This is a genomic window from Clostridium beijerinckii (assembly GCA_003129525.1).
In the GTDB taxonomy this organism is placed as follows: domain Bacteria; phylum Bacillota; class Clostridia; order Clostridiales; family Clostridiaceae; genus Clostridium; species Clostridium beijerinckii_D.
Map to the genome: position 1 here is coordinate 525,172 of CP029329.1, position 57,671 is coordinate 582,842.

The window sequence follows — 57,671 nt, forward strand, 5'->3', positions numbered from 1 at the left end:
AGTCATAATAACTAATGAAAAACCTATACACGAAACTACTGTGAACCATATCTTTGCCAATATATTTTCAAATTTATAAATAGCAAATAAACAAATTGGTCCTATAATCGCAAGTGTTGCTGTTAAATTGTTTGTATTATATGAAAATGCTATTGGTCTTGCTTGTATAGTATTAATCTGCCATTGTGGTAAACTTTCTATAAATCCATCAATATAATGCCTTATAGGTAATTGTTGTCCTAAAATTACTTCTACTAAGCCAATAATAATTACCATGGAAATTAAAAATAATAGTAATTTAATTGTCTTTTCAATTCTTTCTTTATTTATATTGTAAATCATCATATTAACAATAAATGCAAACATCATCAAATATATAGCTATATACTTTATTGCTAAACTTTCATTTAATGCCCATACAATACTAGTGCACATATAAATAAACCAAATTATATATATTACCAAAACTTTCTTATCTAGGTTTATTAAAACATTTCTATCTTTAATTGCTTTATATAATGATATAAGTGTAAATACACCCAAAACTATATGAAACATATATATGCTTTGTATTCCTGGAACATATAGTGCATAATCATAAAATACAGATACAAAAAGTACAGCATAAAGTATATTATAAACATCCTTATCTTTTATTATAAAAGTTGCCACTAGTACTGTTATTATATACATTGCAGTTATTAAGTAACTTCCATTTGCTATTCCTAAAAATCCTACAATAGCAAATATAATTGCTAAAACAATATATCTAATTCTGTCTTCTCTAGTCATAACTACTCCTTATCTGCATTATCTGCAGCTACTTCATCTTGGTTTTTATAATGATATGTTGGTACAATTTTTTGCATTTGATGCTTAATTTCTGATATATCATTTAAATCTAGTAAATTCTGTAGTTGTTCAAGCTTTCGTTTTAAAGTATCCATATCTTCAAATATTGGCTTACCTACATGTATCTTTTTATGAACAGTATCTTCAAGGCCTTCTTCACTCATTAAAAGTTCTTCATATAATTTTTCACCTGGTCTAAGTCCTGTAAATACAATTTTTATATCTCTATTAGGTTCAAGACCTGAAAGCTTAATTAAATCACATGCTAAATCATAAATCTTAACTGGTTTCCCCATATCTAATACAAATATTTCTCCGCCTTTAGCAAATGCTCCTGCTTGAAGTACTAATTGAGCAGCTTCTGGAATCAACATAAAATATCTAATGATTTTTTTATGAGTTACAGTTACAGGGCCTCCATTAGCAATTTGTCTTTTAAATAGTGGTATTACTGAACCATTGCTTCCTAGTACATTACCAAATCTAACTGCAACAAACTCAGTTTTAGATTGCTTATCCATAGCTTGTATAATCATTTCACATAATCGTTTTGTTGCCCCCATGATGTTAGTTGGATTAACAGCTTTGTCTGTTGAAATCATTACAAATCTTTCTATATTGGCTTCGCTAGCTTCTAAAGCTAAATTTAGCGTTCCAAATACATTATTCTTAACTGCCTCCTTAGGACTATCTTCCATTAGAGGCACATGTTTATGCGCTGCTGCATGAAATACAACATCTATTTTATATTTTGTAAACACTTCATGTAGTCTTTTCCTATCTCTAACTGACCCTATTAATACTGTAAGATCCATATCTGGGAAGTCCTCTTTAAGCTCGTTTTGAATATCATATACATTATTTTCATAAATATCAAATATTATAAGTCTTTCTGGATTATATATAGCTATTTGTCTACAAAGTTCTGAGCCTATAGATCCACCTCCACCAGTAACTAATATAGTTCTTCCTTCAATGTAATCTGAGATTCCTTTATTATCTAATTGGATAGGATCTCTTCCAAGTAAATCTTCTAAATCAACATCTTTAATCCTACTAACTGTAGCATCTCCATTTAATATTTCATACATTCCAGGAATTATTTGCAATTTACAATTAGTATTCTTACAGATTTCAATTATTTCAGCTTTATTTTTTGGATCAAGAGATGGGATAGCAATTAAAATCAAGTCAATTTCTTGCTCTCCAGCAATATAAGGTATATCATGTCTATTTCCTTCTATTTTAACTCCTGATATCCTTCTACCAAGTTTATCTTTATCATCATCTATAAGTGTTATAGGATTATACTTCAATTCTCTTCTTGCCATCATTTCATTTATAATCATAGTTCCAGCAGAACCAGCTCCAACTATCATTACTCTTCTTTGATCTGATGAATATTTAAATGGTATGTATAAAAGCGTTCTTCTATAAACCCTATAAAGAATTCTATAACCTAATACAAAGAAAATACTTAAAAGTATTCCTACAACAGAAACATTTAGCGGTATAACAGATCCTAAAAATCTAGTATATCCAATAGATAATATACCTGCTAAAATATTTCCTCCAACACCTAATAAAAATTCATCTGTACCAGTTAAATGCCATAAACTTTCATACATTTTAAATAAATAAAAACATATTAAATAAATCAAGCTTAAAGCTATAACATCATTAGTATATATCTTTGAAATTTCTGTAAAGGCTCCACTTTGTGTTATATTTATGGAAAAAAGGTATGCCATATTTACCATAAACATATCAATTATCATAATTATAAATGTTTTCCAATTTCTCATTTTAACTTCCCTTTCTCTCTGGAAAGATCTTTGCTAATTAAAAGCAAGTCAAATCTTAAAAATTATTTTCTCCTCTAGCTAGCATCCCTGACACTCCTGGACGAGGTGCCCCTTGAGGGTACATTGTGCCCCTTGAGGGTGTTTCACTTTATATTACTAAAAACTTTTAATAAAATATTGGGGAAATACATTATACCCTTGCATTGAATTTTATACCTAATATCATTTTTATCAAACTTCTGTATTTTATAACATCTTAATGCCTCTTTTACCTCACTTTTATGTAAAAAATCAAAAAGATCTTTATGAAAATTTTTATCTCTTGCTAAAATAGAAAAAACATGAGCTATTGCATATGGAATTTTATACTCGGTTAAAAATTTTTCTATTTCCTTAAATTCTCCTTGATAACCAAGATATTTCAATAAATCTACATATGAATAGTAACAGTCAAGATGTTTTAAAGAAACCAAATTAGTTACTGATGAATTCCACCTAACATAAAACATCAATGTTTTATCAACAGATATAATTTTCTTCATATTAAGTAATGCTTTAACTGTAAATACAACGTCTTCAGCGTATTTTCTACTACTATCAAAAAGGATATTATTTTCTTTTATTATTGAAGTTTTATATAAGGCACTTCCCATTCCAATAGTAATATCACAGCTTAATTGCTTTAAAGCAGCTTCTCTTCCAGTTATAAAATCGTCTAAAAATCTAGTTGTACTTTGCACCAATACCTTATCTTTTGAATCAACTTGGGCATAATCACAAAAAACCAAATCACAGTTACAAGTTGATGCCTTTTCGTACATGAGCTCAATATAATCCTTATGAATATAATCATCAGAATCTAAAAAGCAAACGTATTCCCCTCTTGCTTCAGAAATCCCCTTATTTCTTGCAACACTGACCCCACTATTTTCTTGGCTTATGATTCTGTAATTTATATTTGAATTCACTAGTAACGTATTCGCTATTTCAATACTTTTATCCTCAGAACCATCATTTATAAGTAAAAGTTCAAAATCCTTTGAGCTCTGATTTATAATTGAATTTATAGTTTTCTCAATGCATCTTTCTACATTATAAACAGGCGTAATTATAGACACATTTATCAATATTATTCACTACCTTCACTAAATTATACTGTTTTCAATTCTATTTTTATTCATTATAAGACATCTTAAAAATTATTTCCCAAGAAATATCTATATATTGTCATTTTATTATGTGCATTCACTTTGAATTATACTAATATTGTTAACTATATGCAATATTTAGTCATCTTTCTTAAGTAAAAGTTTATAATTTCTGTAGTCCTTTAAGTTTTTTCATTTCTTTAGCATGCCAGACTCTATCTTCTTCTTTTGGCATTGTCATATAATCACCATATAATTCCGTTAAAATGGTATCATAATTTTTTGGAGCATAAAAATATTGTCCTTCAAACTCTAATTTAGTTAAATCGAAGTAGTCTGATTTTTTATACACATATTCACTCCAATAAGTATCAACACCATATCCCATATAATCTGATTCGGGATCATTCCACTTAACTAAATAGTTAAAAAATTGTAATCTCCTCTTATTAGGAAATATTTTTACAACTAGTTTGTAAAATGAAAAAGTTATTTTATTTTTAAAACTTAAGTAATCTGGCATATCTCTAAGTCTTTTAAAACTTTTCAAAATGTTGTAGCTTAATGTACGTTGTATTTTATATGTAATCTTAAATTTTGGCAAACTATCATATGGAAATACATCTATGAATATTCCATTATGCATCTTGTAATTTTCTTCTGTTCCATCTTCTAAAAACAAGGTGTTATTATACCTTACTTTACATGGTGTCGGGTAAACATTATAATATTCATCAGTTTCAAATGTTTGCAAAAACAAATGCTTTGGAAGTTCTTTTTGAGCTATTTCTAAGAATTTATTATATTCTTCTCTTGGCATCCCTATATCAACATCATCATCCCAAGGAATAAATCCTTTATGTCTCACAGCTCCAATTAGAGTTCCTGCATCTAAAAAATATTTAATGCCATGTTCTTCGCATAATTCATGAACAGCCTTCAAAACATCTACCATAAGCATTTGAGCGTCTCTTAAGCTCAGATCCTCATACTCATCTTTATTATATGTATAATTAGTATCCATATTGATTTACACCTTATCCTTAAATATTATACTAGTAAATTAGTTTTTTAATTTAAAAATAACCTTATATTAATCAAAGGTTATTTTTACTGTTTTAGGCAATTATCATTATTTTTTTGAATGTGACTTATTTGAATTTATTTATCTGATAGCTAGCATCCGTAACACTCCCACTTTTTAGAGTGGGAGTTAACGGCTGCACGCTCCTAGATAAGTTCAACTAAGATTCAGATGGGGATCAAACCCCACCTGAATCAAGTTTCACTTGATTTTTATAGATTTAGCATATAATTTTAATGCTAAACCAAATTCATGTACATAAAGTAGCCTTTTTACAAAACTATTCAACCATTCATTTACATATTCTACAACTTCAGGTTTTTCTTTAGTGTATGCCTCTTCTAAAAATTGTTTTTTTATTAAGTTTCTATACTCTTTTATATTATTTTTATATGATTTTTTACTTAACTCTAAAGTTTGGTTATACATTAATTGAGTTTTAGAGTTAGAAAAGCTTTCCCCATATATCCTATACTTAAATAAATGTTCTGGAATATTATGAATTTTAGTTACTTTAGCTATTCTTGTCCATAGTTCATAATCTTCAACAGCTGAATATTCTGTACTTCCATATAAGTTTTGTTTAAATAATTCAGTTCTACCCATTATACTTCCATGAGCTAATGGACAATTTAATGATAAAAATAATTTTATTAAATCATTACTTGAAGGATAGCTTACATTACGTTGTTCTTTACCTTCACCATCTATAACAGTATAATAAGTTCCTACCAATCCATATTCTAAAGAATTTTCTAAAAAACTCACTTCTTTTTCTAATCTTTCAGGCATAGAAATATCATCGCAATCCATTCTTGCTATATATTTACCTCTTGCAAGAGATATGCCTTTATTTAATGATGCAATTAGCTTTAAATTTTTCTCGTTATGAATTAATCTTATACGTGAATCATCAAATGATTCAATTATTTTAACACTATTATCAGTAGATCCGTCATTTATTATTAAAAACTCAAAATCAGTAAATGTCTGATTTAGTATACTTTCCATAGCTTCTTTTAGAAATTTCTCTCCATTATATACTGCCATTAAAACAGTTACCATAGGTTCATTCATATTTTTATCACCTCGTATATTTTTGTATAACATATTACACATAATTATTACATACTTAATTAGTTTAGAAACATAATATATATACCATTCAATTCTCCTATTAAAAATAATATATAATTATTATTTGCAGAATCAAACATCTCTATTTTACCACTTAAGCAATGTACAAACAATATTTATAACAAATTAAGAAGTACAAATATATGATGAGTTATAACTACAAAAATAAAGGATTAGACCTTGTATACAATGAAAAAAGGAAACCAAACATTTATAATTCTTTATAAACATCTGGTTTCCTTATTAATTAAAATGTTTTTTGATATATTTTAAAATTGTTAATAAAAGGGCTAATTAAGCTTGTACGCCTTCTCCATGTTTTTGAGCTGCTATTTCATCTGCATACGCCATAGCATCTACTTTCTTAAAGAATGGGAAGTAGATTACAACACTAATTACTAAGAATACTAATTGTGCAATAGCATAGCTAGGACCACCAATTATTAAACCTGAGAATACAGTTGGAACTGTCCAAGGTGGTAATGCTCCACCCATTGGTGCAAGTATACCTGTTGCAATTGCCATATAAAGTAATATTGCATTTATTACTGGAGTAAGTATAAATGGTACACCCATAATTGGGTTCATTACTACTGGAATACCAAATAAGATTGGTTCATTAATATTGAATAAGTTAGCAGGAACTGCTAATCTACCTAATTGTTTATATTGAGCAGATTTTGCTAAGAATAATAATAGTAATGTAAGTCCAAGTGTTTGACCACTACCTGTTAAGTTAATGAAATTATCATAGAATTGTTGAGTTACTATATGAGCTCCATGAGCAAGATCTAAAGTTCCTGCTGCTTGTAATTGAGCATTAGCTGCAGTATTGGCAGTTAATAATGCACCTACCATACCTCCAACTGTCATACCTCCATGGATTCCGAAGAACCATAAGAATGGAACAGCAAAAGAAATAAGTATAGCTCCTGGTAATGAATCTGATGCAGCTTGTAATGGTGTTTGAACAACTTTATAGATAATTTCTACAAAAGAAGTATTGAATCCAAACTTACATACTGCATATACAACAGTTGCTCCTATAAATATAACAGTAGCTGGAATTAATGCAGAGAATGCATTAACAACACCGCTTGGAACACCTTCTGGCATTTTAATTGTAATATTTTTCTTTATCATTGCACAATAAACAAATGAAACAACTAAACTTACTATGATTGCTGTAATCATACCTGCGCCACCAATCCATGATGATGGAATAACTCCTCCAACTTGAACTGGAGTTGCATCTGGTGTTGGTTGAAACATAACAAAGTTATTAGTTACAGTTAAGAATACACTTAAAGAAATTACTGCTGGTGAAAAAGGTTCAACCCCTTCATTTTTACAGTAGATATAAGCCATACCCATAACCGCTACTATTGCCATAATATTCATTGTAGATCCTTGTAATTTAAATAATGGATCATTCCAAGCTGCTCCAAAAGTTGAAGCCATGAAATCTGTAAATCCCTTAACTGGGAAACAAGCAATTAATAAGAAAATAGATCCGACGATATTCAGTGGTAAAGTAAATAACATACCATCTTTTAACGCTTGAACACCTTTAAGATTAACGAATTTCATTACCGCTGGAACTACTTTTTCGTTCAGTGTTTGATTGAATGACATAATAATTTCCCCCTTATAATTAAATTATGATTATAATATGAATAATTACAAATAAAATTTGCTATTATTACCTTTTTATTAACTTTCGTGATTCTTTGGATTTTTATCTTCATATCACTTCAGTTTATAAATTAATTTGTCCTAAATGTAGAGGTTTTCCTTAGTTCTAGTGAAATACATTTTTTACTACTATTTCACCAAATTATCTATAAGTTATGTGATTTCTAAAACATTTATTATATTGCTTACTTACTCACAGCTTACATTAATTTTATTTCTTAGCTAATTTTAACGCTAATTCTAAAACCTTAGCTCCATTCATCATTCCATAATCAACCATTGGTATTACTTCTACTGGAATTCCTTTTGGTTCACACAACTTTTTTGCTTTTCCTAATGTATAAGCAACTTGTGGTCCTAGTAGTGCAACATCCATAGTAGCTAGATGTTGATCCATTTGAGATTCTGGATATGCTACAATTTCAGCTTCTATCCCTTTGACTTTAGCTGCCTCCTTCATTTTACTAACCAAAACACTTGTTGACATTCCTGATGCACAGAATAATTTTATTGTTACCATAATCTTTTCCTCCTTAAATTATAACGAATTCTTAAAATATATATTAAAATTTATTTTTAATAACGTATTTATACCTTGGATAAATACTATTTAATATTGCTTTTATTTTAATGTGTTTATAACTTTTCTCAATTCCATGATTTGTTCAATAAGATTCTTTTCTGATATAGCTGTCATTAGATGGTCTTGTGCATGAACAAATAAAAGCGATATTTCTACTTTTTCTCCGCCTGCTTCTTTTTGAAGCATTTCTGTTTGAGCATCATGTGCTTTTCCTAGAGCCTCATTTGCTAATTTCATTTCCACCTCAGCATCTTCGTACTTTCCTTCATTCACCATACCAAGAGCCATATAACAGTGATTTTTGCAATCTCCTGCGTTTATTATAATATTCATAATTGCCATTTCTAATTGTTCCATATCTACATTCCTCCAATTTCTTTTGTTACTGCTTATGCTATTATATAAAGCAAGACACATGCCAAACACTATTAAACATTAATTTTTTTCAGAATAATTTAATAATATTAATTCTTTTTTATTTTTACTACATGGTTTAGAATCCTTATTATATAAGCAATTTACACTATATATATTAGTTTTATTTTATCTTTATAAACTTTTTTATTTTTTTCTCAATTAAATTTACCATTTTTTATTTTTGAGTAACTGTTTACTTAATTCTTTTAGTGTTTTATAATTTAAATATAGTGTTTAGGTTTTCACAAAACTATATTCAAACACTATATTAATGACTTTAAACTCTCTTAATAAACTTGTTATATTATTTTTAATATAGTGCATTAAAGTTTTAATATTAGATAATGACTATAAATTGTGCAAGGAGGATATTTAATGGCAAAAAAAGATTTGGTTTATCAAAAGCTTCTTCAATTAGAATTTTCTGAAGGTATAGATACCAAAACACTATCATCACTAGTTGATATGTCTAGAGCAAATTTAAGTCACGAATTAAACGAACTTTGTAAAGAAGGTAAATTATATAAATCATCTGGTAGGCCTGTATTATTCTTTCTTTCTGAGAATAGAATTACCAATAATGAATCTCAATTAGACTTATTGGCTAAAAATAACGTATCCCTAAAAGATTCTGTTGAGCAAGCTAAGGCTGCTATACTGTACCCTCCTAAGGGTATGAATTGTTTAATCCTTGGAGGTACTGGTGTTGGGAAATCTATGTTTGCTTCTTTAATGCATAATTATGCTTTAGAGATGAAAGTAAAATCAGAAGATTCTCCATTTATAATATTTAACTGTGCAGACTACAGTAATAATCCTCAATTACTTACTTCTCAACTTTTTGGAGTTAAAAAAGGTGCTTATACAGGCGCTGAAGCTGATAAGGTTGGATTAATCGAAGAAGCTAATGGTGGAATTTTATTCTTAGATGAAATCCATAGACTTCCTCCAGAAGGGCAAGAAGCTCTTTTTGTATTTTTAGACAGTGGAACCTTTAGAAGAATTGGTGATTCGGAATCTAGAACATCAGATGTCTTAATAATTTCAGCTACAACAGAAGATCCAAGTTCTGCATTATTAAACACTTTCACTAGAAGAATTCCTATTGTTATAAATATCCCCTCTCTAAAAGATAGAACTTTAGATGAAAGATTGTTTTTAATTAAAAGCTTCTTTAAATATGAGAGTATTCGTTTAAACAAAGAAATATATGTATCCTTAAATTCACTTAGAGCATTACTTTCTTATGATTGTCCTAATAATATAGGTCAACTTAAAAGTGATGTTCAGCTTCTTTGTGCTAAGGCATATTCAGAATTTTTAACAAATCTAAAAAATGATGTAAGAATTTATAGTGGAATTTTACCTGCTTATATTAAAGAAGGGCTTTACAAAGAAAAAGAACACCGAGTTTTATGGAATAAATTAATGAGTGAAGAAATTGAATATTTTAGATTTAATGGGTCTAATGAAGATACTAATCCTATATTTAATAATGGTGATAATACTATTTATGATTTTATAGAAAATAAACTTGAAAAGCTAAAATCTTTAGATATTTCCGATATGGATATTGAAAATATTCTTGAAAAAGATATTGCAAAACATTTTAATAAAAATAACTTTGAAGTATCTGAAGAAGTAAATAAGAAAAACTTATTAACTATTGTTAACCAAGATACATTAGATTGTTTTGATAAAATAATAACTCACGCTTCCCAAAAACTTACTATAACTTTTGACAACAATTTATATACAGCTTTTGCTTTGCATATTAATACGTTAATAAATAGAATTAATAGTGACAAAATAATCATAAATACTAATTTGAATAAGATTAAAGAACTTTATCCATTAGAATTTTCTGTGGCTCTTGAGATAAAAGAAATTATTGAAAATCATATAAAAAAATCAATTCCAGTCGATGAAGCTGGTTATCTTTCTCTATTTTTAATACCAGATAATACTTTTAATGATGTATCTCATGATAAAGTAAAAGTTATTCTTATTGCTCATGGAGAATCTACCGCAACTTCAATGGCTGAGGTTTCAAATAAACTTTTAGGTGAAAATTATGTAATTCCAATAAATGCATCCCTTGATGTTGCTCCATCAAAAGTATTAGACAATCTAAAGATTGGAATACAAGAAAATCCAACTCAAGCTGGTTATCTTTTATTAGTTGATATGGGTTCTTTAACTACTTTCGCAGATGTTATAAGGAAAGAATTTAAAGTTGAAATTAAAGTAATATCTCTTGTTTCAACTTTGCATGTGTTAGAAGCTGCAAGAAAGGCATTAATCGGATCATCTTTAGATGAAATTTACAATGATGTCCTTATGGTTAATTCTTATGTAGAAATACATAAAAATTTAAATAACAAATGTGAAAATGAAAATAAAATCTTAATAGTAACTGCATGTTTAACTGGAGAGGGAGCTGCTATTGCTATTAAAAACTTTTTAAGTAGCAATCTTAGAATAGATAATGATTATTTTGAAATTACTTGTCTAAATTGCTTGGATAAAAAATATTTTAAGCAAAAAATAATTAATCTTCAAGAGCAAAATGAAATATTATTTATAGTTTCATCTTTCCCTGTAGATTCATCAATAAATCAATATACTATGTATGAAGTATTTAATATGAACGTATTAAAAGAACTTCAAACTGCCATAGATACAAAAACTGCTATGCTTAACATCCCTAAAATTCTAAAAGAAAATATATATAATATAGATGGTGTTGAATTATTTAATGATGTAACTAAACTTTTAAATACATTAAAATCTAAGCTTTCTATTACATTATCTGATGAAAATGCGGTTGGTGTAATCCTTCATTTATCTTTCGTTATAGGAAGATTAAGAAATGAAGATAATCCTGCTATATATCCTGAAAAAGATAAGTATATATCAGACAATATTAATTTATATAATATAGTAAAAGAAAATTTGGTCTTTATAAACAAAAAATATCAAATAGACATAGTAGATGATGAAATATGCTATATAATAAATCTTTTAGTTAATAATTAAATTATATCCATACTGAAATATATAAATACTTGTAGTAATATTCAAAATTAAGTTTACTTCTAATAAACTGAAAGGGAATGCGTGCATTTGTTCCAGTTGTCGATAATTTTGCTAAATGTTTTCAACTAGCAAAATTCTCTAATGCAACACTCCACAAAAGCAAGCCTTCCCTTTCTTTGATTAGTATAAATTTAAAGTACCATATTTAAGCAAGTATTTTTATATTTCTATAACAACAAAGTATATCATTTTTCATAATCACTAAATTAATTTTTATCTAATAGATGATTCTATAAAAATTTATTATGTAATCTCTTTCCTATACTTTCAATCATATATACCACTGGTATTTGTGTTGTTATATCACTAATCCCTACTTTTTCTTGTTGAACATAATAGGATATATTAAGATCAGATATTTTAGCTATAGTACAATTTTCACTATTAGTTATACTTACAACTGTGCTTCGTTCTCTTTTTAGATTGCTTACATGATCAATAACAGAATATGTTTCTCCCGAAACTGATATTGCTATTATTACAGAATCTTCATACACTTTATAATTTCTCGGAAAATATGGATCATCTATATACATAGCAAATTTGCCTATTGACGAAAAATATCTAGCTGCATACTTACATAATACTCCAGATGTTCCTGCCCCTATAAAGATGACATTACTTGCTTCTTTTATTAAATCGCAAAGAGTATTTAACTTTTTATCTAATTCACTATTATCCAGTTTTTTAAAAAAGTCTATTATTATAGAAGTATCATTATTTACTTTATTATTTTCATTTTGTTCAATATTCATCTTTAATTTCACTTTGAATTCTGAGTATCCTTGACAATTAACCTTTTTGCAAAATCTTAATATTGTTGTTGTTGATACATGTGCCTCATCTGCTAATTCTCTAATTCTCATATAAATAACTTTTTCACTATTTTTCATTATGTATCTATATAACGATAATTCTAAATCATTCAAGCTTTGGATAACTTCATAATTAAACATAAATTAAGCAACCTCTTCTTTCATAAATAAGTTTACCTAATTATATACCATTTTATAAAGTTTTTTAATGCTAAGTAAAAAATGATTAGTATTTCCTAATTTTCACTGTTCCTTTATAATATACTTATTTTATTTGTATAATTTTTTATGCAACAAAACTTTTTCCTAATTTTGCTGCATAATTTCTAAATTCTAAAATTCTTAATTCTCGGATATTCTAAAGTTCTTCCCCATTACTCTTTATTACATTTTTATACCAGAAGAAGCTTTTCTTTCTTATTCTTCTTAAATCTTTAAGGTCAAATTCATCTCTATTTACATATATGAATCCGTATCTCTTTTTGAATCCTTGATGTGTACTTATAAGATCTATAGCTGACCATGGGCAATATCCAATTAAGTCTACACCATCAGTTATTGCAAGTTTTGCTTGTTCTATATGTTTTCTTAAATAGTCGATTCTATAATCATCATTTATAGTATCTTCTTCTTCAACTTTATCGAAAGCTCCCAATCCATTTTCAGTAATAATTACAGGAAGTGCATATCTTTCATATACTTCTCTTAATGTATTTCTAAAGCCTATTGGGTCAATTTCCCATCCAAAGTCAGTCTTTTGTAAATTCGGATTCGATGCACCTTTGTATACCCCTATATCTCCAACTGCAATTTGTTGATCTCCACCTTGAGTAGATACTTCAGTATCCTCAATCTTACTTTCAGCTGCTGTTCCTGTGCAATAATAATTAAATGCTATGAAATCAGGATTTCCACCTTTTAAAATTTCCATATCTCTATTCTCAACGGTAGGTTCAATTCCTTTTTCAACCATATAACTCCAAGCTATCGGGTTGTATCTTCCATGTACAGCCATATCTAAGTATAACCAATTTCTTATTGAAGATTGATTGTTAGCTGCAAGTATATCTTCTGGCTTTGAGCTTGCTGGATATATTGAGCTTATGTTTGGAGCTGGTCCAATTTTACCTTTTGGACACATTTCATGGCATAATTTCATTGTTTGTGCTTGAGCCAACATCATATGGTGATTTTGTTTATACAATTCTTTTTCAAGATTTTCTACTCCTGGATTAACAGTTCCAATTGCACCACCATGAAGTATCATCATATTTTGCTCATTTATTGTAAGCCAGTACTTAACCTTATCTCCAAAATTCTCAAATAATACTTTTGAATAATTTACAAATGCATCTGCAGTTTTTCTATTAGACCAACCACCATCCTTTTGAAGTTCATCAGGTAAATCAAAGTGATACATAGTAACTAGTGGTTCTATTCCATATGATAATAGTTCATCAATCAAGTTATTATAAAATTCAATTCCTTTAGGATTTACTTCTCCTACACCATTGGGAATTATTCTTGTCCAAGCTATTGAAAAACGATAAGTTTTAAATCCCATTTCAGCAAATAATGCAACATCTTCCTTATAATGATGATAGTGATCACTAGAAACATTGAAATCTGGCGTACCTGGGATTGGTTCTTTTGTATCTTGAACTGATAACCCCTTTCCATCTTCATTATAAGCTCCCTCTACTTGGTAAGCTGATGTTGAAGCTCCCCATAAAAAGTCCTTAGGAAAATCTTTCAAATTTTTATGAAACATATAAACCCCTCCATTGTATGTTATTTTTATTGATTTTATTATAATTTGTTCGAATCCAGTTAATTAGTATAACGTTTTCTCTTATAAATTTAATATATCACACTATGAGAAAAGTTTATATTATTTTAGTTATTTAGGAACGCATGCTACTTTTTAGGTATTTGTTTTTTTTAGAAACATGTTGTTTTTTACTTATTTTACTACTATATTCTAGTCAATATAAATACTTTTATTATATGCAAAAAAGTTGTATTAAAGTGATTTAAAATCATTCTAATGCAACTCTTAATCAAGTATGTATTTGATTTATATACAACATCTAAAATATCGTTTCCGATCTGCTTTGCTTTAATCTCTATATCTAATTATAATTTAATCAAAAAATCTTTAAATAAAAATTTGAAACTATTTTATTATGTAATATTGGTTTATTTATATATCTTCCTACATTTTCAGTATAATAAATTAGTATAAATTAAAAATTTTATAGATAGCCTTCGCAACTCCAGCATTATCATTTGTATCTGTTATATATTTTGCTGCTTCTTTTATTTGTGGGACAGCATTTTTCATAGCAAAAGATACTGGAAATTCAGTGAACATTGAATAATCATTAAAACTATCCCCAATAACCATAACTTCATCTCTTCTTATCCCCATTTTTTCTGCAACCTTGGCCAATATAAGTCCTTTTTGTGCTTCTTTATTATTTATTTCTATATTTTTAGTAAAAGTTGAAGCGATAGCAATCCTCTCTATGGATTCTAATTTTCTTTTTACTTTTATAGTAGTTTCTTCATCATTATAAAAAGCAACAAATTTTCCTATTTTAATATCACTATTTAAAAATTCATCAATATCTTTAATATAATTTAAATCTAAAAAATGTGGATGTGTTTCTGCATATTTTATAGCTTCTTCAAAACTTGTTTTTGGATCAAAAGCTTTAATCCTATATGCAACTTCTGTTAATGCTTCTTCCTTAGTATTAACACTATATAATCCTTGATTAGTATAAATTTCAGCTACAATATTTTCTTTTATTATCATATCTATAATTTGACTTGCTTCTTTTCTACCGATGTAAATTCCTTCTAAGACTTTTCCTTCTTCGTCTATATATTCTCCACCATTTAAAACTATACATTGACACCTTAAATCATTTTCATCAATTAATGGTTTAACATCTTCAAATCTTCTACCTGTGGCAATTGTAAACTTTACTCCCATTGATTCAGCTTTTTTTATAGCTTCTAAATTCTCTTTTGATATTTTATGATTACTGTTAAGTAATGTTCCATCCATATCTGATGCAATAAGTCTTATCATCTTTAATTCCTCCATATTAACTCACTTTTCGTCTAATATATAGATAAACAAATTTATATTTATAAATTTAATGAGTTTATCTGATGTCTGGCCACTATAACAGTGGCATGACCCTATACAGGGTAACCCTTGAGGGTATACGTTTAACTGATATTCAGATGGGAATCAAACCCCACATGAATCAAGTTTTACTTGATTTTTTCATTCAATTATATTTATACTTTTTACATATATATTTTTATTATATACCATAATAATAGAAATTAAGTGACTGTTTTAAAATAGAAAATATATTTTTTTCCACTACAAATCGGACAACATTCAACTTTTAAACACATTAACAACATTTATTTAAAACACTTGCTACTGAAATAAATATTAATATAGATTTGTAGATTACCTCTAATCTTCTCACTTATAACCTTAAGTTGTTTACACAGTTTCAATTGTTATAACTGGTTTATAGTGTAAAAAGGAGCTGTTGAAAAATAATTTTTCAACAGCTCTATCATCATTATCTATAATTTTACATTTAGTCTATTGCTATTATGCGTAACTATGCCTCTCAATAATTACCTCCAAATTAATCCACATAGCAATTCAAATAGTTCTAATAAATTCTTTGGATTCTTTCCTGTCAGCTTTTTAATTCTTTCTAATCTATAATTTAAAGTATTTCTATGTATATTTAGCATATTAGCTACATTGTTAATATCTCCATTCTCCTCTATATACGCTTGTATAGTTTGGATAAGTTCTAATTTATTTCCATAGTTATCAATATTGTGCATCAACGAAACCAATGACGTTTTATTATCATGTGATAAATGAATAAAGAACTTTAACTCATCATAACTATATATTAAACTTGATGGTTTTATCTTTATGCCAATCTCCATTGCTAATTCCGCATTTTCTAATGAAACTGAAACAATATCCTCTTTTCCTCCAATACTTATCTTATTTATCTCTTTATTTTCTTCTAAATTCTTTAGTAATGTATTATATATGTGATTAGATGTAATAAAAAATACTATTCTGTTATTATCAAGCTCACAATAATGTGAATACCTTTGACACAATGTTTTTAAACTGTTCGAATTTATATTGCCATCTACAAGAATAACCTGACATTTTTTCGTAAGATCAATTCCATAACTTTTAGCCCTCTGATGAAATTTATCATCATACTCCATTTTCCTATGAACTAGATCATTATAAAATTTCTGCATATTTAATCTTCTGTTCTGAATTTCCTCATCAATTTTAGATTGCTCGATTAATAAAACTGCAGTTACACGAACCAGCTTGCTAAATCTTCTTACTTCATCTGGATGCCCTGTAATTCCTATTACTCCTATTACTTTTTCATTGACAATAATAGGCTCATTCACACCTAGTTTCATCCTTTCATCTTCTTCATATACCTCATTTATATGTTGACTATTTATTGCATTTCTAGCGCCTTCATGGATAGTTCCAATACGTTTCATATCTCCACTACCTATAATTATTCCATTTTCATCCATAACATTTATATTATAAGGAATCACATTCATCATTTCTAAAACAATTTTTTGTGCTATAGTTTTTGATAGCTTCATATTATTCACATCTTTCTAATGCATATTGAGCCACATTTAAATAATTTTTAATAATACATTATTTATTATTTTGATTTCTATAATAACCTATAAATGAACATTTTTCAGCCCAAGTATTTACAGTTCAAATTTTTTTATACTTTATAAGGAACATGAAAATAAATAATAAGTCCAAAGTTGCCATTAGAGAACTTATAAATCATCAACTATAAGACTATTATAATCTTTGATTTTACTTATATTGTTAAAATGTGTAAGTGCTTTTGCTCGTTTATAGTAATAACAAAGCATTTTTAAATATTATTCTGACTTGTAATTAGTACAAATATGCCTTAAACAGATTTGTACTAATTACAATAAATTCATAAGCCTTATTATATTTTCAGCTGTCTTTTCAATATTTTCTTGTCCCTTCACTAAAGCTTCCTCCAAAGAAGTTGCTCCTTTAGTGATGCCAAATATTGAATCTATTCCACCTTCATATAAAATATCTATGCCTTCACCAACTCTTCCAGCTAATGCAATCACTGGCTTATTGTGCTTTTTAGCAACTGTAGCAACACCTAAAGGAGTCTTTCCATACTGAGTTTGAAAATCTATACTTCCTTCTCCAGTCCAAACCATATGGGCATCTTTTACTTTTTCTTCTAGCCCAGCATATTCAATGACCATTTCGATACCTCTTTTCAAAGTACCATTTAAAAATGCCAGAAGTCCAGCTCCTAGTCCACCTGCTGCTCCTGCTCCTGGTTCATCTAACACATTTTTACCCAGTTGCTTTTTTATTATATCTGCATAGTGTTTCAAATTATCATCTAATGTTCCTATCATTTCTTGAGTAGCTCCTTTTTGTGGACCAAATACATTTGAAGCTCCTCTTTCTCCACAAAGTGGATTGTTAACATCACAAGCTACTTCTACAATGACATCTTTCAACCTAGAATCAAAATTATTTAAATCGATAGTACTTAGTTTTCCTAACTCTCCGCCACCAAAAGCTAATTCATTTCCTTGTTTATCTAATAATTTTCCACCAAGTGCTTGAATAACTCCAGCTCCGCCATCATTAGTAGCACTTCCGCCAATACCTATTAATAGTTTTTTCACGCCATGGTCTAAGCATGCCTTGATAAGCTGACCAGTACCATAGGTTGTAGTTAATAATGGATTCCTTTTTTCTGGATGCACTAGTTGTATTCCACTGGCACTAGCCATTTCTAATATTCCTATTTCGCCTTCTCCTAAAATACCATACTGTGCTTCTACTTTATTTCCAAGTGGTCCAACTACTTCTAAAGAATATATTTTCCCATCAGTAGCATCTACTAATGACTGCATAGTTCCTTCTCCACCATCAGCCATAGGTATATGTATACAACTAATATTACTATTCGCTTTTTTTATTCCTCTTTCCATTGCTTCACAAACTTCTTTTGCTGTCATACTTTCCTTAAATGAATCTGGTGCTAATGCAATAACTAAATCCTTTTTCATTTTTAATTCTCCTAACTCACATTTATATATTTTGTGGGATTAACGCCTAAATTCTAATTATCCTAAAAATCCATATATGATTGTTGCTGCAATACACATAACTCCACCAATCAAAGATTCAAGTGGCATTAACTTCATACGTTCTTTAATATCCATTTTTACAGAATCTGCCGTAGTATGGAAGAATGTACCATGTGGTAAGTGGTCAATTACTATGGCACCTGTATGAACCATAATAGCTGCATTTAATGGAGCGACTCCCATAGCTAATATTGCTTTCCCAAAGCTACCAGCTGCCACAAGTGATCCTGTTGATGTTGATGCTGTAGCTCCACCCATTAATATTCCTGATATTGGTGCTAAAAACACTCCTGAAATACCTGTTGATTGAATACAGTATACTACTGCATCACTTAAATTTGATTTAGAAATAATACCTGCTATTGCTCCTGCTCCAATTAATATGATTGCAGTACCTGTCATTTTGTTTAACCCTGAAGTTGTATAAGGAATAAATTTGTTAAATTTACCCATTGCAATTAACCCTATCATACCTGCAAGTGGTAATATAATCAATGAATCAATTTTAATTGCTGCCAGTGCTGGTATATTAAGCATGCTTCCAATAGGACTAATTGCTAACAATACAATAGCTACAATTGGAGCTACCATTGCTTTACCAAAAGTTGTTTTTTCCTTAATAGTTGTTATAGCCACTTCTGATTCTTTTGTAGTTATATCTTTAATTGCTTCTCCTCTTTTGTTTAGCAATGTAGCAATAAAATATGTTACTATTAATCCTACTATTGCTGGTATAATTCCTCTTATCATTACTTGTGCTAAATCTACATCAAATCCTTTTGCTACTGCAATAGTATTTGGATTAGGCGACATTATGTTTCCAGCCTTACCTCCACCTATCATCGCTAAAAGTATTGCAGATTTAGTAAGTCCTGCTTTTTTTGCTACAGATAATGCTATTGGTGCAACTATAATAACTGAAACTGTAATAAATACACCTACCGCAGTAATAACCACATATCGTTAACGTTTACTCGGATTATATATTAATAATAATATATTTATTGTTCTCTTGATATTGTTTACTTAACATTTTTTTTGTTCATATGCACAACGCTTTTTGTATTATTATACATAATATCTATTTTTAACATTTATCCAATTTTAATAACAATTCCGCTGAGTATTGAAGCATAAAAAAATAATAAGCCATTGAAAAATAATTTTTCAATAGCCTATTTAAATATTTTATATAAATTCTAACTTTGCAATTAAACCTTAAATTTCTTGGGCATTACTTTAATTATTCATTCTGCATTGTTAATTGTTCAATTGCTTCTTTGAATTGTGGTAAGTACTTTTTATGTGCTAATAGCATTTCATTTAATAATTCTTTTGCTATTTCTCCACTTGGAACCAATGGATTTATTGTAAATGCATGAAGTGCCTTGTTATAATTTCCTGTAACTGCAGCTGAAATTATTGTTTCTTCCATGCCCTTCATCATTTGAACCATTCCTCTTGCTGCTGGATTAAACTTTCCCCAGTTTATTGGCTGAGGTCCATTTGCTGTAATAATAGATGAAATCTCCACCACTGAATCATATGGCAAGTCTTCTATAGAGCCCTTATTAGTTGTGCTAACTACCATAGTAATTCTCTTATCATTATAAATTGAAGTAATTAATTCACAGGCAGCATCACTATAGTAAGCTCCCCCCCTCTTTGTTAATTGTTCTGGCTTATAGTCAAGCTTTGGATCTTTATACAATTCAAATAATTCTGTTTCTGTTCTCTTTACTACTTCCGCTCTAGTTTCTCCCTTTGAAAATTCTTCTAATTCAGACTTTAACATATCATCTTTAACGTAATAATATCTGTGATATGGACAAGGTAACATTTCCAAATCTTTAAGTTGTTCAAAATTGAACTTAACATCTTTAATATTAGCTACTCCAAAGCCAATAGCTTCTTTTTCAAACTCTGGATTATACATTTTATTAAGTATTTCCTCAGTTCTTTCATTTCCGTCTTTATCCCATACTCTGTGCCAATGGAAGTGATTTAATCCTGCAAATTTAAAGAATAAATCTTTTTCTGGAATTTTTAAAACCTTACTACAATCTTTAATAGCATTAATTGCAAGATTGCATAATCCAACAGTTTTATCCCATCCACCATATTTAATAGCAGCTTCTGTTATCATACCGGATGGATTTGTAAAATTAACAAACCATGCATCAGGGCATAATTCTCTCATGTCATCTATTATGTCTAGTATTACTGGAATTGTTCTAAATGCTTTAAGCATACCACCAGCGCCATTAGTTTCTTGTCCAATTATTCCATGACTTAAAGGAATTCTTTCATCCTTTATTCTTGCATCTAAAAGACCAACTCTAAATTGAGTTGTCACAAAATCTGCGTCTTTAAGTGCTTCTCTTCTATCTAAAGTTAAATTAACTTTCCAATCAATGCCTGCAGCTTTAACCATTCTTTTAGCCATGGCCCCTACAATTTCAAGTTTTTCTTTTCCGTCTTCAATATCAACAAGCCACAATTCTCCAATAGGCAATTCGTCTTTCCTCTTTATAAATCCTTCAATTAATTCAGGAGTATAACTTGATCCGCCACCAATGGTAACTATTTTGATTTTCTTATCTTTCATATCTTATTTCCTCTCCTATTTTTATCTTCGATACGATTTTTGTAATATATTTTCACTCTAAAAAACCTTAGAATATTTAAACAATAATTTGGATTTTTGAGTATGAGATGATTACTTTAGTTTAGATAAAGTTTTTCAAGTAATCATTTACTTAAATATACCACAGAAAATAAATAATTACTTTTATTCTGGAATTTTAGTGACACATTCTACTTTTAGTTATTTGTTTTTTTATAAAACAAGTTGTTTTTAGTTTCTATAGGTACATATACCAGCTTTTATTTAATATAATTAATTGAACCCAATATTCTTAAATGCATATTGCACTTAGAAACATTGGGTTCAATTAACTATATCTTACGTAGATAATTCTATTTTTCTATTTAATTTACTATTTTTATTCTCATTTTTTAACTCTCACCAAAGACACAATAATTGTCTCTACCTTTATTTTTAGCTAAATATACTGCTTCATCTGCATTTACAAAAAGCTCCCTAAATGACTTACCATGCTCAGGGAACCTGGAAATTCCTATGCTACCTGATACTTTATAATCTTTTGTTTCTTCTACAAAATCTGTTTTAAACCCTTTAACTAAATCATCAGCCTTTTTATATAAGAATTCTTGTGAATCTATATTCTTTAAAAATACAATAAATTCATCTCCTCCTATCCTGCCAATAATAGAATTTTCATTAAAAACTTCTGAAAGCATTGAAGAAATATTAGACAAAACATAGTCGCCAACTAAGTGTCCTAAGTTGTCATTAATATCCTTAAAATAATCAACATCTATCATAAACAATGCTCCCTTACTATTTAAACCTTCATTTTCCAAGTATTCTTCAATCACACTTTCAACTGTCCCTTTGTTATATAAACCAGTCAAGCTATCTCTTTGTGCTTTAAATAGAAGTTTGTCCGCTTCCATTTTTTCTTTATGAATATCAATTATTGAACCTATAACTCTAAAAATATTGTTTTCTTGGTCAAACATAGCAGTTGCTCTTATTTTGCACCAAATAAATTCACCATCATTTTTTCTAAGTCTAATTTCAATTTCTTTATATCGCTCTCCATTTATAATGTCATTTAAAATTTTTCCTAACTTCTTAATATCATCTTTATAAATAATATTACTTTGATATATTTTCTTACTAATATCAACTATAGTTGATTCATAATTGAATTTGTTTTTCCAATTTTCTGAAAAATAAATACTATCATCCTTAATATTCCATTCAAAAATTATATCCTCTGTTTGAGACATAACTATACGATAACGTTCTTCGCTTAATCTAAGTTCCTCCTGTATTATTTTAGATTCAGTTATATTTATTACTACGCTATAACTAATTTCTTTTCCATATTTATTTTTCATTATTTGCCCTTTATCTAGCAGCCATATTACACTTTCATCTTTTTGTTTTACTCTATATTCTACATTATATTTATTGGATTTACATAATTGTTCTCTAATTTCTCTAATTACTCGTTCTTTATCTTGTTCATAAATTAATTCAATTAATTTTTTACCGAAAACATCTTTAAACCCATGCTTTTCATACCCTAAAATATTTAAGTATCCGCCATTTACAAATTCTAAAATATGGTCTCCATTTTCGATTCTACAACGATAAACTCCACCTGGTATATTAGATGTTATAGATTGCAAATCTCTATTTTTCTCTTGAATATGTTTTTTATTTTTTTCTATATTATCTATTAAATCATTAAAAGCTGTAGCTATTTCTCCAAATTCATTGTTTTTATCATATATAAATCTATCTTTAGTATATCCTTGCTTTATTTTTCTTATAACTTCTAACAACTTATATATTGGTTTTGTAAAATAATTAATTATAAACATATACGAAACTATTACAATAATAAAAATAAATATTGTGAATGTAATTATATTACTTATATTTTTGTACATAGGATTCTTAAATTCAGCCCATTCAACCCCACTTAATACTATCCATCCCGTATTGTTAATCGTCGAATAATATCCTATCTTTTCTTTTCCATTTATTTCATATTGTATTAATCCATTTGGATTACTATGAAAATCTATTTTTATCCATTGTTCATATAAATTATTAGATGTATTAATCCTATTAATACTATCTTTCAGATTCTCACTATTGCTTACTGCTATTTTCCCATTTGAATCCATTACTGAAATTTTCCCACTCTGAAAAAAATGTATATTATTTAGAATATTTTTAAAATAGTTCATATTTATTATATTGATCACTGCGCCTTGATACTGATTACCCAAAAATATCGGTTTTGCTATTATTGCACTTTTAATTCCCCCATTAAAATCTTCTCGTTCTATAATATTTGTTATGACTAATTCATTATTTTTAAGTCTTTCTATTTCTTTACTAGAAATCATAATTTCTGTATTTATATATTCATCATCACTAGATGCAATAATAATTCCATCATTATTAATAAGTAATCCTATGCTCAAATAAAATTGTTGATTTATTCTATCACTAAAAAGTTCATTTAATATTTTTCTATTATTTTTTTGATTTTCAATATTTACTTTATTATTTGAATCAAATAATAAATCTTTTACTAATGGTATATTGGCAGTAATATTAAGATCACTTACGTTTTGATCAAAGAAAGCTTCTAAATGCATTGACTGATCATTAGCCTCTGTTATAATATTTTGCTTAATCAGTTCTATATTTTTAGCATTAAAATTTGCAATACATATACTTGTCGAAATAATTACAGGAACTATCCCCAATATTATAGAAAAAATTATAAATCTTTTTCTTATCGTCATTTTTTCTCTCCTTTAATTATAAATCTACAAATTATATATTAATTTTACCAAACTTTTTAATTATTATATATATTTATTTATAATTAAAGTGAAAAATCTGCAATTAAGTTTTCATAAATATTAATCAAAACATCATTTCTTTTATAGAAAAAATAAAAAAAGTATTAAATTAGCTATTTATAAAATAACTTATCTAATACTTTCATCTTAATTCTCTATTATTAGTCTTTAATATATTTATTAATTGTAGCTGCACCTTCTTCATGTGCATGATAGTAAACTCGTAAGTTTGCAGCTTGATCCAGTTCAAATCTTGTTTCTTCAAGAAGTCCATTAGCCTCGGCTGTCATTAGAGCTGTGATTACTGCATCTCTTTTAAGCGCTTTGAAATTACCATATTCACCTTTTAAAGCTTCAATAACATCTTCTGCACATGCCTCATCAACTTTTGTGAAATATTTCAAAATAGCATAGTTAAGTGGTTTCATACTATTTATCCTCCTTTTTTCTGAATAAATCCAATGGGTTCATAGCTATTACTAAGATACCAAGTACCATGAGTACTGCAGCAATCCAAGCTATAGGAGCTAATCCCCAACCATCAATACCACCAAATACACCAAGTACTATCCAGCAACAGAATGGTCCCCAGAATGAGTAAGTACCATTACAAGCCATACCAAGAGCAGCACCACACATACTGTTTCCCTTATACCAGGTCATATATGAAATAAATGCACAAAAACCACTTGCAGCAAACCAAATCATAGCAGAACCGCTTGTAAATGCTGCTGTAGCAAGATCAGTTGAAAGACTAACATTGCCTGCCATCATTCCAAAAATAGGAAGTAAAATGATTAAGTTTGAAATACCTGATGTAACCTGACGAATAGTAATACCAATCTCAGAGTCAATCATAGATGTACCATAACCAGCTACACAACCTTCAAATCCCCAGCCAAGAGCAGCAATGAAAGCAATGCAGATACCTAAAAACATTCCTTCTGGTGCATCTCCGCCAATGCTTGTACTACCGATCATAAAACTAGCAATAACACAAATAACAATACCTAACATCATACGTTTATTTAATTCTTGTTTGAATAAAATTCTACCTAAAATAGCACCAATAGCTGGACAAAGTGCAGAAATTGGAATAACAATTGAGCCAGCCATCTGAAGACCAACAACATAAGCTGTACTTGAAATAGGGCCTCCTATAAGAGCCGCTAAAATCATAACACGACCTGGGGTAGTATTAAGACATCTAAAGAAATCTCCAAGCTTTCCTTTAACTCCTGCAAAAAGCAATGCCCAAACAGCACTACAAGTATCATTTACCGCACTACCAAGTGCACCTAGTAAATATGTAATAACAAACGCCGATAATCCAGCTGCATTAATACCATACCAGTCAGCCCAAACCCCCTTAGTCATACCAAAAGTCAAAAATGCTGAATAGAATCCATACATAATACCTGAGAATAAAGCGATTAAAATACCTTTTCTTAAAAATTCTGATGATAATTTCTTTTTAGCAGCAGCTGCAGATGCATTAGCTCCTCCTGTCACTTCGTTCATAAACAAATCCCCCTTCTTTTAAATAGAGTTCTCATAAAAACTCATCTGAGCCTATACTTACTCTTTTATATTTATTAAATTATTTATTGATTTTCTGATTTTTTAAATAAATCGCTTAATAATGAAATTCTTACAAACTTTTTAAGTAAATGATCATTCATCTCATCTCTATATTTTGTACATAAAAATATTCACTATACGTTTATCTAATATATTTCTTAAGTTCATTTTGTGAACAACTTTATGTTATCATTGTTCATTGTTCATAGCAATATGTTCAGATAAAAAATAATAAAAGTTTTTTTATTAACTTTATATCATCATAAACTGTATGATTTCTTACTTTAAAAAAAGGATTCCTAGAAAAAGAAATCAACTTTCTTTTTCTAGGAATCCAATAATTCAATTTTTATATGATAATAAACCTACATTGTATATTAGCTTAACTCATTTAAATAGTTTTATCTGCATTAAGTCAAATGATCTTATTTGTGCTTAAACTTTACAAGTATTTTGTTTAACAACTCAAAGAATACTGAATCTTTAGTAATAATAAGGATTGCTAAATAAACCAATCCACATATCACAACTTCTAATACACATGAAATAATCATATTCGATATAACAAATTTTATTGCAAAAGTTATTGGAATGAATACTAATGAATAATAAAAGTATTTAATATTTTCATATGCAAATAAATGTATATCCAGTTTTATAACCTTTTTAACCATTCTATATTCTAGTGCTATTACAATTAAATTAGCTATAAGTGTTGTTATTATAGCGCTTACCATATTAAAATTTCCTGTAATAGACAATATTATATTAAATATTAAATTAATTATTCCACCAATCAATACTAATATAGCATCTTCTTTTTCTTTGCCATGGAGATATATCATTTGATTTGCAATTACGCCTTCAACACCAATGCTTAACATATATATTGCAAATACTACCATTACTGGTACTGCTCCTAAAAATGCTGGTCCTCCAAATATATATATTGCTTCTTTTGAAAGGCATAATAAACCTATAGATGCTGGAAATAATAATAAGAAATATATCTTTATTACCTTTTTTAATAATATTAAATATTGTTTTTTAGAATCATTCCCTAAGTAATTAGACAGTCTTGGCATAGTAACTTGAATTATTGTTAGGAGTAATGTATTTACTATTAGCATTATTCTTTGAGCCATGTAATAATATCCAACAGCTGTAGTCCCTCCCATACTATCCTTTAACATGATCTTATCAAGTTGAGTATATAAAACTCCTGTGTTAGAAAGAATTACAACATAAAGCATTGGTTTAACATGTATAAGAAATTGTAAATTAGAAAAATCAAACTTTAATTTCTTCTTTACATATATAAAACTTATTATATTATTTATAAAATTAAAACCTACAACTAAGTATAAATAAAATAGGAAGTCTCCCTTTTCCCTCACAAATAATAAAATCAATGCAGAATATATTATTCTAACCACCATTGTTTTAAGAGCAATAAAATCATAATTTTCTAATGCTTCGTTAACCCATTCTACATAAAACATATTAAAAACTAAGTTAAAGCCTAAAATTATGCATGTATAAAAATATGGTTCATTTTTATAAAAAATAGCTACAAATATCATATATGCAGATGACGCAACGATATTGGTAACACTTGTAAAAAGGAATAGACTAGTAAAAGTTTGTCTAAGCTTAGCTTTATTATCACGAACTTTACTAATTTCCCTCAGACCATATTGATATATACCAAAACTTGCAAATATCAAAAAGTATGCAGTTAATGAATCTCCGTATCCCATGTAACCATATAATTCATCTCCAAATGATCTACTAACTAAAGGTATTACTAGTATTGGCAAAATTATATTAAATAAATTGAGCATTGCTTTAAAAATCGCATTTTTTGAAATTGATTTAGCCATTTGTTTAGCCTCCATAAATATTAGGATATTTAAAATTATGTATCCTCTTATCTTTTTTACTTTTTCAATTGTACATTCTACGCTATTTATTGTCAATTTACATTTTACTTTATATAAATTTTGTAAAATTTATGGACTTTAACCATATTATTGTTTATAATTATACTAACAATTGTTAGTTTTAAAATAATACTAAATTAATATAGCGTTTTTTATTATTTATAAACTCTAATGGCTATTTTTCTTATTTGTATATGAGTTAGTTTCATGATTATACATTGTGAGTTATTTTTCATATTATAATAACTAAAACTTTTTTGGGTTATCTATGTTTTTCTAACACAATGCTATTTTTAGGAATGTAGCTAATAATGTTTAAATAAGGAGTGCTTATGAATACAAAGGAAAAAATTATCTATGAATCATTAAATCTTTTTTCAATAAAAGGTTTCGATGCAATATCTGTTAGAGATATTGCTAATAAAGTTGGAATTAAAGCAAGCTCTCTTTATAATCATTTCAAAAATAAACAAGATATTTTTGATACTGTAATAAAAAAATATTCAAATTATTCAAATCAAATTTTTAAAAATATAAATACTACTAATAATACAAATAATTTTATAATTAATAGATTTAAGGACTTATCTGATGATCAATTTTTAAAAGTTCATATGAAGATGTTTAGATTTTACTTGGAAGATGAGTACATAGTTAAATTTAGAAAAATACTTACAATAGAACAATTCAATAATCCTGAAATATCTAAAATATATAATGAAATATTTATTAATAACATTTTAGATGCTCAGGCAAAAATACTAACTATTCTTATAGATGAAAAACTTCTTATTAAGAAAGATCCTTATACATTGGCTATTCAACTTTGTTCTCCTATTTTTCTATTATTTTATAAATATGAAAATATGACTGATAAAGAAATTAAAATCTTAAAAAATCACATTCTTGAGTTTAGAAATACTTATATAATGAAAGGATGATATTTATGAATGTGACCATTATTTATGGAACTATACGTAAAGCAAGTACATATAATTGTGTACAACTTTTATTAAATAACATTAAGCTTAATATTGATATAAAAGTTACAGAATTCTTTCTCCCAAGAGATCTACCATATTTTTGTCGTGAATGTACTTCATGTCTTATAAATTTAGAAAATGCTTGTCCTCATTTAAATGATAGTAATTATATTATCACATCATTATACAAATCAGATTTAATTATACTTGCATGCCCAGTGTTTAAGTGTGATATTAGCAGTAATATGAAATTACTTTTAGATAATTTATCTTATAAATTCATTCAAGATAAAAGCAATTCCTTTATGAGTAAAAAAATTGGTTTAGTTATGTCAACTGCAGCAGGCGCTGGATTATTCTACACCACTAAAACCTTGGAAAAAGATTTAGCTTTTTGGGGAATAAAGAATATATTTAAGTTCTCTAGTACTATTTATGAAATAAATTGGGACCATGTAAACTTGACAACAAAGAAAAAAATGCAGAAAAAAATTTTCACCCTTTCTTGTGAAATTTTAAATCTATATACTAACTCATTCCCTATAAAAGTACCTATTATAAATAAAATAACCTTATTACAAAAGAGAACTAGATTCAAAGAATATAATTGTGAAGTAATCGATTTTACTAGTTGTAAAAACCACTAATATTCTCATAACAAAAATATTCAATAATTCTCACATATAGATACTCACCTTCTAGGTTATACTTATACTATGAAAATATACCAAAATAAAAATGAAGGTCATCCGTTTGTAGAAGTGTTACATTAGAAGATTTAGCTGTAGACGTTGTTTCATTTTTATAACAGCTAAGGCATAATCAAAAAAATAACAAGTCCATCTGCCAAGCCTATTTTCCACCATGCTGCGTCAGCAAATTGCCCTAATAGGCTTGCTATGAGGCCAATTTACTTCCTTGCCTGATGAAAAATAATCATGACATTTCGGACTCGTTATTTTCTTTCATATGCCTAAATTCTCAGTAACCTAAACAAACTCATGACCTTCACTTTTGGAGACATACCTACAATTCAAGTGTCCTTTTAAGGTATTCTAAATCCTCGATTGAATCTATTTCGAATATATCATTTGATTGTATTTTTTCAATATACACATCCATATCCTTAAGATTATCCACAGCAATATTATCCCAGTATATATCTGTAGAATTATTTACTTCAATGGCTTCTTGAACTTTTTTACATATTAGTGCACCATCTTTTGCACTCCAGAAAGATGCTCCCGACATTATATAGTTAGGTTTATCTTCTTCTTTTCCAATTTTTATTCCATATATCTTTCCTTGTTCATCATATTTTAGTATCCATTCGCCCTTAATACTTTCCTTACAGGCAGAATAATAAACTGATGTATTTGGCATTTCTTTAGGTAGAAAATTTCTTGTTATGTATTGGTCTGCATCAATTACATAGGCATCTTCAAGATATTCTCTAACTAAATACATAGTATATATATTATTATAAATATCATATTTGTCATTAATTACTTTGATTAAATTATATTTTTTAACTAAGTCATCAAATTTTTCATGTAGATATCCTGTTAATACTATAATCTCATCAATTCCAACTTCTCTTAAATTTATTATTTGCCTTTCAAGCAAAGACATTCCATTAACTTCTATTAAAGACTTTGGCGTATTCAAAGTTAAAGGTCTTAACCTAGTCCCCATCCCTGCTGCCATCAAAATTGCTCTCATAGTTATCTTCTCCTCTAAAGTTTCTTCAAATATTCTTTAGCTCTATTATATCTATCTATTCCGTAAGTACCAAAGTCATCGCCTTCTGCTTCTTTAATCAATGTCCAAACTGCCCATAACATATCTTGGCATATTTGATGTATTAATAGTCTTCTTCTTGAATTTTCATCTGCTTCTTTTCCATTAAAGTATAACCTAAACATTAGCTCGATGTCATTTTCTGAAAATTCATTTTCTAAAGATAATGCTGCCAAATCCCACATATCATCGTTAGTTCCACTATATTCCCAATCGATTAAGTAAATTCTGCCTTCAGTATCTTTAACTAAATTTTCAGAAACTAAATCGTTATGAGATGGTACAAATACTCTTTTGCAAATTTTTAATTCTTCTTCAAGAGCCATTACTTTCTCTCTCACTTCATCATAATCTTCAAAAAAGTCTCCTTTATCTTTTCTTAAAATACCTTCATATTTTTCAAGTTCTCTAAACATATTAAACTCATTATCCATATGGAAATCAGTTGACTCATGTAAGTCTCTTAAAATGCCTGTAACTTGTTTTAAGTTTTCTTCTTTTTTTATACTTCTATGAGTTAAAGTTTCTGCATTTTCTATAAACTTAGATATTTTAACTCCAGTTTCAAGACTAAAGTAAGGTACTTCTACATTATATCCTTTTTCTGAAGCAATTGCAGAATTAAACATTTCTGTATTTCTATTAATCATTTGCTCTGTTCCATTTCCTGCAACCCTTAATATATATCTACTACCTTTAACACATATTCTATAATTTTTATTTGTCATACCACCTGCGAGTTCAACTTCTGTAATATCTTCATCCTTCACTTTCAGAGCTTCACGAATAATAGCCTTTATATTATTTATTTCATAACTAAGTTCTCTTCTTCTTATAGTTGGATAAAGATAATTTTTAATCTTTTCATACTCTTTTTGAGTATCTGCATCTCCCCAAGCCAGATCATCTATTTTAACAAACCCAATATTATAATTTCTAGCTACATCCAATAATACATATTCATAATTTAAATAGGGATTAACATTTCCTTTGAATTCTTCAAGCATCATATTATATAACTTATAAGAAATCTTAGTAAGTCCTATCATTTCTCCATCAATTCTATTAAATTGGTGAATATCTTTTGACATCTTAAATAAGTGATTGTCTCTAATTTCAACAAAAGCCTCATCTCCTGAACCACTTTCATTAGTAAAAAGTATACAATCACGATTTTCACTTTCTGCCAGTTCCTTAATAGCTTTTCTTTCAAAAATCAAGTCATTTTCAACAAGTAAAAAGTCATCATCAATATATTCTTTAGCTAAAGACAATGAATGCATAGTCCCTGTCCATTTATAAGTATCACTTTTTACTAAAATTATATTTTTGCTATTTTTAAAACGCTCTTCATAATATTCACTTTTATAACCTATTACAATAACGATTTTAGTTATTCCATTTTCTTTCAATATGTTTAAAGTTCTATCAATTAACTTAATATCTTCAATTTCAAGCATTCCTACAGGCTTTCCAAATTCTTCAGCTTTGCCTGCTGCAAGTATTACAGCTTGTTTTACAATTTTCTTTTCTTCTTCATGAATCTTTAATCTAGTGCTTTTTGCAGATGCAATATTTTCTTCTAAAAATTTCATTCCTTTTTCAGTTACCTTATATAAAGTTCCTCTATTATTAATAATTCTATCTATGAACCCCTCCATAGTAAAATCCTTCAAAACAGCATTAACCTTTCCAAGAGACATATTTGTTCTCTTAGCTAATTCCCTTTGATTAATATTAAAATTATCATTTAATGCCTTTAAAACTTCTAATTTATCCTCTAACATAATAACCCTCCACAATTTTAAATTAATAATCCACAGTTTTTGATAATACAGTTGTGGATAAATTTCTACACATATTCAATGTTCGAAATTTGAACTATAATTAATTATATTACCTAAAATTATGGATGTCAATTGTGAATATTTAAATATTATATTTTAATTAGTAACATTTATAATTATTAAAAATTAAAAATGGTCTCATTATAAATAAAAAAGTAGGATTGATATTACCATATTGCAATATCAATTCTACTTTAATTAGATACCTTTTAGTATATAGCTCCATCTTGTCCAAATCTATATACTTTATCCTCAATAAACATACTTTGATTTATTACCATCTGTCCATTTGGAGTAAAGTAATACCACTTTTGATTTAAGAATAGCCAGCCTTTGTGCATTACGCCATTTAGACCTAAATAATACCAGCTATTGTTTAAATTCATCCATCCTTTTTTCATTTCTCCAGTTTTGGGATCTAAGTAATATGTTTTCCCATCTGCATCTTCAACTTTCCATCCTGATGCTCTATATCCTAAATTATTCAAATAATAATTTTTCCCACCAGTAGATATCCAAGCTTCTTTAACTTGTCTACTCTTCTTATCAAAATAAGTTGGCTTTCCATTTACACTGCCCCACTCATCATATTTAGTTAAATCTACCCAACATTCATTGTATTCATCATAGAATTGATCATCTTCTGTTGCATCACCATCATCAGAAGGATCATCTCCCCAATCAGCAGAATCAACTCTATTCACTTCTAGTGTATATGTTTTGCTCTCTTTACCATCTTCTGATATAACTTCTATATTAATATCAGTTTTTTGAGCTCCTTTAAGACTTATACTTATTGCACTTCCTAAGTATTCTTCTCCATTTACAGTAACTGTTGCTTTGGAATCTTCTGCTATTGGAGTTACCTTAATATTAGTTACGTTTTGATCTACACGAACTTTAGTTGTATCAGCTTTAGGATCAAAAGTATAATCTCCCACATTAAGTATTACATTTTTCAAATTAATATTACTACCCTTTGAATTATTTTTAATTACAACAGTATATGTCTTACTCGTAGTTCCATCTTGTGCTGTAACAACTATTTTAATAGTTGTCTTACCATTTTCATTTAAAGGAAGTTCACTTATTTGCCCTGAAACTAAATCATAAGACTCTGATCCTCCATCAATAGTTGCAACAATTGATTTAACATTATCATCTTCAGCTACTGCAGTTATTTTTACTGTTGTATCTTCTTTTGCAACAGTAGATGTATAATCAAATTTATCGCTCGAAAATCCCTCATTTTCATCACTATCTTTCAACGTATAACCTTTAAGCTTCAATAAATTCAATGAAGCATTAGTTGAATTATCTCCTGGTGTTGGCGTAGTATTAATGTCATAATTATTAGGTAGATAAAATACATATTTATCTCCCACTGGATAACTTCCAGCTAAAACTGTCTCATCTACTCCATTTACCTTTTTAGTTTCAAATTCATCATAATATGCTTGAACAACCATTTTTTTAGCTGTTCCCAAAGTTACATTAAGACTAGTATTTCTTTTTAAATAGTTTTCTGTATCAGATAAATTACCATTATATTCATTATCTATAGAAACCTGTGCTTCTTTAGGATTAGTACTATTTACATCATCTCCAAGCCAAACTCTTATGTATTCATTTTTATCACTTCTTTTACCAGTAAAAGATACTGTGACTGGATCGCCAACATCTTGTCCAGCTAGATCTGCTGATAAATCTCCAAAACACAAATCATAAGTACGTCTAGATGTAGTAAAACCTACAATATTTTCTATTTTATCTACACCTTGTTGTGTCAGATTAGCAGTAGTAGAAGAACTATAAAAGCCCAAATTCATAGTAAATTGATTGTCAGTTTGTAGATTAACCTTCAAAAGATATCTTGCTAAGATTGTTGATGAATTTATTACATTTCCATCTTTACCTTCATAAACATCAACTTGTAATTCATTGCTTGTTGTACTAGCCATAAAATCAACAAATTGCTTTCCATTTTTAAGCATAGATTGCTTAACTCTAGTTGTACCTGATGAATCCACATAATTATTGGTCACGACGTAAGCTACTGTATCTTTACTTCTTATAAGAGTAGGCTCTAAGCTTATCATTCTAGATCTTGAGTCTATATATATATTACCCTTATAAATCTTAAAACCACTTTTATCATTAGTAATTGTAAATTTCTTTCCTATATATGCCGGTACAGTACTGTCATCGTTATAATCAAGTTTTGTTATTCCTGCATTTTTTAAGCTATAGTCCTTGTCAGATGATAAATTATTATATCTAATTTCTATTGCATAAGCTTTTGAAATACTACTCGTTCCATTTAGTTTTACTACAATTGAATCTGATTGCCCTAATCTTTCTAAGTTACCAGTTAATTGACGTCCATCAATCGTATATTCTGAACCTTCCTCTGCTTCTGTTCCATTTTTGTATACTTTAGCACCATCCAAATTGATTGTTTGTTCAAATGTCATAACATACTTTAATGTTGAAATTGAGTCTGGGACATCAAAAGTATATCTAAGTGCCATATTGGCATCTGGTTGTGCTTCTGTTGAATATAAAAATGGTACTGTATTATTTGTATTTAATGCAGATGTAGGATCAATAATTTCATCTGAATCGTTAAATGAACTTGCTTGACCAACATAAGCTTTAAAAGTCATTGGATTTATCTTACCTACAACATATGTAGTTGCATGTTCAATTGTTATCTTTTGATTAGCATATGTTGTAGGAACTGGAGCCTTTATTTCAGTTTTTGCAACTTGTGTGACAGTTCCACTATTATCTTTTTCCTCTGGTGTATAAACTACGTCTTGTGTAGTTATAGTTATTCTATATTCAATTTTATTAACTCCTAGTGGTAAGCCTGTTATAGTTTTCCCAATTCTATCTGGTATCCCTAAGACCTTACTATAATTGGTAATGCCTATACCAATATCGCCTAATATAGGATTAATAATCGTATTATCAGCATCAGTATAACAAGGTGTTCCATTAATAGAAATTAAATCAACCTTTTGACCCACAATACCAGATGTTGATTGTTTGCTGGTTTTTGCTTGTGCCTCTAAAGTGCCTGCATCAGTTCTAACATCTTTTACTGATATATCAAATCCAGATTCTACCCCTCCAACAGTATAAATTTCCTCTTTAGTTGTAGTATCTGTTCTAGCTGTCAGTGCTGTTGTGCTTCCAGTCACGTTTACTTGTATTGATGTTGCATCTGTACCTATCGTTGCTGACTTAGCTGCTTGTCCGCTAAATCCAACTGGTAAAAATGATATTATACTCGTAAATACTACTAATAATGCTACAAACCTGCTTTTCATTTTATTCATTAGTGTCGCCCTCCTAAATTGCATGTTTAATTTTAATGATCATTTATTTTATCATATTAATTTATCTGATAGCTAGCATCCGTAACATTCCATCTTATATGAAACTCCTCTTCCTAACGTCAGAGGAGTAAGCGATTCACACTAAATCATAGATTTAGGTTCTCTGCTTAACTGGGAGATAACGGCTGCACGCTCCTAGACGAGGTGCCCCTTGAGGGTATAAGTTCAACTAAGATTCAGATGGGGATCAAACCCCACCTGAATCAAGTTTCACTTGATATCTTTAATTAATATGCTGTAATAATTTGCTTAACGTTAGTGATTATTAATTAAACTCGATTCGCATTCGTTCGCTGGGTAAGTGACTCACACAAAATCATAGATTTTGGTTCTCTACTTAAGGAAACTCGATTCGCATTCGCTCACTGAGTAAGTGATTCACACAAAATCATGGATTTTGATTCTCCACTTAAATAAACTATATATTTATTATCGAGCCATTTAATCTCATCTTTAGATGTTCAGAACATTATATGAATTTATTTTATGCATTACCAAGGATATTTATAAATGAAATACCTTCTAATTTGTTCATGTGAAATTTAAGTCAAAAAACCTTCCATAATATAATACATTTGCTTCATATTATGGAAGGTCCTTTTCTTTCATTTTATTATTTTTTCTCTATGATTTTCCTTTAAATGTTTTTTTACATTTAGGACATGTAACTGAAATTTTTCCATTACCTCTTGGCACACGTAATTTTTGCTTACAATCTGGACATGTAAAATATTTATGAGTTTTTGAATCTTTTACCCTATTTAATTTTTGCTTAAACCATTTAGCCATGGAATTTTCAAATGTTAAATACTTGTAATTCTCTTGTTTACGCTTATATATATTCTTTGAAAATATTCTAAAAATACATATAAGTGTTGGAATATATCCTATAGCTGTTAAACTTGATAAATTTCTTGGCAATAAGCCTGCTATTACTATTAATGCAAAAGATAAAATAAGTAATGCTCTTGATAGCTGATCTGCGCCATATCTTCCATACATAAATTTTTTCAACCAATTCACTTTTTCACCCCATTTACTTTAAAATAAACATTTAGTTTTAATTGTAGTTTACTAAAATACTATTACTTTAAAATATAATCTAATAATACAAAACTATCAATGTAAATAGTATAAATAATGCAGTAATTTTTTTAACATTACAGATATCTAAGGTATAAATCGTAATTATGAGTATATTATAGCAAAATAATAGAGCATCATATTATACATATAAAAAGACGCATCAACAATTCATTGATACGTCTTTTTATATAATTCAGAAAATTTAAGAAACAAAATATAAAACTTAATTTTTTAATTATATTGCTGATGCTATTGCATTTGCAATTGCGTCAGCTGCTAGATCTTGATAAGATGAATCTGCGCATTTTTGAGCTTCATTTGGATTTGTTATAAATCCACACTCAATTAATACTGACGGCATAATTGTGTTTCTACAAACAAATAAATTACCATCTTTAGCACCTCTATTTATTGCTCCAGTACTATTTGTTATCGCCGATGAAATAGACGATGCAAGGCTCCTACTTGCCGAAAGCTTTGAATCACTATATGCCCCACCAAAGTTGTCATCTTGTGCCCTTGAACTATAATAAACTTCTACACCAGTTGCCGCTTCTGATGCTGCATTATGATGCAAACTTACAAATAGAGCCGCACCAGCATTATTAGCAATATTTACTCTATTAGTAAGACTTTCAGTTACGCTCGAAACTTCTCTATCAGATTCATTTCTTGTCATAATTACATTATACCCCTGTGATTCGAGTTTTGCCTTTAATTTAGCTGCAATTTGCATATTTAAGTCTCTTTCTGCATATGTAACACCATTAAAAGTTGCATAAGCACCATCATCTCCACCGAAGTTATGACCTGGATCTATAACTATTGTTTTACCAGAAGTGTCACCAGATACTTTATTTCCTCGTTTTCCATCAGGACCTATTTGCCAGCCATTTATAACTGTACCTTTAACCATAATACCTGAACCCGGCCTAAAATAATAAGTATTGCCGCCATCTGATATCCATCCTGTTGCCATAGCACCACTACTATTTAAGTAATAAGTGTTACCATCAAGATCAAGTAAGCCTTTTGCCATGACTCCATTTGTATGTAAATAATACCAACTTCCATTTGGTTTAATCCAACCAGTTAGCATATTTCCACCAGTATTAAAGTAATACCATTGTCCACTAATTTCAAACCAACCTATTCGCATTGCTCCACTTACATCTAAGAAATATTTACTACCATCAATCAGTTTAAAGCCAGTTGCCATGCTTCCATCACCTTGTAGGTAATACCATTTACCACTATCTTTTAACCAACCTATTTGCATTGCTCCACTTGATTTAAGAAAATACCATTTATCACCATCTTTTAACCAACCTTTTGCCATAGATCCATCACTATATAGGTAATACCAATTACTGTCTGGTTTAATCCATCCAGTTGATTTACTACCATTTGATTTATAATAATACCAATTTCCACCCTCTAATTTCCAACCAATTGATGATGAAATATTTGTGCTATTATTTGTTGTTGTTTTTATTGGCTCGGTTGCTTGTACTCCTGTTGGCGCTATTGTATTTGTTTGAGCCTTATCTACTGTTGCTGCTGACCCTGTATTTTTTGTTGTGTTTGTACTTGAATTTGTTGCTTCAGAAGTTTTGTTAGAATTATCAACAACTTTAGAATCATCAATTTCAGTTTTTGGTGTTGACACAATTCCTGCTGATACTAATAAATCATTATATGATTTATTAATGTCTTCACCATATGAAAGACTTGGAGCCCACTTTCCACCTAGGGCATTTACTGTCACCGCATTACCTTTAATAGTAACAAAATGTCTTGGGTCATATGTATTGCTCTTTGGGTACCCAATAGCACCTGCATAAAGTGCTAAGTGATCTAAATGAGCTTGTACACCTTCATCCCATGTATTAAATTTTTGATGAGCATTGGGATCAGTATCTGCTCCACCTACAACAGTCTTCATTCCACATGGATTTTTATAGCTTTCATCTAAAACACCACCAAAATTACCGTATCCCGTCTCTTTAGCTGCTTGTACATATGCAATAGCTGGATTAACATTTCCATGTTCCGGTGCATACTTCCAATACAATTCAGCTAATCCAATAAAAGCATCCGTTGCACCTTTAGACTTTGCCCATTGTTCAGCCTGTTTTGCTGTCACTTTTGTTTCTGATATTATTTTAATATCAGTAATAGCTGCTTTTGTATTAGTTATTGGTATTAATACTAAAACCAATGCAAAAGCAAATAAAAATGTGGTCAATCTCTTAATAGCCTTCAAAACAGCTTTCCTCCGTTCTCTTTAGTTTAATCCGAAAAGTAATATATTTACCCTATTATATAATACAACTATATTCCCTATTTTAGGTACTTTGTATTGCAAATAATGACTATTTTTCACAAGTAAATATTTCCAACATGTGATTTTATAATAATTTTAATCTATTAACATTGAAACCCAATGTGAAAAATACACAATCCTGAAATTATTATTATCCATAAATATATATCCAAAGTTAGAAAGAAAGAGTACTCATTGTGCAATATTGCATCAGAGTACCCTTTCTTTCAAAGGGAAAGTTATGCTTATACTATCAATATATATTCAACAAATGCATGCCCTTTTACTTCGGCTGGATATATGCCTATAGTAAAGTTTTCACCTTTTGTATCTATATTTATATGTTCCCTGCAATAACCTCTGCTATAGCCGCAGCTACTTTTTGTTGACTAGCTGGGTCTGAACATCTTATTGCTTCTTCTTTGTTTGTTATAAACCCTGTTTCAACTAATACTGCTGGCATATTTGCATTTCTACATACAAATAAATTTTGTTCTTGGCCACCTCTATTATTTAAACTAAGCTTGTTTGCAATATTGTTATTTATAAGAGTAGCCATTTCCTTACTTTTTTCTATCCTACTGCTATTCAATTTACCACCAAAAGTAGCATCTTGAGACTCTTCACTATAAAGAGTTAATACACCTTGAGCCGTTTCACTTGCTGAATTATGATGTATGCTTACAAAGAAATCAGCATTAGCATTATTAGCAATATTTACTCTGTTTGTAAGACTTTGAATCAAAGCTATGGTTTCTCTTTGACCTGAATATCTGGTCATTATTACATTATAGCCTCTATTTTCAAGTTCAGTTTTTAATTTAGATGCAACCATAATATTCAAATCTGCTTCATTATAAGTTACCCCATCTATTGTGGCTGTGGCACCGCCATCTCCACCATAGTTATGACCTGCATCTACTACAATTGTCTTTTTTCCATTTGAAGGATTGTTATTTGTTGGATTACTAGTTGCAGGATTATCTTCATTATCTTGATTAGATGAAGCTTGCTTCTTACCATCTGATCCAATCTTAAATCCATCTATTTTAGTATTAGTAACCATTCTTCCCGTAGATGTATCTAAATAATATGAATCTCCATTAGATGTAACCCATCCTGTTGCCATAGCTCCACTTTCTTTTAAGTAGTACCATGTTCCATCAAGATTAATCCATCCCTTAGCCATAGCTCCAGTATTATATAAATAATAGTTAGTTCCATTATCTAAAATCCAACCTGTTGACATACTACCATCGGTATTAAAATAATACCAATAATTATTTAATTGTATCCAACCAGTTGCTAAAGTACCATTATCATTGAACATATAGCTCTTACCATCTATTTTATTGAGCCCAGTTACCATACTCCCATCGCCTTGAAGATAGTAGGAACTGTTATTGTCTTTAAGCCAACCAGTCTTCACTTTTCCACTTTTTTCAGAAAAGTACCATTTATCGTTTAATTTTATCCAGCCATCATTCGTTGCCATAACTCCTGAATCCTTTAAATAATATAAACTTGAACCATCATATTGAATTCCAGTTGCCATAACACCTGAATCAGTTAAAAAGTACCAATCATTATTTAATTGCTTCCAACCTTTAACCATAATCCCTGAATTATTAAAATAGTACCATTTTCCATTGTCACTTAGCCAATTAGTTGCCATTTTCCCATCATCTTTTAAGTAATACCAATTGCTATCAGGTTTAATCCACCCAATCGCCTTTGTATTATCTGATTTATAGTAATACCAAGCTCCCTTTTCATTTTTCCAACCAACAGTTGATGTTATATTAGTTTTATCATCTACAGTTTCATCACCTGTTTGGGGTTTATTTTCTGAAATAACCTCTGATACGTTTGGTGCACTTGGTTTGCTTTCAGTTTTCCCTGGATTTGGAACTGCATTTGATGTTTCATCACTATCATTAGAATCTTCATCTGCTTCATCTGTATCCTTTTGATAATCTACTCCAGCAAAATCTAGTAAATCTTTATATAATGCATTTACTTCCTCGCCATATGTAGCACTTGGAGCCCATTTTGTGCCTAAAGAATTTACCGTAGTTGCTTTTCCTTTAATAGTTACAAAATGTCTTGGGTCATATGTATCATCCTTTGGATATCCTTTAGCTCCTGCATATAAAGCTAAATGATCCATATGTGCTTGTACACCTTCATCCCAAGTATCAAATTTTTGATGAGCATTTTTATCAGTATCTCCTCCACCTGATGATGTCTTAAGTCCACATGGGTTTTTATAACTTTCGTCTAAAACTCCACCAAACTTTCCGAATCCAGTTTCTTTTGCAGCTTGTACATACGCAATCGCTGGATTTACATCACCACAATCAGATGAATACTCAAAATAAAGTTCTGCTAAGTCTTGAAAAGTTTCTGTTGCACCTTTAGATTTAGCCCATTTTTCCGCTTGTTTTGCAGTAACCTCACTGTTCGATATTATTTTAAAATCAGTCGTTGCTGCCTGTACACTTAATGTGGGAACTAAACTTAATACCATTGCAAATGTTAAAACAAGGGTAATAATCTTCTTTTTTATATTCAAAACAGTCTGCCACCTCCTTATATTAGATTCTAACAAAAAATGTAACATGATTAAAGGTAATTTTGAAAATTTATAGATTTTTTTATCATATATTAATAAGTAGTGAACCCAAATCTATGATTTGGTATGAATCACTTACTCAGCGAACGCATGTGAGTCGAGTTTCCTTGCCTCAATATCATATATAAATATTCTATTATTTGTATTAACTCTCAAAATACAATAAGGTGATTTATTTAAAATTATTTTCAAGCAAAAAAGAGAGCCTTTTCTATTGCTCTCTTTTAGTGATTATGATTTTTTCCTCTCCTGCAATTACCAAGATTCTCCTGACAATCAGCAAGAGTGTCCATTAAGTTGTCTACTAATTTACATGTAAGACATGATTGATTATCAATCAACTTCTCATTCATGCACATTAAATAACTAATAAAATTTTGATTAGTATACGCATATAAAAATAGTAATATCATTATTAGTTTATTTAACAATACTCCTTGATTCTCCACAACCATTGTAGACAAGGTCAAGTCACTTATTGGATCACATGTTGTTCCACTATTCGTTCCCAAAGTATCGAAATCAGTATCACAAAAATTACTGTTACTCATTCTCTTCCTCTCCATGTACAAACATATTATATAATAATAGTATGAAAAATCTTTCCTTTTTGTTACTTGCTAATTTAAAGTATTAATTTTCTAAAATCAGATGTTTCTATTTATATCTTCTCTTTCATCAGCACATATTCTCTCTTATTTCAAATTTACTTTCATTATATGTTACTTCATTATAATTTCTTAAATCTGAAATAGGTTTAATATTTGGCATAATATAAATTCGTTTTAATATTTACTTTTACCGCAATTTATATTTATGCACATTCAACGTAGTGTTTTACTTAGAAGTATTAGTAATACTTCTCATTTTTTTAATGCAAAAAATCCCAAGGCAATACTCACTTTAAGTATTACCTTAGGATTTGCTTGATAATAAGTTTTAGTCCTCACTCTTTCCAACTGCTGAAAGAATCAATCCCTTGTTATGTTCTAATGCCCAACTGATACCCCAATCATTTTGGAATATAAGTAAATTTCTATCCTTAAGATCTTTAACCTTTTTAGTATCTGAAGTTAAGTTTAATGAATCCATTTCAATGTCTTTATTTTCAATCCATCTTACATATCTATAAGCTAATCTATCCATTTTTACATCAACATTATATTCATTATTCAATCTATATTCTAATACTTCAAATTGAAGTACACCAACAACTCCAACTATGATTTCTTCCATACCGATGTGAGTTTCCCTAAATACTTGAATTGCACCTTCTTGAGCAATTTGAGTAACACCTTTTACAAATTGTTTTCTCTTCATAGTATCTACTGGTCTTACTCTTGCAAAATGTTCTGGTGCGAAAGCTGGTATTCCTTCAAATTTGAACTTATTTGATGGCATACATAATGTATCACCAATTGAGAATATGCCTGGATCAAATACACCAATAATATCTCCTGCATAAGCTTCTTCAATAATTTCTCTTTCTGCTGCTAAGAATTGTTGCGGTTGAGCAAGTTTAAGCTTCTTGCCACCTTGCATATGCATAACTTCCATTCCCTTTTTAAATTCTCCCGAGCAAATTCTCATAAAGGCAATTCTATCTCTATGTGCCTTATTCATATTTGCTTGAATCTTAAATACAAAGGCTGAAAAATCCTTATCCATAGGATCAATTTCTCCTATGCTTGAATTTCTTGAAAGTGGTGCAGAAGTCATTTTTAAGAAATGCTCTAAAAATGGTTCAACTCCAAAGTTAGTTAAAGCAGATCCGAAGAATACTGGTGTTAAATCTCCTTCTCTTACCATTTTAGGATCAAGTTCATCTCCTGCAATATCTAAAAGTTCAATGTCTTCCATAAGTTTATCATGAAGTGGTGTTCCAAGTAGATCCTTGAATATCTCATCATTAACATCACCTTCTGTTGATGTAACTTCTGTTTGACCATGATTTCCAGCATTAAAAGCTAGAACTCTCTTGTTTTGTCTTTCATAAACACCTTTAAATTCCTTACCTGAACCTATTGGCCAATTTATTGGATAAGTCTTTATTCCAAGTTCATTTTCAATATCATCAAGTAAAACAAATGGATCTTGAGCTTCTCTATCCATCTTATTTATAAATGTAAATATAGGAATTCCTCGAAGGGCACAAACATGAAATAATTTTCTTGTTTGATCTTCTATACCCTTTGCAGCATCAATAACCATTACCGCACTATCCGCTGCCATAAGTGTTCTATATGTATCTTCTGAGAAATCTTGGTGACCTGGAGTATCCAATATATTTATGCAATATCCATCATAATTAAATTGCATAACTGAAGAAGTAACAGAAATACCTCTTTGTTTTTCAATTTCCATCCAGTCAGAAACAGCATGTTTAGAAGCTTTTCTTGCTTTAACAGAACCTGCAAGTCTTATTGCACCTCCATAAAGTAATAACTTTTCTGTAAGTGTAGTTTTACCAGCATCAGGGTGAGAAATAATCGCAAATGTTCTTCTTTTTTCAATTTCCTTTATATAAGCAGCCAAAGCTAAATCCTCCTATTTAATATAAAAATTCTTTAAATACGTCTTTGTTAATTTATTTTTACACTTTTCTAAGTCTTTCGTCAATATATTTAATCCACAATCTTCAATGCTTTGCAGCTTGAAATTGTTGATAACTTATTAATATGATATCTAAATTGTATGTTATTAAAAACATTCTATTTTTCCTCATTATTAACTGATATATTATAACATATTCCTAAATTTATGTACATTTAATATTATGAGTATTTTTCAATAACTAAGGTCAAATGTAAGAGATTATATTTATGCTTCTTAGTACTAAGAAAACTGAGCTTAAGTACATACAGTTGTTAATATTTTATTAACATTAATTAAGATTTTATAAAAAGGTACCTAATACCACTTACAACATAGGTATAGTATAGTACAATAAAAAACATGCTATTATACTCAATTTCTACTTTTTTTGATATTTTTTTAAAAAAAGGTACCAAAATATTCATAATCAACTTGTATTATATAGTGAAAAAGTAAAATATTACTTTAATTTTAACGTTAAATATTATTAATATTGATTTTCATAAAAAAAGGAGGATTCTTATGATAAAAAGAATGAGTAAAGCAACATCATTATTAGTAGCAGCAGCAGCAATTATTTCAATAATACCTGCAAATGCGGCTGACTATAAAAAAATTAATTCGGAAGACGGTACTGTGTATAATGCAATAGCATATAAAAACGGTAATTTCTATATTGATGGAGAGATTGACGATAAAGACGATGCCTCTTATTATTTAGCAAATGGCAAATATACTAATTTAGATGACATTGATAGCGGTGCATCTGCAGCAGGTTATGGTTCTAAATACGTAAATGTAGAGGAAGGAGATTACTTCCTTGATTTAGAAACTGGTAAAGTAACAGATGACAATCTTAAAGATGATGCACAAGATGATGCTGCTTCAGCTTTAAGAAAAAACATAAAAAAAGATACAGATGGAAGATATGTAAAAACTGATGCAGAAACAATTAAAAATTTAGCTAATAAAGAGCTAATTGGGAACAAATTTGGACAAGTATGGTATCAAACTCAATATACAAGTCTTAACGATACAAATGGCTTCACTACTGCTACACCAGGGCAATTAAATGTTTATACTGATGGAAAAGGAAGCTACATTGATGCTGACTACAACTTAGGTTCAATTAAAGTAACAACAACTTCAACAGCTATTGGTGTTAGTCCAAAAACTGTTACTGTGACAAATACAGATGACAAATTTGATGGTGCAGGTTTAAATGATGCTGTAACTTCAACAGTCAGTACAAGTTCAACTGTAATTGGGCAAGACTCTAGTAACATATATAGAATTGCAAAAATCACTATAAAAACTGAAGCTACAGTTTCAGTAAGTAAAATCAACGGTATTGATGTTACTGCAAATGCATTTAACACTTCAACACAAGGTGAAGTAAGCTTTAATGTTATTCAAAAAATTTCAAAAACTCAAGCTTCTGGAGATATTGATGGAGCAAAATACGCTAAATCAGTTACTAACTACATTATTGCTGATGACAAAGGTGTAGATGCTTCAGTAAATTTATTAACTAAATATACTGTTTCTAATGGGAAAATAATTACATATAAAATAGATACAACTGATAATTCAGTTGAAACTGCTACAATAATATTAACTTCAAAGAACGGTTACTATTACACTGACTTCAAAAAGAAAGCAGATGAAAAAGCAGCAGTTGTTGATAGTAATAATTTAGCTGTTGATACAGATGTAGATGGAAACCTTTGGCGATTATCTGGTGGATATATATACAGATGGGACAATAATAAAGATTGGGAAAAGATATATAAAGTAGATGGATCTTTCAATGAAATATCCGTATATGATAAAGATAACATTGTTGCTTGGAATGAAAATGATGAGGTTTATTCTGTAATTGGTGGAACAGAAGCTGAAACACCAGCTGAAGAAACTCCAGAAGTAAACACTGGTTGGGTACAAGCACCAAACGGTACTTGGTCATATAACAAAGCTGATGGAACTAAGGCTACAGGTTGGCTTCAAGATGGAGCTTGGTACTACTTAAAAGCCGATGGCGTTATGGCTACTGGATGGTACAATGATAACGGTACTTGGTACTTCTTAAATGGGTCAGGTGCAATGCAAACTGGTTGGCTAAATAACAATGGTACTTGGTATTATCTACAAAGCTCTGGGGCTATGAAAACCGGTTGGTTAAATGACAACGGCACTTGGTACTTCTTACAATCATCAGGAGCAATGACGACTGGTTGGTTAAATGATAACGGTACTTGGTATTACTTATATTCAAATGGTGCTATGGCTGCTAATACAGTAGTTGACGGATATAATTTATCTTCAAGTGGAGCTTTAAAGTAACTTATAAAAATAAATAATTATTATTAATTCAAATTTAAATATTAACTTAAAATTTGCTCTTTTAAGTAATTTCCTAAAATTTATTAATGTAGGGTTGTCTCAAAAATTCATTTTGAGACAACCCTCTTTTATAATTTCTAACTAATGATTCATCTATAGCTCTTTTATATTTTACAAAACAATTTTTTTGATTCTATATGGCAAATCTTACAATATTATAGTAATATATTGTAATATGTATTTGTTTACATTGACATATTCTTATTGTTAACAATTAGATAAAATTAATTTAAAGGGGATAGACTAATGGCTAGTGCAAACATAAAAACTATAATTCAAAAGTTTAAAGACAAAGTGAAAGACTTTCCTATACGAAAAAAATTATTCACATCAGTTGTAGCAATATTAATTCTTGGATGTTTAGCCTCTGGATTAGGTTTAATATTTATTCAGGTAACTAACGCTTCATAAAATCAAGATTATAAAGGTAATTTTTTAGAGATAAAAGATTCTATCAGCAATATTTTAGAATCTTTGAATCAAGTATTTTTAAATATTAAAGAAGCAACTTTTCAAGTTAGTGCTGGTTCACAACAAGTGGCTAGTACTGCTCAAGTATTATCACAAGGTGCAACAGATCAAGCTTGTGCAGTGAATTTCTAATTTCAATATATTTTCATAGGATAAGTATAACTTAGCAATTTAATATATATATTTCTACTTCCAATAATATACCTTAAAATTACCTTAAGATATCTTCAGATAATCTTAAGGTTTTATTTGCTTAAAAAGTACCAAATATCATTTTAATAAGTGTATGATATTAGGTAATAAGAAAATTATGATTAAATAACATTTTTATTCTTATTATTATAACTTTATTGAAAATGTACCAAAATATTCATTTATTATCTGTATAGTATAACGAAAAGTTAATTATTACTTTAGTTTTAACTTCTTTTTTTGTATTACTATACTAATTTTTTTAATAAAAGGAGGATTATTATGATTAAAGGAATGAGTAAAGCAACCTCATTAATAGTAGCCGCAGCAACTATTCTTTCTATAGTACCTGCAAGTGCTGCTAATTACAAAAAAGTTGATTCAGAGGATGGTATAATCTACGATGCAGTAGCGTACAAAGATGGTGCCGCACTTATTGATGGAGAAATTGAAGACATTGATGGCGCCTATTACTTAAATGATGGTAACTACCTTGAATTAGAAGATGTTGATTCAGGTTCAGATTACACTTCATATGGTACTAAATATGCTAATGTCGATGAAGGAGATTACTTTGTAGATTTAGAAACTGGTTCAGTTACAGATGATGATTTAAATGATGATGATTTAGATGATGCTGCATCGGCATTAAGAAAGAAAATCAAGAAATCAGATAGATACCTAGATTCAATTTCTACACCGAATACAACTGTATTTGGTGATACAGATATCGCTGACTTAACTGAAATTGCAGGAAATAAATTTGGCGAGTCTTGGTATGAAGCTAACATTGCTGAAGATAAATCTGCTTCAAGCAATATTTCAAAAACTGGCTTAACAGCTGGTGGAAATCCTTATTTTACTGTCTATACTGATACAAGAGGAAACTATATAGATGCAGATTACAACTTAGGAAAAATTAAAGTTTCAACAACTAATGCTGGAATAGCTGTAACAACATCAGCAGCAGTAACAATAGAAAATACAAAAGATACTTATGACTTAAGAGGTGGAGATGATACTTACGCTAAAATTAAACAAAGCGTAACATTAGGACAAGACTCTAACTATATATATAGATATGCAATAATTTCAGTAACCACAACATCTGATAAAGATGGACAAGTATTCATAAATAATAGAGCATTTAATATTACTACTGGTGCACCTAATTCTATTTCTACTGTAGATTTAAAAGTTATTCAAAAAATATCTAAAACTCAAGATGGCGATGATATTGATGATGCAGAATATTCAAAAACTGTTACTAACTATGTAATTAGTGATGATGATGCAAAATTAATAGGTAATGATGAGACCAATTATCTTAACTTAGCTAAAGACACTACTGGTAAAACTCAGGCAAGAGTTATTGGTGGAAAATTAGTATTATTCCAAGTTGAAGAAAATTCTGATGATGATAATGTTACAGTTCAAGCTGCTACATTAAAATCAAAAAATGGTTACTATTATACTGATCTTGAAGAAAGTACAACTATAACAGCAGAATTTAATGATGATCTTGATAAGACAGCATTTGATACTGATGTAGATGGAAATCTTTATGTAATAGATGGTGGATATGTTAAGACATTTGACGGAACTGATGATTGGGACAAAGTTTACAAGGTAGATGGCTCAATGGATGCATTATCAGTTTATGATAAAAATAACATGGTTTTATGGAGCCAAGATGATGAAGTTTATTCATTAATTGGTAAAACAACAACTGATGGAGATACAACAGTTGAAACTCCAGTTGTAAGTGCCGGATGGGCTCAAGCTACTGATGGAACTTGGACTTATATAAATACTGATGGAACTAAAGCTACAGGTTGGTTAAACTTAGGTGGTGTTTGGTACTACTTAAAAGCTGACGGTGTTATGGCTACAGGTTGGGTTCTTGATGGATCAACTTGGTATTATTTAAATCCAGTATCAACTGGTACACAAGGTGCAATGAAAACCGGTTGGATTCTTGACGGATCAACTTGGTACTTCTTAAGCGGATCAGGAGCAATGAAGACTGGTTGGATTAATGATAATGGTACTTGGTACTATTTATATTCAAATGGTGCTATGGCTGCTAATACAGTAATTAACGGATATAGGTTATCTTCAAGTGGAGCTTTAATATAGTTTATTAAAATAAGTAATAATTATTATACTTTAAGCTTCATGAATTAATTTATAATTTGCCCTTTAAATATTTCTTAAATTTATCCGATAGCTTGAACTTGATTAATAATAAGGGTTGTCTCAAAAATTATATTTTTGAGACAACCCTTCCCTTATACTTTTGCTAATTTTTAAGTAATTCATTATTTTTATAGTAATCAATTCCATATCTGAATTAATTACTATATATCTAAAGTATACTTATTTACTTTTAATTTATTTAATATTTCAACTTCATTTGTAATTATACTATCAACCCCAACCTCTATGACTTTCTGCATATCCTCCATGTTATTAACTGTATAAGTATTTACTCTTATTCCCGCTTTTTTAATTTCTTCCATATATGCTTTATTTAAAATACTAGGGAAATATGGATGATAACATTCTACAGAAATAGCTTTTAAATATTTAGGTATATTAACAAGAATAGATTCTGCTAAAGCTCCTAACGTTATTCTTTTCTTAGTAGATAGATTCTTATTCAGTTTAATCCTTTGATCTTCGAGCTTCCTTATTTTAATTAAACTCATATGGTTAAAACTCGAAATTATAACTCTATCTCTTAAATTAAAATTATCAATCATTGTTAAAACTTTTTCTTCTAAACCCTTATATTCAATAACACTATTTTTAAGTTCTAAATTTAATACCTTTAAATCTGATTTTGCAACAAGTTCTAATAATTCTCTTAATGTAGGTATTTCTTCTCCACCTCTGTTTTGAAAATATTCAACCTCTGCTATAGTATAATCTCCTATTTTTAAATTCTTTATATTATCTGCATTCAAATTATCAAAGATCCCTTCAATCTCCAATTTTGAATCTTGAATTTTATCAAAAGACAATTCTTTTAAATAAGGCATCTTTTTTAACATTTCATTATTTACTAATTGTATTTTTTTTAATTGTTCATTATCTATAATTTGCAAGTCTTCTAAAATCTTTGATTTTAAATATACCATTTCTTCTAATGCATCAGTTTTTAAAGCTTGGACCCTTGGTACGCTTTTAGTTCTAAATATTTTGAGTTCATCTAAAGTGTAGTCTTTAACAAAACCATGGCCATTAGTCGTTCTATCTAAGGTTTCATCATGAATAATAACTGGTATTCCCTCTTTAGAAAGTTGAACATCAGTTTCTATTCCATCTGCTCCATATTCAATCGCCTTCTTAAAAGCTAACATAGTATTCTCATCAAATTTTCCACTATAACCTCTATGTGCGATATTTAAAATCCCCAATTTATTTCCTCCCTCTATATTTCAAAAGTATTTAATTATATCCTAATAAATTTAACATCGTTTACTTATATTCGAACTATAATTTGTAATTTATTTATATATATACATATTTTACACCTATTTCAATTATATTACTACACATAAAAATACCTGTTTAATATACTTTATATTTTGCATATTAAACAGGTATTTTTATTTAATGTCTACTAGCTATTGTAGCACTCCACTCCCACTAAAAGGAGAAAGTTAATCACACAAAATTAAATATATACAGTGTGAAAATTCAATCAAATATAATTTTATTGACCAGTTATTTTTACGTAAAATTCGTCATAAACTCCTGATCCGTCCTTTGCAGTTGCCTTTACAGTAACTGTTCCATTTGAGACTGCTGTTAATTTACCAGAAGTACTTATAGTTGCTTCTCCAGTTGTATTATTTGTGTTATTTGAAACTGACCATGTTACTGTTTGATCAGTTGCATCATTTGGATATACTTTTTTGGTCATTTGTAAGCTTCCGCTCTTAGTTGTAATTTTAGCTAAATTATTTGAGTCTGAAACTGTTATAGCTTCAACCTTTTTAGTATCTTCAGCAGTTGAGCTGTCATCTACTTCCCATTGAGCATATAAAGTAATATCTTTTTTAATCTTTATCTTATCATCATATTCGTAGCTTGTACTATCTCCATCACTATCAGTATTCCATTCAACAAATGCATATCCACTCTTGGTAGGTTTATATAAAGTCATATTTGTATCTTCATCAATAGTTCTTGTCTTAAGTAGTTCATCATCACTATCTTCAGCATAAGGATCTTTAAACTTAACCTTATATTGCTTCACTTGTTTTGAACCATCTGATGGAATATCACTTGACATCTTTATATCATCACTTACTATTTGACTTGGTACATAAGGAAGTGTGCTGTTTCCATAATAATCAAATCCTTTGATAGGCATCGGTACATCAGTTCCTATGCAAACTCCATTATCATCAATATTATAAAGTATCCCATTTACAATACAATTACCTTTTTGCATTTCTCCACTTTGGGTAAACACATAAATCTTTCCTTCAATTTGGATTACTCCAGTCTGCATAATTCCACTTAAATCTATATAATACCATTCACCATTGCTATTAATCCATCCAGTTCTCATTTGACCAATATCATCGAAAAAATACCAATTGCCACTTATTTGTCTCCATCCTGTAGCATATCTATATCCTTCTGTATAACTCCAATTTCCATAATCATTTTTAACCCATGCAGCTGAAACTCCTACTGGCGCTAATGTAATTATTGTTGAAGTAATAACAGCTGCTACAATTAACTTTTTAAAAAACTCATGCTTCATATTAAGCTCCTCCTTATATTACCTGGTTGTTTGGTCAAGTTATATTGCAATAACCTGACCACCTCTTCTTTAGTGTGTTCTACTTTCAATTGCGCCCTCTAACTCTGTAATAATTCTAGAAGGTGATTTTTCCTTCCAAATCACGTTTTAAGTAATTGTTATAGTTTTTGTAAAGCTCTTACCTGATCCATCGTTAGCAGTTGCTGTTACCATTACTGTTCCAGCAGACACTGCTGTTAATTTTCCACTCGCATCAATTGCCGCATGAATAGAATCCCCTGTTCCTCCAAAATCTGTTACAGTCCATTTTACAGTTTGATTTGTTGCATTAGTTGGTTTTATATCTGTTGGCAATTGTAATGTCTTTCCAGATACTACAGTATCTAATCCAGTTATTAAAACGTCTGTTACTAAAATAATTTGTCCACTTATTGTAATTACTTTTGCTCCTGTAATTACTTGTGTTCCGCCTAAAATCGTAGCAGTTGATCTTACTGTAACTGTTCCATTTGCTATTGCTGTTAATTTTCCAGTACTATCAACTGAAGCTTTTCCTGTCATTGCTGTTCCTGTATCTCCAATTTGCTCAACTGACCATGTTATTGCTGATGGCGTAGTCGTTGCATTAGTTGGGAATACATTTGCTTGCATTTGTAGAGTTCCTTTATCAACTGTTATTTGAGCAACTTCAGTAGTTCCAATCACTCCACCATTTAAGGCAAATCCTTTTAATGCAAATCCTGTTGCTTTAACAACTTGATTACTTATTGTTATTGTTATAGGATTTGAAGCAACTTTACCATTATCTGTTGAAATTGCTTTTACTTTAACTGCTCCATTTGATACTGCTGTTAAAAGTCCTGTAGGGCTAATTGTTGCTTTCCCTGTCAATCCAGTTACAGGGTCATAGATTGATTCAACTGACCATATTACCACTTGGTTAGTAACATTATATGGAGTGAAGTTTGCACTCATTTGTAAAGTTCCATTAGGACTTTTTATTTCTTCATTACTATCACTTGGTGTAATTACTGTAATTCCATCAACTAGAACTTGTGGAATTATTTTTATTGTTTTACTTCCAAAAATACCTGTGCCATCTGTCGCAGTTGCTATTACATTAACATCTCCAGCTGATTTTCCTGTTAGAACTCCAGTAGACGTAATTGTTGCAGTTCCTGTACTTCCTGCCACACTATCAACTGACCATTTTACTGTTTTATAAGTTGTATTAATTGGTAATATACTTGCGCTCATTTGTAAAGTTCCATCAACTACTGCTTCTGAAGCATTTCCTGTTGAATTTACTGTAATACTAATTGCTTCGACAAATTGTCCGCTTAAACTTATAGTTTTAGTTCCAATTACCTTCGGATAATCTACTGAAGTTGCTTTTACTATAACTGTTCCATTAGTTACTGCATGTAAGGTTCCATCAGCATCCATTGTTGCAGTTCCTGTTCCACTACTAACTGCCCAAGTTACTGCTTGAGATGTTGTACTAGTTGGCACTACAGTTGCAATCATTTTTAAAGTTCCATTATCAGTTGTTATTGATGTAGCATCATTTGTTCCACTTACTACAATACTTGATACTGGTATTATAGTACTTTGTCCAGATAGTTCTATATCTTTAGTTCCAACAACCTTTGATCCATCTGTAGCAGTTGCTTTTACTGTAACTGTCCCATTTGATATTGCAGTTAAAACTCCATTACTATCAATTTTTGCACTTCCATCTACATTTTCAACTGACCATGTTACCGCTTTTTTAGATGCAGTAGTTGGTGTTACAATTGCACTCATTTCTAATGTTCCACCATCAGCTGTTATTGTAGTAGAATCATCTTTCCCATTTACCGTTATTTTAGTTACTATTATGCTTTGTCCACTTATTGTTATAACTTTAGTTTTAACAATTCCAGAACCATCATTAGCAGTTGCTTTTACTGTAACTTTTCCATCTGCTAATGCCTTCAATAGCCCTGTACTACTAATGGTTGCATTTCCATCCATTATTGTGCCTGTATCTCCTACCTTTTCAACTGACCATGTTACTGATTTATTACTTGCAGTGGTTGGTAATATACTTGCAGTCATTTGTAGAGTTCCACCATCAGCTGTTATTGTATCAGCTCCACTTAATACAATACCTTCTACTGGTATCTTTAGAAGTTGTCCACTTATTGTTATGGTTGTACTTCCAACAACTGTTGATCCATCTTTATTAGTTGCAGTTGCTTTTACTGTAACTGTTCCATTTGATTTTGCAGTTACAAGTCCATTAGCATCAATACTTGCACTTCCTGTTCTATTTTCAATTGACCATGTTACATCTTGCTTATTTGCATCAGTTGGTAACACACTTGCCTTCATTTGTAATGTTCCACCATTAGCTGTTATTGTAGAAACTCCAGTGTTGCTAGTCACTGAAATTTGGCTTACAGGTACAACTACTTCTGTTGCACTTACTGTTACTTCCTTCATTCCACTTATATTTGATCCATCTTTAGATGTTGCTTTTACTGTAACTGTTCCATTTGCAGTTCCTGTCAATAATCCATTACTGTCAATTGTTGCTTTTCCTGTACCATTAGTAACAGACCATGTTACACTTGTATTTGATGCATCACTTGGTGATATTTCTGCTGTCATTTGGCTAGTATTATTTATAGTAACGTATGAACTACCCTTTACAGTAATATCATCTACATATATAGCATCATCATCTGCCCATTGTGCATATAAGTTTATATCTTCTTTTACTTTTATATTATCATTTTTATCATAACTCTTACCTGATCCATCACTCTTAGTATCCCAACCTGCAAAGACATATCCACTTTTAGTTGGTTCATATAGATCTACTGACTTTCCATTTTTAACACTCTTTGTTTTAAGTTCTGCTCCATTGGAATCTTTAAATCTAACTTTAAATGTTCTTCCTTCATTTGGATCATCATCAGATATACTTTCATCTTCAATAACTTCATTAAATTTTGAATCAGTTGGTGAAGTAGTTGACTTATTATGACCATTCTTTAAAACTGTTAATACATTTCCAGACTCATCGAATTCTTTATCCGGTGTTGGCACTTTCATACCTACAACTTCTCCATTTGAGCCAATAGTATAAAATTGTCCATCAATCACCGTATTCCTAGTTTTTGCAACTCCATTATCATCCAACATATAAACTTTTCCTGCTATATTAACAGTTCCTGTTTGCATTTCTCCACTTGAATCTGCATAATATAAATTCTTATTATAGTTAATCCAACCTGTTTTTAACACTCCATTATTTTGCAGAAAATACCATGAACCTCCGGCTTTAATCCATCCAGTTTGCATTTTCCCATTATCATCAAAATAATACAATTGTCCATCAATTCTTTTCCAGCCCGTCATTCTTTGATTATCTTGAGTATAATACCAATTATTTTGATAATCCTTTACCCATTCAGCTGAAGCTTTAATTGGAACTAATGTACATAATGTTGTTGAAATCATAGTTCCTAAAATTATTTTGCTTATAAATTTCCGTCTCATGAAAACTTCCCCCTATATATGTTTTTCCCAACATGTTTTTCTTAATATATTTCTACTAGTAGTCGTCTCTTTTTATTTTAATATGTATTTTGTTATAAACTTTATTCTTTAACTAATCCTAAATTGCCCACATAGTACCCTAAAGATCATCAATTGTACATTGTTAATTTCGATACGCATAATATACTTTATTATCGATACATTTTTATATAACTAAATAGTTATAACACCATATTATATCAAACCTGCCATATTAGGATAATATTTTAGAAAAATATTTCCTATGGTAATAGACATAAATAAATCCTCTACATCTATTACTGATGTAGAGGATCTAGTTAATAAATATTCTATGCTAAAGCACCCATCAAAATCTTCCGTAACTGGAACAAATGCATGCCCCCTTATTTCGGTATGACTATACGCTTAAACTTCCATCTGAATTAAAAATGTATTTTGTTCCATCTATATATCTTGAACCTGTTACCATTATTCCATTAACATTGAAATAATATGATTTGCCATCTAAAGTAACCCATTCATTTTTCTTCATCTTACCATTAACATCATCTAAATAGCATAAACCATCTGATGACTCTGCCCAACCTGTCTTCATAGAACCATCATCATTTGCACAGTACCAACTTCCATTAGATCTAAACCATCCTGTTTGCAAAGCTCCTGATGGATCTTTAAAGTAATACCATTTTGTTCCCAATTGAAGCCAATCATTTGCTACTTGTCCATTATTTTTTAAATAATACCATTTGCCATCAGACCATTTCCAAGTTGAAGTTGCCATTGAACCATCTTTATTAAAGTAATACCAATAGTCTTCTATTTTAAGCCAATCCTTTGTCATCTTCCCATCAGCTTTTAGGTAATAATTTTTATCACCATCATTAACCCACTTCATCTTTTGAGCTGACCCATCATCGCCAAGGAAGTACTTATCCTCATTATCTTGAACCCATTTGTTAAATAATTGGTACCCCTTTTTCTTATCAAAGTAACTTCTCTTGCCATTAACTATTTGCCATCCGGTTTCCATAGCTCCATCAATCCTATTAAAATAGTATGTTTTGTCCTTAATTTTTTGAATACCTTTTAAGCTTATACCGTCTTCATCATAATAATAAATGTATCCATCTCTTTTGTCCCAGCCTTCATCATTATCAAATCTGTCAAAGACTTCATCCCAAGCATCATCAACATCATCACTCTTATCATTAAGTGAATCAGTCAAATCATTTAAGGAATCACTTAAATCATCAAGGGAATCAGTTACTCCATTAATAGTATCGCCTATACCACTGTTGTCTATTACATTTCCAATTTCAGAGTTTACATTTGGAATCATAGTATATGTTCCAATTTTTATCATTCCCTTTATTGTATCTCCTATAGCACTCAAATTCATACTATTTATTGTAGAATCTAATAATGCTTTTTCAAAAGTTTCAACTGGAAGAGCATACTGATAATTCTTTGAAGTTAAATCCTTAGTAGTTAAAGATATACCTAATATTGTAGTGCTTATACCTTGAGAACTTAAATCTATTCTAGAAGTAAATCCTTTCAAATTAGTCACACCTGAAAAACTAATAGCATTCAATATATCTGTTGACTTAGCACTCTTAACACCTTTAGACATTTGAAGCATGTTATAAACTGGATTATT

Annotated in this window: 35 protein-coding genes and 1 pseudogene (2 of these 36 only partly in view); 5 read left to right on the top strand and 31 right to left on the bottom strand. The window is 29.4% G+C overall.

Features of this window, described 5'->3' with window-relative positions; all coding sequences use genetic code 11:
• The 8 genes from DIC82_02160 to DIC82_02195 all read right to left on the bottom strand — a co-directional run.
• Positions 1 to 792: the 5' portion of an O-antigen polymerase gene (locus DIC82_02160; GenBank protein AWK49966.1), read on the bottom strand. The gene continues 708 nt to the left of window position 1, outside the view; only the first 792 of its 1,500 coding nucleotides appear in the window; its start codon is at positions 790 to 792; its stop codon lies beyond the left edge, outside the window.
• A gap of 2 nt (positions 793 to 794) precedes the next feature.
• Entirely contained in the window at positions 795 to 2,657 is a 1,863-nt protein-coding gene (locus DIC82_02165) for a nucleoside-diphosphate sugar epimerase (GenBank protein ID AWK49967.1), read from the bottom strand.
• A gap of 143 nt (positions 2,658 to 2,800) precedes the next feature.
• Positions 2,801 to 3,784: a glycosyl transferase gene (locus DIC82_02170; GenBank protein AWK49968.1), complete on the bottom strand. Its 984-nt coding sequence runs from the start codon at positions 3,782 to 3,784 to the stop codon at positions 2,801 to 2,803.
• A gap of 184 nt (positions 3,785 to 3,968) precedes the next feature.
• Positions 3,969 to 4,829 carry a LicD family protein gene (locus tag DIC82_02175; protein AWK49969.1) on the bottom strand — a complete coding sequence of 287 codons (861 nt, stop codon included), beginning with the start codon at positions 4,827 to 4,829 and terminating at the stop codon, positions 3,969 to 3,971.
• Positions 4,830 to 5,090: 261 nt separating this feature from the next.
• Complete coding sequence (locus tag DIC82_02180) at positions 5,091 to 6,008, bottom strand: glycosyl transferase (GenBank protein ID AWK49970.1); 918 nt, start codon at positions 6,006 to 6,008, stop codon at positions 5,091 to 5,093.
• 312 nt (positions 6,009 to 6,320) lie between these two features.
• Positions 6,321 to 7,661 carry a PTS cellobiose transporter subunit IIC gene (locus DIC82_02185; GenBank protein ID AWK49971.1) on the bottom strand — a complete coding sequence of 447 codons (1,341 nt, stop codon included), beginning with the start codon at positions 7,659 to 7,661 and terminating at the stop codon, positions 6,321 to 6,323.
• 271 nt (positions 7,662 to 7,932) lie between these two features.
• A complete protein-coding gene (locus DIC82_02190; protein ID AWK49972.1) occupies positions 7,933 to 8,241 on the bottom strand; it encodes a PTS sugar transporter subunit IIB in 309 nt (102 codons plus the stop codon).
• Positions 8,242 to 8,343: 102 nt separating this feature from the next.
• On the bottom strand, positions 8,344 to 8,661 hold the full coding sequence (locus DIC82_02195; GenBank protein ID AWK49973.1) for a PTS lactose/cellobiose transporter subunit IIA: 318 nt from the start codon (positions 8,659 to 8,661) through the stop codon (positions 8,344 to 8,346).
• Between the two features lie 435 nt (positions 8,662 to 9,096).
• Here DIC82_02195 and DIC82_02200 point away from each other — a divergent pair, with 435 nt between their 5' ends.
• Entirely contained in the window at positions 9,097 to 11,760 is a 2,664-nt protein-coding gene (locus tag DIC82_02200) for a transcriptional regulator (GenBank protein AWK49974.1), read from the top strand.
• 290 nt (positions 11,761 to 12,050) lie between these two features.
• Here DIC82_02200 and DIC82_02205 read toward each other — a convergent pair whose 3' ends face one another.
• The 11 genes and pseudogenes from DIC82_02205 to DIC82_02255 form a co-directional block, all read right to left on the bottom strand.
• Positions 12,051 to 12,776 (bottom strand): transcriptional regulator, encoded by a 726-nt coding sequence (locus DIC82_02205; protein ID AWK49975.1) that lies wholly within the window; start codon positions 12,774 to 12,776, stop codon positions 12,051 to 12,053.
• Positions 12,777 to 12,993: 217 nt separating this feature from the next.
• Entirely contained in the window at positions 12,994 to 14,406 is a 1,413-nt protein-coding gene (locus tag DIC82_02210) for a 6-phospho-beta-glucosidase (protein AWK49976.1), read from the bottom strand.
• Positions 14,407 to 14,871: 465 nt separating this feature from the next.
• Complete coding sequence (locus tag DIC82_02215) at positions 14,872 to 15,735, bottom strand: Cof-type HAD-IIB family hydrolase (protein ID AWK49977.1); 864 nt, start codon at positions 15,733 to 15,735, stop codon at positions 14,872 to 14,874.
• Between the two features lie 572 nt (positions 15,736 to 16,307).
• Positions 16,308 to 17,339, bottom strand: coding sequence for a transcriptional regulator (locus DIC82_02220; GenBank protein ID AWK49978.1), 1,032 nt, complete (start codon positions 17,337 to 17,339; stop codon positions 16,308 to 16,310).
• A 351-nt stretch (positions 17,340 to 17,690) separates the two neighbouring features.
• Positions 17,691 to 18,833 carry a glycerate kinase gene (locus DIC82_02225; GenBank protein ID AWK49979.1) on the bottom strand — a complete coding sequence of 381 codons (1,143 nt, stop codon included), beginning with the start codon at positions 18,831 to 18,833 and terminating at the stop codon, positions 17,691 to 17,693.
• Between the two features lie 57 nt (positions 18,834 to 18,890).
• A pseudogene (locus tag DIC82_02230) lies at positions 18,891 to 19,871 on the bottom strand (gluconate:proton symporter).
• Positions 19,872 to 20,157: 286 nt separating this feature from the next.
• A complete protein-coding gene (locus DIC82_02235; GenBank protein AWK49980.1) occupies positions 20,158 to 21,522 on the bottom strand; it encodes a 6-phospho-beta-glucosidase in 1,365 nt (454 codons plus the stop codon).
• Positions 21,523 to 21,932: 410 nt separating this feature from the next.
• Positions 21,933 to 24,332, bottom strand: coding sequence for a sensor domain-containing diguanylate cyclase (locus DIC82_02240; protein ID AWK49981.1), 2,400 nt, complete (start codon positions 24,330 to 24,332; stop codon positions 21,933 to 21,935).
• A gap of 221 nt (positions 24,333 to 24,553) precedes the next feature.
• A complete protein-coding gene (locus tag DIC82_02245) occupies positions 24,554 to 24,820 on the bottom strand; it encodes a hypothetical protein (GenBank protein ID AWK49982.1) in 267 nt (88 codons plus the stop codon).
• Between the two features lies 1 nt (position 24,821).
• Positions 24,822 to 25,913 carry a hypothetical protein gene (locus tag DIC82_02250; GenBank protein ID AWK49983.1) on the bottom strand — a complete coding sequence of 364 codons (1,092 nt, stop codon included), beginning with the start codon at positions 25,911 to 25,913 and terminating at the stop codon, positions 24,822 to 24,824.
• Positions 25,914 to 26,398: 485 nt separating this feature from the next.
• The gene (locus tag DIC82_02255) at positions 26,399 to 27,856 is read right to left on the bottom strand and encodes a flippase (GenBank protein AWK49984.1); all 1,458 of its coding nucleotides are present in this window, start codon (positions 27,854 to 27,856) and stop codon (positions 26,399 to 26,401) included.
• A 392-nt stretch (positions 27,857 to 28,248) separates the two neighbouring features.
• Here DIC82_02255 and DIC82_02260 point away from each other — a divergent pair, with 392 nt between their 5' ends.
• The gene (locus tag DIC82_02260; GenBank protein ID AWK49985.1) at positions 28,249 to 28,857 is read left to right on the top strand and encodes a TetR/AcrR family transcriptional regulator; all 609 of its coding nucleotides are present in this window, start codon (positions 28,249 to 28,251) and stop codon (positions 28,855 to 28,857) included.
• Positions 28,854 to 29,546 (top strand): hypothetical protein, encoded by a 693-nt coding sequence (locus DIC82_02265; GenBank protein AWK49986.1) that lies wholly within the window; start codon positions 28,854 to 28,856, stop codon positions 29,544 to 29,546. The genes DIC82_02260 and DIC82_02265 overlap by 4 nt, the downstream gene beginning before the upstream one ends.
• A gap of 379 nt (positions 29,547 to 29,925) precedes the next feature.
• On the opposite strand, the gene DIC82_02270 is transcribed toward DIC82_02265, so the two are convergent.
• The 8 genes from DIC82_02270 to DIC82_02305 form a co-directional block, all read right to left on the bottom strand.
• Complete coding sequence (locus DIC82_02270; GenBank protein ID AWK49987.1) at positions 29,926 to 30,621, bottom strand: CTP--phosphocholine cytidylyltransferase; 696 nt, start codon at positions 30,619 to 30,621, stop codon at positions 29,926 to 29,928.
• A gap of 14 nt (positions 30,622 to 30,635) precedes the next feature.
• Positions 30,636 to 32,486, bottom strand: a complete 1,851-nt coding sequence (locus DIC82_02275) for an LPS biosynthesis choline kinase (GenBank protein ID AWK49988.1) — start codon at positions 32,484 to 32,486, stop codon at positions 30,636 to 30,638.
• A gap of 269 nt (positions 32,487 to 32,755) precedes the next feature.
• Entirely contained in the window at positions 32,756 to 35,890 is a 3,135-nt protein-coding gene (locus DIC82_02280) for a cell wall-binding protein (GenBank protein ID AWK49989.1), read from the bottom strand.
• 684 nt (positions 35,891 to 36,574) lie between these two features.
• Complete coding sequence (locus tag DIC82_02285) at positions 36,575 to 36,973, bottom strand: hypothetical protein (protein AWK49990.1); 399 nt, start codon at positions 36,971 to 36,973, stop codon at positions 36,575 to 36,577.
• Between the two features lie 298 nt (positions 36,974 to 37,271).
• Positions 37,272 to 39,302: a cell wall hydrolase gene (locus DIC82_02290; GenBank protein ID AWK49991.1), complete on the bottom strand. Its 2,031-nt coding sequence runs from the start codon at positions 39,300 to 39,302 to the stop codon at positions 37,272 to 37,274.
• 397 nt (positions 39,303 to 39,699) lie between these two features.
• Entirely contained in the window at positions 39,700 to 41,937 is a 2,238-nt protein-coding gene (locus tag DIC82_02295) for a cell wall hydrolase (GenBank protein ID AWK49992.1), read from the bottom strand.
• 284 nt (positions 41,938 to 42,221) lie between these two features.
• Complete coding sequence (locus DIC82_02300) at positions 42,222 to 42,548, bottom strand: hypothetical protein (GenBank protein AWK49993.1); 327 nt, start codon at positions 42,546 to 42,548, stop codon at positions 42,222 to 42,224.
• Between the two features lie 388 nt (positions 42,549 to 42,936).
• Positions 42,937 to 44,532, bottom strand: coding sequence for a peptide chain release factor 3 (locus DIC82_02305; protein AWK49994.1), 1,596 nt, complete (start codon positions 44,530 to 44,532; stop codon positions 42,937 to 42,939).
• 582 nt (positions 44,533 to 45,114) lie between these two features.
• Here DIC82_02305 and DIC82_02310 point away from each other — a divergent pair.
• Positions 45,115 to 46,935, top strand: coding sequence for a cell wall-binding protein (locus DIC82_02310; protein ID AWK49995.1), 1,821 nt, complete (start codon positions 45,115 to 45,117; stop codon positions 46,933 to 46,935).
• Between the two features lie 1,005 nt (positions 46,936 to 47,940).
• Positions 47,941 to 49,797: a cell wall-binding protein gene (locus tag DIC82_02315; protein AWK49996.1), complete on the top strand. Its 1,857-nt coding sequence runs from the start codon at positions 47,941 to 47,943 to the stop codon at positions 49,795 to 49,797.
• 221 nt (positions 49,798 to 50,018) lie between these two features.
• Here the strand turns inward: DIC82_02315 and DIC82_02320 are convergent, their stop codons facing one another.
• The 4 genes from DIC82_02320 to DIC82_02335 form a co-directional block, all read right to left on the bottom strand.
• A complete protein-coding gene (locus DIC82_02320; GenBank protein ID AWK53016.1) occupies positions 50,019 to 51,023 on the bottom strand; it encodes a glycerophosphodiester phosphodiesterase in 1,005 nt (334 codons plus the stop codon).
• A 356-nt stretch (positions 51,024 to 51,379) separates the two neighbouring features.
• Positions 51,380 to 52,441 (bottom strand): bacteriocin, encoded by a 1,062-nt coding sequence (locus DIC82_02325; GenBank protein AWK49997.1) that lies wholly within the window; start codon positions 52,439 to 52,441, stop codon positions 51,380 to 51,382.
• Positions 52,442 to 52,588: 147 nt separating this feature from the next.
• On the bottom strand, positions 52,589 to 55,990 hold the full coding sequence (locus DIC82_02330; GenBank protein ID AWK49998.1) for a hypothetical protein: 3,402 nt from the start codon (positions 55,988 to 55,990) through the stop codon (positions 52,589 to 52,591).
• A gap of 418 nt (positions 55,991 to 56,408) precedes the next feature.
• Positions 56,409 to 57,671 carry the 3' portion of a glucan-binding protein gene (locus tag DIC82_02335; protein AWK49999.1) on the bottom strand. The gene runs 831 nt beyond the window's last position, so 1,263 of the gene's 2,094 nt are visible here — the last part of the coding sequence; the start codon falls outside the window, past its right edge — the gene reads right to left on this strand; it ends in the stop codon at positions 56,409 to 56,411.

Coding starts and splice junctions, on each gene's coding strand:
- DIC82_02280 (AWK49989.1), bottom strand. CDS start 35,890: ATGAATAAAATGAAAAGCAGGTTTGTAGCATTATTAGTAGTATTTACG.
- DIC82_02220 (AWK49978.1), bottom strand. CDS start 17,339: ATGAAGCTATCAAAAACTATAGCACAAAAAATTGTTTTAGAAATGATG.
- DIC82_02180 (AWK49970.1), bottom strand. CDS start 6,008: ATGTGTAATATGTTATACAAAAATATACGAGGTGATAAAAATATGAAT.
- DIC82_02215 (AWK49977.1), bottom strand. CDS start 15,735: ATGATAAGACTTATTGCATCAGATATGGATGGAACATTACTTAACAGT.
- DIC82_02235 (AWK49980.1), bottom strand. CDS start 21,522: ATGAAAGATAAGAAAATCAAAATAGTTACCATTGGTGGCGGATCAAGT.
- DIC82_02240 (AWK49981.1), bottom strand. CDS start 24,332: ATGACGATAAGAAAAAGATTTATAATTTTTTCTATAATATTGGGGATA.
- DIC82_02320 (AWK53016.1), bottom strand. CDS start 51,023: ATGTTAGCTTTTAAGAAGGCGATTGAATATGGAGCAGATGGAATAGAA.
- DIC82_02330 (AWK49998.1), bottom strand. CDS start 55,990: ATGAGACGGAAATTTATAAGCAAAATAATTTTAGGAACTATGATTTCA.
- DIC82_02325 (AWK49997.1), bottom strand. CDS start 52,441: ATGAAGCATGAGTTTTTTAAAAAGTTAATTGTAGCAGCTGTTATTACT.
- DIC82_02300 (AWK49993.1), bottom strand. CDS start 42,548: ATGAGTAACAGTAATTTTTGTGATACTGATTTCGATACTTTGGGAACG.
- DIC82_02275 (AWK49988.1), bottom strand. CDS start 32,486: ATGTTAGAGGATAAATTAGAAGTTTTAAAGGCATTAAATGATAATTTT.
- DIC82_02265 (AWK49986.1), top strand. CDS start 28,854: ATGATATTTATGAATGTGACCATTATTTATGGAACTATACGTAAAGCA.
- DIC82_02185 (AWK49971.1), bottom strand. CDS start 7,661: ATGTCATTCAATCAAACACTGAACGAAAAAGTAGTTCCAGCGGTAATG.
- DIC82_02175 (AWK49969.1), bottom strand. CDS start 4,829: ATGGATACTAATTATACATATAATAAAGATGAGTATGAGGATCTGAGC.
- DIC82_02165 (AWK49967.1), bottom strand. CDS start 2,657: ATGAGAAATTGGAAAACATTTATAATTATGATAATTGATATGTTTATG.
- DIC82_02250 (AWK49983.1), bottom strand. CDS start 25,913: ATGAACGAAGTGACAGGAGGAGCTAATGCATCTGCAGCTGCTGCTAAA.
- DIC82_02270 (AWK49987.1), bottom strand. CDS start 30,621: ATGAGAGCAATTTTGATGGCAGCAGGGATGGGGACTAGGTTAAGACCT.
- DIC82_02190 (AWK49972.1), bottom strand. CDS start 8,241: ATGGTAACAATAAAATTATTCTGTGCATCAGGAATGTCAACAAGTGTT.
- DIC82_02195 (AWK49973.1), bottom strand. CDS start 8,661: ATGGAACAATTAGAAATGGCAATTATGAATATTATAATAAACGCAGGA.
- DIC82_02310 (AWK49995.1), top strand. CDS start 45,115: ATGATAAAAAGAATGAGTAAAGCAACATCATTATTAGTAGCAGCAGCA.
- DIC82_02255 (AWK49984.1), bottom strand. CDS start 27,856: ATGGCTAAATCAATTTCAAAAAATGCGATTTTTAAAGCAATGCTCAAT.
- DIC82_02225 (AWK49979.1), bottom strand. CDS start 18,833: ATGAAAAAGGATTTAGTTATTGCATTAGCACCAGATTCATTTAAGGAA.
- DIC82_02260 (AWK49985.1), top strand. CDS start 28,249: ATGAATACAAAGGAAAAAATTATCTATGAATCATTAAATCTTTTTTCA.
- DIC82_02205 (AWK49975.1), bottom strand. CDS start 12,776: ATGTTTAATTATGAAGTTATCCAAAGCTTGAATGATTTAGAATTATCG.
- DIC82_02200 (AWK49974.1), top strand. CDS start 9,097: ATGGCAAAAAAAGATTTGGTTTATCAAAAGCTTCTTCAATTAGAATTT.
- DIC82_02245 (AWK49982.1), bottom strand. CDS start 24,820: ATGAAACCACTTAACTATGCTATTTTGAAATATTTCACAAAAGTTGAT.
- DIC82_02210 (AWK49976.1), bottom strand. CDS start 14,406: ATGTTTCATAAAAATTTGAAAGATTTTCCTAAGGACTTTTTATGGGGA.
- DIC82_02315 (AWK49996.1), top strand. CDS start 47,941: ATGATTAAAGGAATGAGTAAAGCAACCTCATTAATAGTAGCCGCAGCA.